General features: G+C 57.9%; 40 protein-coding genes (1 of these 40 only partly in view). 19 read left to right on the top strand and 21 right to left on the bottom strand.

The window, feature by feature from the left end:
* The first annotated feature begins 154 nt into the window (after nucleotides 1–154).
* A complete protein-coding gene (locus H7850_RS14360) occupies nucleotides 155–1,120 on the top strand; it encodes an integron integrase (protein ID WP_227370275.1) in 966 nt (321 codons plus the stop codon).
* 164 nt (nucleotides 1,121–1,284) lie between these two features.
* Here the strand turns inward: H7850_RS14360 and H7850_RS14355 are convergent, their stop codons facing one another.
* The 5 genes from H7850_RS14355 to H7850_RS14335 form a co-directional block, all read right to left on the bottom strand.
* Nucleotides 1,285–2,283: a cyclodeaminase gene (locus H7850_RS14355; RefSeq protein WP_227370274.1), complete on the bottom strand. Its 999-nt coding sequence runs from the start codon at nucleotides 2,281–2,283 to the stop codon at nucleotides 1,285–1,287.
* 43 nt (nucleotides 2,284–2,326) lie between these two features.
* The gene (nhaD, locus tag H7850_RS14350; RefSeq protein ID WP_227370273.1) at nucleotides 2,327–3,799 is read right to left on the bottom strand and encodes a sodium:proton antiporter NhaD; all 1,473 of its coding nucleotides are present in this window, start codon (nucleotides 3,797–3,799) and stop codon (nucleotides 2,327–2,329) included.
* A gap of 172 nt (nucleotides 3,800–3,971) precedes the next feature.
* On the bottom strand, nucleotides 3,972–4,976 hold the full coding sequence (gene eutB, locus H7850_RS14345; RefSeq protein WP_227370272.1) for a hydroxyectoine utilization dehydratase EutB: 1,005 nt from the start codon (nucleotides 4,974–4,976) through the stop codon (nucleotides 3,972–3,974).
* A gap of 151 nt (nucleotides 4,977–5,127) precedes the next feature.
* Complete coding sequence (locus tag H7850_RS14340) at nucleotides 5,128–6,531, bottom strand: aspartate aminotransferase family protein (protein WP_227370271.1); 1,404 nt, start codon at nucleotides 6,529–6,531, stop codon at nucleotides 5,128–5,130.
* A gap of 176 nt (nucleotides 6,532–6,707) precedes the next feature.
* A complete protein-coding gene (locus H7850_RS14335; protein WP_227370270.1) occupies nucleotides 6,708–8,177 on the bottom strand; it encodes an NAD-dependent succinate-semialdehyde dehydrogenase in 1,470 nt (489 codons plus the stop codon).
* Between the two features lie 222 nt (nucleotides 8,178–8,399).
* On the opposite strand from H7850_RS14335, the gene H7850_RS14330 reads away from it, so the two are divergent.
* Together H7850_RS14330 and H7850_RS14325 are read left to right on the top strand one after the other, a co-directional pair.
* A complete protein-coding gene (locus H7850_RS14330; protein ID WP_227370269.1) occupies nucleotides 8,400–9,353 on the top strand; it encodes a DnaJ C-terminal domain-containing protein in 954 nt (317 codons plus the stop codon).
* Nucleotides 9,354–9,355: 2 nt separating this feature from the next.
* Entirely contained in the window at nucleotides 9,356–9,670 is a 315-nt protein-coding gene (locus tag H7850_RS14325) for a chaperone modulator CbpM (RefSeq protein ID WP_227370268.1), read from the top strand.
* 77 nt (nucleotides 9,671–9,747) lie between these two features.
* On the opposite strand, the gene H7850_RS14320 is transcribed toward H7850_RS14325, so the two are convergent.
* The 3 genes from H7850_RS14320 to doeA are packed head-to-tail and all read right to left on the bottom strand — an operon-like array spanning nucleotide 9,748 to nucleotide 12,465.
* A complete protein-coding gene (locus H7850_RS14320) occupies nucleotides 9,748–10,218 on the bottom strand; it encodes an Lrp/AsnC family transcriptional regulator (protein ID WP_227370267.1) in 471 nt (156 codons plus the stop codon).
* Between the two features lie 3 nt (nucleotides 10,219–10,221).
* A complete protein-coding gene (doeB, locus tag H7850_RS14315; RefSeq protein ID WP_227370266.1) occupies nucleotides 10,222–11,235 on the bottom strand; it encodes a N(2)-acetyl-L-2,4-diaminobutanoate deacetylase DoeB in 1,014 nt (337 codons plus the stop codon).
* Between the two features lie 30 nt (nucleotides 11,236–11,265).
* Nucleotides 11,266–12,465 carry an ectoine hydrolase DoeA gene (doeA, locus tag H7850_RS14310; protein WP_227370265.1) on the bottom strand — a complete coding sequence of 400 codons (1,200 nt, stop codon included), beginning with the start codon at nucleotides 12,463–12,465 and terminating at the stop codon, nucleotides 11,266–11,268.
* Nucleotides 12,466–13,024: 559 nt separating this feature from the next.
* Between doeA and H7850_RS14305 the strand changes: the two genes are divergently transcribed.
* Both H7850_RS14305 and yejK read left to right on the top strand, forming a co-directional pair.
* The gene (locus H7850_RS14305) at nucleotides 13,025–13,954 is read left to right on the top strand and encodes a 2-hydroxyacid dehydrogenase (protein ID WP_227370264.1); all 930 of its coding nucleotides are present in this window, start codon (nucleotides 13,025–13,027) and stop codon (nucleotides 13,952–13,954) included.
* A 23-nt stretch (nucleotides 13,955–13,977) separates the two neighbouring features.
* Nucleotides 13,978–14,982, top strand: coding sequence for a nucleoid-associated protein YejK (gene yejK / locus H7850_RS14300; protein WP_227370263.1), 1,005 nt, complete (start codon nucleotides 13,978–13,980; stop codon nucleotides 14,980–14,982).
* 16 nt (nucleotides 14,983–14,998) lie between these two features.
* On the opposite strand, the gene H7850_RS14295 is transcribed toward yejK, so the two are convergent.
* A complete protein-coding gene (locus tag H7850_RS14295) occupies nucleotides 14,999–15,763 on the bottom strand; it encodes an NAD(P)H-dependent oxidoreductase (RefSeq protein ID WP_227370262.1) in 765 nt (254 codons plus the stop codon).
* Between the two features lie 94 nt (nucleotides 15,764–15,857).
* Here H7850_RS14295 and H7850_RS14290 point away from each other — a divergent pair, with 94 nt between their 5' ends.
* From H7850_RS14290 to H7850_RS14280, 3 genes are all read left to right on the top strand, one after another.
* Nucleotides 15,858–16,742, top strand: a complete 885-nt coding sequence (locus H7850_RS14290; RefSeq protein ID WP_227370261.1) for a LysR family transcriptional regulator — start codon at nucleotides 15,858–15,860, stop codon at nucleotides 16,740–16,742.
* Between the two features lie 102 nt (nucleotides 16,743–16,844).
* Nucleotides 16,845–17,432, top strand: a complete 588-nt coding sequence (locus tag H7850_RS14285; RefSeq protein ID WP_227370260.1) for a hypothetical protein — start codon at nucleotides 16,845–16,847, stop codon at nucleotides 17,430–17,432.
* Nucleotides 17,433–18,074, top strand: coding sequence for an RES family NAD+ phosphorylase (locus tag H7850_RS14280; RefSeq protein ID WP_227370259.1), 642 nt, complete (start codon nucleotides 17,433–17,435; stop codon nucleotides 18,072–18,074).
* A 2-nt stretch (nucleotides 18,075–18,076) separates the two neighbouring features.
* On the opposite strand, the gene H7850_RS14275 is transcribed toward H7850_RS14280, so the two are convergent.
* Complete coding sequence (locus tag H7850_RS14275) at nucleotides 18,077–18,409, bottom strand: cupin domain-containing protein (RefSeq protein WP_227370258.1); 333 nt, start codon at nucleotides 18,407–18,409, stop codon at nucleotides 18,077–18,079.
* Nucleotides 18,410–18,508: 99 nt separating this feature from the next.
* On the opposite strand from H7850_RS14275, the gene H7850_RS14270 reads away from it, so the two are divergent.
* From H7850_RS14270 to H7850_RS14250, 5 genes are all read left to right on the top strand, one after another.
* On the top strand, nucleotides 18,509–19,147 hold the full coding sequence (locus H7850_RS14270) for a LysE family translocator (protein ID WP_227370257.1): 639 nt from the start codon (nucleotides 18,509–18,511) through the stop codon (nucleotides 19,145–19,147).
* Between the two features lie 76 nt (nucleotides 19,148–19,223).
* Nucleotides 19,224–19,430, top strand: a complete 207-nt coding sequence (locus tag H7850_RS14265) for a DUF6494 family protein (RefSeq protein WP_227370256.1) — start codon at nucleotides 19,224–19,226, stop codon at nucleotides 19,428–19,430.
* 69 nt (nucleotides 19,431–19,499) lie between these two features.
* Nucleotides 19,500–21,446 carry an ABC transporter ATP-binding protein gene (locus H7850_RS14260; protein ID WP_319799287.1) on the top strand — a complete coding sequence of 649 codons (1,947 nt, stop codon included), beginning with the start codon at nucleotides 19,500–19,502 and terminating at the stop codon, nucleotides 21,444–21,446.
* A 53-nt stretch (nucleotides 21,447–21,499) separates the two neighbouring features.
* Complete coding sequence (locus H7850_RS14255; RefSeq protein WP_227370255.1) at nucleotides 21,500–22,426, top strand: ABC transporter ATP-binding protein; 927 nt, start codon at nucleotides 21,500–21,502, stop codon at nucleotides 22,424–22,426.
* The gene (locus H7850_RS14250; RefSeq protein ID WP_227370254.1) at nucleotides 22,423–23,184 is read left to right on the top strand and encodes an ABC transporter permease; all 762 of its coding nucleotides are present in this window, start codon (nucleotides 22,423–22,425) and stop codon (nucleotides 23,182–23,184) included. The genes H7850_RS14255 and H7850_RS14250 overlap by 4 nt, the downstream gene beginning before the upstream one ends.
* Here the strand turns inward: H7850_RS14250 and H7850_RS14245 are convergent.
* Nucleotides 23,174–24,502: a sensor histidine kinase gene (locus tag H7850_RS14245; RefSeq protein WP_227370253.1), complete on the bottom strand. Its 1,329-nt coding sequence runs from the start codon at nucleotides 24,500–24,502 to the stop codon at nucleotides 23,174–23,176. The genes H7850_RS14250 and H7850_RS14245 overlap by 11 nt on opposite strands.
* Nucleotides 24,499–25,200 (bottom strand): response regulator transcription factor, encoded by a 702-nt coding sequence (locus H7850_RS14240; protein ID WP_227370252.1) that lies wholly within the window; start codon nucleotides 25,198–25,200, stop codon nucleotides 24,499–24,501. Before H7850_RS14240 ends, H7850_RS14245 begins: the two co-directional genes overlap by 4 nt.
* 216 nt (nucleotides 25,201–25,416) lie before the next feature.
* Here H7850_RS14240 and H7850_RS14235 point away from each other — a divergent pair, with 216 nt between their 5' ends.
* The gene (locus H7850_RS14235; protein ID WP_227370251.1) at nucleotides 25,417–25,965 is read left to right on the top strand and encodes a Spy/CpxP family protein refolding chaperone; all 549 of its coding nucleotides are present in this window, start codon (nucleotides 25,417–25,419) and stop codon (nucleotides 25,963–25,965) included.
* A gap of 241 nt (nucleotides 25,966–26,206) precedes the next feature.
* Here the strand turns inward: H7850_RS14235 and H7850_RS14230 are convergent, their stop codons facing one another.
* The 3 genes from H7850_RS14230 to H7850_RS14220 all read right to left on the bottom strand — a co-directional run bounded on the left by H7850_RS14230 (nucleotide 26,207) and on the right by H7850_RS14220 (nucleotide 29,180).
* Nucleotides 26,207–27,520 (bottom strand): NTP/NDP exchange transporter, encoded by a 1,314-nt coding sequence (locus tag H7850_RS14230; protein ID WP_227370250.1) that lies wholly within the window; start codon nucleotides 27,518–27,520, stop codon nucleotides 26,207–26,209.
* Between the two features lie 4 nt (nucleotides 27,521–27,524).
* The gene (locus tag H7850_RS14225; RefSeq protein WP_227370249.1) at nucleotides 27,525–28,472 is read right to left on the bottom strand and encodes an aldo/keto reductase; all 948 of its coding nucleotides are present in this window, start codon (nucleotides 28,470–28,472) and stop codon (nucleotides 27,525–27,527) included.
* 147 nt (nucleotides 28,473–28,619) lie between these two features.
* Nucleotides 28,620–29,180: a DJ-1/PfpI family protein gene (locus tag H7850_RS14220; RefSeq protein ID WP_227370248.1), complete on the bottom strand. Its 561-nt coding sequence runs from the start codon at nucleotides 29,178–29,180 to the stop codon at nucleotides 28,620–28,622.
* A gap of 151 nt (nucleotides 29,181–29,331) precedes the next feature.
* Between H7850_RS14220 and H7850_RS14215 the strand changes: the two genes are divergently transcribed.
* Nucleotides 29,332–30,021: a hypothetical protein gene (locus H7850_RS14215; RefSeq protein WP_227370247.1), complete on the top strand. Its 690-nt coding sequence runs from the start codon at nucleotides 29,332–29,334 to the stop codon at nucleotides 30,019–30,021.
* A 101-nt stretch (nucleotides 30,022–30,122) separates the two neighbouring features.
* Complete coding sequence (locus H7850_RS14210; RefSeq protein WP_227370246.1) at nucleotides 30,123–31,049, top strand: lysine exporter LysO family protein; 927 nt, start codon at nucleotides 30,123–30,125, stop codon at nucleotides 31,047–31,049.
* Nucleotides 31,050–31,056: 7 nt separating this feature from the next.
* Here H7850_RS14210 and H7850_RS14205 read toward each other — a convergent pair whose 3' ends face one another.
* Nucleotides 31,057–33,018, bottom strand: a complete 1,962-nt coding sequence (locus H7850_RS14205) for a methyl-accepting chemotaxis protein (RefSeq protein WP_227370245.1) — start codon at nucleotides 33,016–33,018, stop codon at nucleotides 31,057–31,059.
* Between the two features lie 313 nt (nucleotides 33,019–33,331).
* Here H7850_RS14205 and H7850_RS14200 point away from each other — a divergent pair, with 313 nt between their 5' ends.
* On the top strand, nucleotides 33,332–34,813 hold the full coding sequence (locus H7850_RS14200) for an ATP-binding protein (RefSeq protein ID WP_227370244.1): 1,482 nt from the start codon (nucleotides 33,332–33,334) through the stop codon (nucleotides 34,811–34,813).
* Nucleotides 34,810–35,508, top strand: a complete 699-nt coding sequence (locus tag H7850_RS14195; protein WP_227370243.1) for a response regulator — start codon at nucleotides 34,810–34,812, stop codon at nucleotides 35,506–35,508. Before H7850_RS14200 ends, H7850_RS14195 begins: the two co-directional genes overlap by 4 nt.
* Before the next feature lie 25 nt (nucleotides 35,509–35,533).
* Here H7850_RS14195 and H7850_RS14190 read toward each other — a convergent pair whose 3' ends face one another.
* Both H7850_RS14190 and H7850_RS14185 read right to left on the bottom strand, forming a co-directional pair.
* Entirely contained in the window at nucleotides 35,534–36,289 is a 756-nt protein-coding gene (locus tag H7850_RS14190; protein ID WP_227370242.1) for a phosphatase PAP2 family protein, read from the bottom strand.
* A 281-nt stretch (nucleotides 36,290–36,570) separates the two neighbouring features.
* On the bottom strand, nucleotides 36,571–37,893 hold the full coding sequence (locus H7850_RS14185; RefSeq protein WP_227370241.1) for a D-alanyl-D-alanine carboxypeptidase: 1,323 nt from the start codon (nucleotides 37,891–37,893) through the stop codon (nucleotides 36,571–36,573).
* 638 nt (nucleotides 37,894–38,531) lie between these two features.
* On the opposite strand from H7850_RS14185, the gene H7850_RS14180 reads away from it, so the two are divergent.
* Nucleotides 38,532–40,217, top strand: coding sequence for a methyl-accepting chemotaxis protein (locus tag H7850_RS14180; RefSeq protein ID WP_264477409.1), 1,686 nt, complete (start codon nucleotides 38,532–38,534; stop codon nucleotides 40,215–40,217).
* Between the two features lie 83 nt (nucleotides 40,218–40,300).
* Here H7850_RS14180 and H7850_RS14175 read toward each other — a convergent pair whose 3' ends face one another.
* The 3 genes from H7850_RS14175 to H7850_RS14165 all read right to left on the bottom strand — a co-directional run.
* On the bottom strand, nucleotides 40,301–41,821 hold the full coding sequence (locus H7850_RS14175; RefSeq protein WP_227370239.1) for an aldehyde dehydrogenase family protein: 1,521 nt from the start codon (nucleotides 41,819–41,821) through the stop codon (nucleotides 40,301–40,303).
* 167 nt (nucleotides 41,822–41,988) lie between these two features.
* A complete protein-coding gene (locus H7850_RS14170) occupies nucleotides 41,989–42,606 on the bottom strand; it encodes a TPM domain-containing protein (protein ID WP_227370238.1) in 618 nt (205 codons plus the stop codon).
* An 87-nt stretch (nucleotides 42,607–42,693) separates the two neighbouring features.
* On the bottom strand, nucleotides 42,694–42,761 hold the end of the coding sequence (locus H7850_RS14165; RefSeq protein ID WP_227370237.1) for a TPM domain-containing protein. The gene runs 709 nt beyond the window's last position; 68 of the gene's 777 nt are visible here — the last part of the coding sequence; its start codon lies beyond the right edge, outside the window; it ends in the stop codon at nucleotides 42,694–42,696.

The raw sequence follows: 42,761 nt of genomic DNA, 5'->3' as shown, positions 1-42,761 counted from the left end.
CAGGCCAGTGTCTGCTCAAGATCTTTAAGATCTGCATGCTTCATGGCGGACTCCAGAGAAAACTGGATATACAGTAGTTTATACAGTATTTTTATAGGACGCCAACAGCAGATGCCAACATAGCCATGTATATACATTAGTCATGGGGCACCATATGGATACGCACAGCAGACCGCCGAAGCTGATGGAGCGGGTAAAGGCCACCATGGGAGTTAAGCGCTACAGCCCGAGAACCGAGAAAACCTACTGTTACTGGATACGCTTCTTCATCCGATTCCACGGCATGCGGCATCCCGCCACCATGGGAGCTCCCGAGGTAAAGGCTTTCTTGGAACATCTTGCAGTGGAGCGCCGTGTGGCGGCGGCCACACAAAATCAGGCCCTGAACGCCCTCGTTTTCCTCTACCGCCAAATTCTCGAACAGCCCTTGGGAGATATCGGTGAGTTTTCGCGCGCCAAACGCCCACGCCGGCTACCGGTGGTGCTTTCCCACGAGGAAGTGACGCGCGTACTATGCCATCTATCAGGCCCCATGTATTTGATGAGTGCGCTAATGTACGGCTCGGGGTTGCGACTCCTTGAAACGTGTCGTCTGCGAGTCCGAGATATCGACTTCGAACTCCAGGTTATTACGGTGAGAGCGGGCAAAGGCGATAAGGACCGCACTACCTTGCTCCCGGCCAGCTGTATCTCATTTTTGCAGCGGCAGATTTCTTCTGTCCAGCACCAACTTGACTACCGGCTCGCTCATGGCCGTGTGCCGGTGACGCTTCCTCACGCGCTGGATCGCAAGTATCCTAATGCGGGAACCTCTCTGGCCTGGCAGTGGCTCTTCTCTGCCTCGCGCCCGTGCTGCGACATGGATGGCAAGGTGGTACTTCACCATATCCACCCATCGGCGGTACAAAAGGCCGTCAAACACGCTATGCGAGCTGCTTCGCTGCTACGCCCCGGCTCCTGCCACACCCTGCGACACAGCTTCGCCACCCAGCTGCTGAGCCAGGGCACGGATATCCGCACGGTTCAGGAGTTACTTGGACACAAGAGCGTAGAAACCACCCAGATCTATACGCATGTGCTGGGCAAGGGTTTTGCCGGCGTGCGCAGTCCCCTCGGGTAACGAATATCCGGGCGTCGATGCCGGGCACGCTACCGCCCCCCATCTGCCTGTGCATGATAGTGATCCCCACCGCGTCAGAGTCCAAGCTGCTCTATTGCATGAGGTGCGCTTGCCGCGCAATGCAGCAAGCCGCTATTTTCCACTTTTATGAATTTGCACCCTGTTTACTCCATCAAACGCGCCAGCGCGAAGTTGGCAATCGCCGTATCCTGTACACCGGTCCCGGTCAGGTCGCACACCGTGATGCTGGCATCCGAGAGGCGCAGGCGCTGGCCTTCAGCGATGATCCTTCCCAACTCGTAGACCTTGAACGGCGGCTTTCCATCAGCGCCGAAGCTGTTCGATCCGCTTGAATCGTCCGAACCTTGGCGAGCAGGCCGGGAAAACGCCTTGAGTTCGCCATTTGCTTCACTTTGAGCGCGGGTATCGCAGACGAAGGCATCGGCGCGGGTCATCAGCGATTCATCCAGTTCGCGCTTCTCGGGGCTATCTGAGCCCATGGCGGTGACGTGGGCGCCTTCCGGTACATCCTGGGCGGTGAGAATGGGAGTTCGTGCGGGGGTTGTGGTCACGATGATATCCGCATGGGCGCAGGCGGCCTTGGCGGTGTCGTGCACGTTGACCGTGAGGCCTAGAGTACGCATACGTTCGACGTAGGCTTCGGCGGAGTCGCGTTTGCGCGCCCAGACGTCGAGGCTGTCGATATCGCGCACCAATTGCAGCGCTTTCACCTGCAGCTCGGCCTGTTCGCCGGCGCCAAGAACCGCTACTCGGCGGCTGTTCTCCCGCGACAGATGCTTGGCCGCAATCGCCCCGGCCAGTGCGGTACGAATGGCGGTGAGATAGCCTTCGTCGAAGAGCACCGCATCGACCAGCCCGGTCTTGGCGGAGAACACCATCATCAGGCCATTCAAACTTGGCAAGCCGAGCTTGGGATTGTCGAAGAAACCGGGGCTGACCTTGATGGCGAAGCGCTCGAAACCGCGAATATGTGCGGTCTTCACATCCACCTCGCCATTGGATTCTTCGATGTTCATCGAGAGGATGGGCGGCTGGATCACCTCGCCTCGGCCCAGCGCCCGAAAGCCGTTTTCTATCGCTTCGAGCGCTGAATGGTCGAGTTGAACCGCCTGACTGATAACGTCGCGATTGAAAAGCTGCACAAGGAAGACTCCTGATCATGTCGTGTCTGCCCATTGTGACCAATCAACCGCTGATCGCAAAACTCCCCGCATTCAGCCATAGATGTACCAGGATGCTGGCAACATAGCCCAGGAAAATGGCCGGCGCCCACTTCAAGTGCCCCATGAAGGTATAGGAGCCCCGGGCGTGGCCCATCAATGCCACGCCTGCGGCGGAACCAATGGAAAGCAGGCTGCCACCGACACCGGCAGTCAAGGTAATGAGCAACCAATGACCATGAGACATATCCGGCTGCATGGTAAGTACCGCGAACATCACCGGGATGTTATCGACCACCGCCGAGACCACGCCGAGGATGATATTGGCCCAGGTAGCGTCCCATTGAACGTAGAGCAGCTCCGAGAGCATCGACAGATAGCCGAGAAACCCCAGCCCACCCACACACATGACCACGCCATAGAAAAACAGCAGCGTATCCCACTCCGCGTGGGCGACTCGATTGAATACATCGAAAGGCACGACGCTACCCAAGCGCGCTAACTTGCGTTGATCGCCCCGCCGCGAATAACGCTCCCGCTTGCGTTCCAGGGAACGCGGCAGGCTCTGGCGCAGGTAGTAGCCGAAGAACTGCAGATAGCCGAGCCCGGTCATCATGCCCAGTACCGGCGGCAGCCCCAGAAGCGTATGACAGGCCACTGCGGAGGCGATGGTCAGCAGAAACAGGGCGATGATGCGCTTCCAGCCACGCTTGAGGTCGACATCGTCATCCTGCGCTTGTGGCCGACGCTTCTTCACGAAGAAACTCATGATCACTGCCGGCACCAGGAAGTTGACCAGCGAGGGCAGCAGCAGCTCGAAAAATTCGTAGAACTCGATCAGGCCGGCTTGCCACACCATCAGGGTAGTGATGTCGCCAAAGGGACTGAAGGCACCGCCGGCGTTGGCAGCGACCACAATATTGACACAGCACAGGTTGATGAAGGCCCGATCGCCTTCGGCGACCTTGATCACGACGGTGCACATCAAAAGCGCCGTGGTCAGGTTGTCCGCTATCGGAGAAATGACGAAGGCTAGAACGCCGGTCAACCAGAACAGGCTGCGATAGCTGAACCCCCGGTCCACCATCCAGGCGCGCAAGGCATCGAATGTGCGCCGCTCGTCCATGGCGTTGATGTAGGTCATCGCCACCAGCAAAAACAACATCAGCTCGGCGAATTCCAGAAAGGTCTCGCCGAACGCCTCTTCCGCGGCATGGGGCATGCCCGCCTGCACGTATACCCAACCGATCAGCGCCCAAATGATCCCTGCCGCCACCAGCACCGGTTTGGACTTGCGCATATGAAGCTTTTCTTCAAGCATCACCAGGGCGTAAGCCAAGACGAAAACCACCAGGGCGATCATGCCCACCGTCGAACTGGTCATATCCAGCTCACCGCTGACTGCCAGCGCAGCGGGAGAAACGAGCCACAGGGTGAGTAACGACAACAACCAAGGAAGAGAACGAAAGCGGGGAGGCACAAGCAAACGACGAATCATGGGTACATTCTTCTTACGCAAGGAGGAAGGGAGACGCTATCTTGCCCAAGATACTAACAATCTGAAATGCTATGAAAGTTGATGATGATCACTCTTTTTCTACATTTGTTTATTTTCGTTCAAAAAAATTGACATGCCCCGACGGAATCCGCCTCCGCCGAGGGCATGCAAATCAAGCAGTTCCGGCCAAAGTACGCGCGCGATCGAAGGTTTCCAGGGATACACCGTTACCCGATACGATCAATGCTACCTTCTGCCCCTGTACATTCATGCCATGCTCCTCGATGGCGGCCAGGCCGATGGCGGCAGCGCCTTCCACCAGCATTTTTTCATGCTCCAGCATGTCGATCATGGCCCGGGCGATGGCCGGCTCGGATACCTGATAATGATTGTCCATCACCTCGGATACCAGATCGAAGGTATAGCGGTTGTTCAGGCCAATACCGCCGTTGAGTGAATCCGCCAGGCTGACGCTCTCCTCAACCTCGACCGGGCGCCCCGCCTCCAGGCTTTCCCACATCGCGGCCCCCTGGGATAAGCTCACACCGGTCACCCAGGTATCGGGACGGATCGCCTTGAGCGCTGCCCCGATGCCACCCAGCAGGCCGCCTCCCGAAAGCCCGACGATCACCCGGTCGAGATGGGGCTGATCTTCCAACAGTTCCAGGCCGATGGTGCCCTGCCCGCTGGCAATCAAGGGATTATCGAAGGGTGGTATCAGCGTCATGCCCTGCTCTTCGACCAGACGCGCGACTTCCTCGAAGGCGTCATCCTGACTTTGACCAATACGCCTCACCTCGGCCCCCAGTGCTTCGATGGCACGCACCTTGTTGTCCGGCACCCGCTCCGAGAGGCAGATCACCGCCGGTACGCCGAGGCGAGCCGCGGCGAATGCCACCGCACGGCCGTGGTTGCCGGTAGAGGCCGTGACAACCCCGCGGGCAAGTGAATCTCTGCCATTCTTTTCAATCAAGGCAGCGATCATGTTGGTCGCCCCGCGCAGCTTGAAAGCCCCGGTCGGCTGGTTGTTTTCCAGCTTGAGGAATATCTCGGCATCGAACCGACGGGACAGCTCCGCGGAGCGAAGCAATGGCGTGCGTACTACCTGCCCGGCAATTCGGGCACGGGCCTGGTAGATCGACTCCAAGGTGACGGAATGATGTCCGGGATCAGGCACGGGGTGCTCCTTATCTATTTTATGTTTCTGGCATAGTAGCGCCGCAAATGAATTGTGTCTTTCCCTTGGATTCTCCCAATGAAAAAAAGCCAGACCCTTTCGAGGGTCTGGCTTTCGAGAGCCTGGCGTTTGAGTGCTGAAAAAGCGTCGCTTATTTCAGGTCACCGGAACGGGTCAGCTCATCGGTGACCTTGTCCACTGCGCGCTTGGCACGAGCGACGATCTCATCCACCTCGCCACGGGTGACCACCAACGGCGGGGCGAAACCGAGGATGTCGCCATGGGGCATGGCTCGCGCGATCAGGTTTTCATCCATGGCCGCAGCACTGACGCGCGGGCCGACCTTGAGCGCCGGCGCAAAATGCTCGCGGGCGGCCTTGTTGGGCGAGAACTCCAGCGCCGCGAGCAGCCCAACGCCGCGCACGTTGCCCACCAGCGGATGCTCGGCGAAGGTTTTCTGCAACTGCTGCTGCAGATAAGCGCCAGTCTCGGCGGCATTCTGAGTCAAGCCTTCACGCTCGATGATGGCAAGGTTTTCAAGCCCCGCGGCGACACCCAGCGGATGCCCCGAGTATGTCCAGCCATGACCGATGGGACCGTATTCTCCGGTACCCTGCTCGAGCACCTGCCACACCTTGTCGCCGACGATCACGCCGGACAGCGGCTGATAGGCACTGGTCAGGCCCTTGGCCACGGTGATCAGGTCAGGCTTCATGCCGTAGAAATGCGAACCGAAGCCGGTGCCGATGCGTCCGAAGCCGGTGACCACTTCATCGGCGATCAGCAGCACGTCATATTTATCGAGAACCTGTTGAATTTCGTTCCAGTAGCCTTCCGGCGGCGGCACAATGCCACCTGTACCCAGCACCGGCTCGCCGATGAAGGCGGCAACGGTATCCGGGCCTTCGGCAAGGATCATCTCCTCAAGCTTGGCGGCACAATCCTTGGCGAACTCGCGCTCGCTCATATTCGCCTGAGCATCGCTGCGCCGGTAATAGTACGGCGCCTCGGTATGACGAATGGTCTCGATGGGCAGATCGAAATGATTGTGGAAGGTCGGCAGGCCCGTCAGTGAACCGGAGGCGATCCCGGAACCGTGATAACCCCGGCTACGTGAGATGACCTTCTTCTTCTGCGGACGACCCAGCACGTTGTTGTAGTAGCGCACGATCTTGAGCTGGGTCTCGTTGGCATCACTGCCGGACATGCCGTAGTAGACCTTGGACATGCCCATTCCAGCGAGCTTGATGATCTTCTCGGAGAGCTCGATCAGCGGTTCGCTCGAATGGCCGACGTAGGTGTGATAATAGGACAGTTCAAGCGCTTGCTTGTAGATCGCCTCGGCCACTTCGGTGCGGCCGTAGCCGATATTCACGCAATAAAGCCCGGCGAAGCCGTCGATCATCTCGCGGCCGTCCTTGTCCACAATGTTGATGCCCTTTCCGCCGGTAATCACCCGACCCGGCGCATCGCCATGGGCATAGTCACGCAGATGAGTGGAGGCGTGGAACGTCACCTTGCGGTCGCGGTCGATCAGCTCCTGATGGGTACTCATTAAATTCTCCTGACTATTTTTACTTAATTAGTTATGTTTAAAACGATATCCGTTGACGTAGAGAGCACTGCGAGCGACGGTCAGACAAGGCAAAAATCGGCGAAAAAGCGGAGTTTACTGTTGTAAATGAGCATTTAAAGCCGATTTTTAACGCCGTATGACCAAGCGCAGCATGCTTAACTCCCAGACACAGAGCCGAGACCGCCAAGACAATAATATTTCGTGTCGAGATACTCCTCGATGCCTGCCGTGCCCCCCTCGCGCCCCAGTCCGGACTGCTTCACCCCACCAAAGGGAATCGGCGGACCGGTCATCTTGACGCTATTGACCGAGACCATGCCGTTTTGCAGGGCACGCAGCATCTTCCAGATGCGACGAATATCATGGGTATATATATAAGCCGACAACCCATATTCCGTGTCATTTGCCATCTCGATGGCTTCATCGTCGCTAGTGAACTTGGTGATACCGGCTACCGGCGCAAAGTTCTCCTCCCGCCAGACTTGCATGTCGGCGGTCACGTTGGTCAGTAGCGTCGGCATGAAGAAGTTCTCCCCCGGCGCCATGGACTGGTCGCCGTGAATCAGGGTCGCGCCCTTGGAGATCGCATCGTCGACGATACTGGCGGCTTTCTCGACGGCGCGCTGATGAATCAACGGGCCAAGATCGATTTCACTGACCAGGCCATTGCCGACCTTGAGCGCCTTCATGCGCTCGGCGAAGTATTCGACGAACTCATCGTGGACGTCTTCGTGGACCAGGATGCGATTGGCTGCAAGACAGTCTTGCCCTGCGGTCTGGAACTTGGCCGCCACGGCGGCAAGCGCGGCCTCCTTGGGATCGACGTCCGGCCCGACGATGAACGGCGCATTGCCACCCAACTCCAGCGACACCCGCTTGACGGTGCTGGCACACTGCTCCAGCAGCAACCGTCCTACCGGCGTCGAACCGGTGAAGGACAACGCCTTGACCCGCGGCTCCTTGCACAGTACCTCGGAAACTTCCGCCGCCTCACCAAGTACGACGTTGAACACCCCGGCGGGAATGCCGGCGCGTTCGGCCAGTTCCGCCAATGCCAGAGCACTGAACGGCGTCTCGCCTGCAGGTTTGACGATCACCGGGCAGCCCGCCGCCATGGCAGCAGCGGCCTTGCGGGTGATCATCGCCAGCGGGAAGTTCCAGGGTGTGATCAACGCCGCGACGCCCACTGGCTCCTTGAGGGTGCCCAATGCGGCGTTGGGGATATGGCTGGGAATAGTCTGCCCGAAGGTACGTTTACCTTCTTCAGCGAACCAGCGCACAAAGCTGGCACCGTATTCGACCTCGCCCCGGGCATCCGGCAACGGCTTGCCCTGCTCGTGGGTCATGATGATGGCCAGATCCTCGCGATTGGCCTGCAACAGGTCATACCAGGCAAGCAACCGCTCGCAACGCTCATCTACCCGCAATGCCCGCCACTGCACAAAAGCAGCGTCGGCGGCTTCCACCGCACCATGAATCTGTTCCGGCTCGAGCAGGGGAATATGCCCCAGGGTCTCGCCGGTCGCCGGATCGATCACTGCCATCTCACGGCCGCCATCGCCATGAGTCCATTTGCCATCGATATAAGCATACTGGCGCAGCAGGCGCGGATCATTAAGGTTCATGGGTGCCTCCTTGAAACGAAAAGCAGGCAGCGGTCTGCCTGAACACGACCTCATACTAATACTTATCCCGAATGGATAATTTTTGTCCCGGAGGGTACGGGCACGAAGTTCTTTTGCAGTTGCTTGCAAGAGTTACAGAATTTTCTGTGGCTATTGGCACTGGACAGTTCTGACAAAACACGCTTGGATGCCTTAAGGGCAGCACGAAAGGATCGAGTGGAGATGGAGTTCAAGGATTACTACCAGCTCATGGGCGTCGACCGGGATGCGACCCAGGACGAGATCAAGCGCGCCTATCGCAAGCTGGCGCGCAAGTATCATCCGGACATCAACAAGGAGCCGGACGCCGAGGCAAAGTTCAAGGAAATGGGTGAGGCCTACGAGGTCCTCAAGGACCCGGAGAAACGCGCCGCCTATGATCAGCTCGGGGCGGACTGGCAAGGCGGTCAGGATTTCCAGCCACCACCGGACTGGAACGAGGATTTTGCTTTTCATGGCGGTGGGTTCACCGATACGAACACGGATCAATTCAGCGACTTTTTCGAGAGTTTGTTCGGGCGGGGCAATGTCGGGGGTGGCTATCGGCCTCACTCACAACGTGAGTTTCATATGCGCGGTCAGGATAGCCATGCCAGAGTGCTCATCGATCTACAGGACGCTTATCAGGGCGCCACTCGTACACTCACGCTGACCCAATCGCAGCCGGATAGCGATGGCCGGTTGCATTCACGGGAGCGCACCCTCAACGTCAAGATCCCTAAGGGCGTGCGCCCCGGCCAGCATATTCGTCTTGCCGGCCAAGGCCAGGCGGGGCTGGGTCAGGGCGAGTCCGGCGATCTGTATCTCGAGGTCGAATTTCTCCCCCATCCTTACTACCAGGTGGAAGGCAGGGATGTATTTCTGGATCTGCCTATAGCGCCCTGGGAGGCAGCACTGGGTGCAACGGTCAAGGCGCCCCTGCCTGATGGGTCCGTGGATCTAAAAATCCCTGCGGGTTCTGCAACAGGACGCAAGCTGCGCCTGAAAGGACGCGGCTTGCCTAGCAAGACACCGGGAGATCTTTACGTACTATTGAAGATCGTCTTGCCGCCTGCAGAAGATGACGCTGCCCGACAAGCCTACCGTGAATTCGAGAAGTCCTTCACGTTCAACCCGCGTGCCAACCTGGGGGTATGATCATGACTAAACAGAATCTACCTGCGTTGTCCTCAGAGGTGCTGGAAGAGGACATCGAATTGACCCTTGCCCAACTGTGCCGCACCTGTCAGCTGCCCGCGGACCAGATCGTCGATCTGGTCGATGAAGGCGTCATCGAACCGATGGGGCGTGACCCGTCCGGCTGGCGCTTTTATGGCATCAGCGTGCGTCGAATTCGCTGTGTACAGCGGCTCAGGCAGGATCTGGGAGTCAATATGGCGGGCGCGGCGCTGGCGCTGGATCTGCTCGAGGAGCTGGAGCAGCTGCGGGCCCGACTGCAGCGACTGGAACGCTAGGCTTCGCCCGAAAGTTACACGTGCCAGCTGACTTTCCAGACAAAACCCAAGCCTTGCGCCTGGTGAAAAAGGCGTACTTATCCCTGTTCGATCCGGATTGGCGGCATCGACGCCTTGACCGTCTTGGTGACGATATAAGTAAAGTAGCGCTCGATGCCAAGATCGGACGTCAACCAGTCATCGATCAAACGTTGATAGGCGTCGATGGAGGACGCCTCGACCTTGACCAGATAATCGACGCCGCCTCCGACCGCTACGCATTCGGTGACTTCCGGTGTTGCATGGATAGCATTCTCGAAGCGCAGAAAGCTTTCGGCATTGTGCTGTTTGAGCTCGATCTGCATCCATACCGGGGCGCGCTTGAGTAGCACCCGAGCGTTGATGCGCGCGCTGTAGCCTTCAATAATACCCGCTTTCTCCAACCGCTTGACCCGCTCCCAACAAGGGCTGACCGAGAGATTGATCGCCTCGGCCAGGCGCGACTTGGTAATCCGGCCGTCCTTGGCCAGAATCTCGAGAATCTTGATGTCGTAACGGTCGAGTTTCATCAATCAATCCAGGGAGTCGACTACAACACCAATCACCGCGATGGTATCCCCCATGTTGACCTGAGACGGGAAGCGGCGTGCGATCAACACGCCATCCCGTGCGGCACGATACTCCACCGGCTCGGCGCCGGTGCGGGTCATGTCATAAACTCGGGCGATTACCTCACCTTTTTGTACCGCATCGCCAATGGCCAGGGTCAATTCCAGCAGACCAGTGTGCTCACTCTGCACGTAGCAGGCGGCATCCGGCATATCCAGGTAGGCCTGGGGCTTTTCCGGTAGCGCAAGCTCGCCCTCGATCAAACCGTAATGAATCAGAGAATTGCGCACGCCGCGCTCGGTGATCGCCAGACTTTCCGGCGTAGTGGTACCGCCGCCGCCAAGCTCCGTGGCGATGAAGATCTTGCCTTGGCTTTCCACCGCCGTGTCGAATAGCTTGGCCGCATCGAGTTCGAACATCAGCATCGCAGTAGGCGCACCGAAGGCCTTGGCACCTTCCATGGCACGGCGTTGCTGTTCCTTATCATCAAGCCGATGAGCGGCAGCAAAGGGCACGATATCCAGGGTACGACCGCCGGAGTGCAAATCCAGCACTACATCCACCATTGGCACCAGGGTGCGAGTAAAATAATCGGCAATCTTCTCGGTGACACTGCCATCCGGATTCCCGGGAAAGCTGCGATTGAGGTTGCCACCGTCCATCGGCGAGGTGCGTCGCCCTGCCTGGGCTGCCGGCATGTTCATCATCGGCACAATGATCACCCGCCCCCGCACGTCCTCAGCCTTCAGGGTGTTGGCCAGTTTCATCAGCGCGGTAATGCCCTCGTACTCATCGCCATGATTGCCACCGGTGAGCAAGGCGCTGGGCCCTTCACCATTCTTGACCACGGTGACGGGGATCATCACCGCCCCCCAGGCGGACTCATCGTTGGAGATCGGCAACTTGAGAAAGCCGTGCTGCACACCATCGGCTTCGAAATCGACGGTGGCGGAAATCGGGCTGGGCCGCTTGCTCATGACATCTCCTTGTTATTTGACGAACAGGTGTTACTTGACGAACAGCTGGCGCGGAAAATTCGCCAATGGCTCCGCGCCGCGTTCGGTGATCAGAATGCTCTCGGTAATTTCGAGCCCCCAATCGTCCATCCACATGCCGGGCATAAAATGAAAGGTCATGCCGGGCTCGAGTATCGTTTCGTCTGAAGGACGCAGGCTCATGGTGCGCTCGCCCCAGTCCGGCGGGTAGCTGATGCCGATGGGATAGCCGCACCGTGCCCCACCCCGGTCGAAGCCGTACTTGTCCATGGCCATGCCCAGCGCCATGGCAATATCCGCACAGCGATTACCCGGCTTGGCCACTGCCAGGCCGTTCTCGATACCCTCGAGCAGCGCAGATTCACCACGCACGAACTCTTGCGGGGGCTTGCCGAGGAAGACGGTCCGCGACAGGGGCGCATGGTAACGCTTGAAGCAGCCAGCAATCTCGAAAAAGGTGCCCTCACCTTCGCGGAACGGCGTGTCGTCCCAGGTCAAGTGCGGTGCGGCGGCATCGGCGCCGGTGGGTAAAAGCGGCACGATGGCCGGGTAGTCACCACCGTGTACCTTGCCATCCGGTGCCGTCCAACCTTCAATACCTACCCGATAGATCTCCGATACCAGCTTGCTCTTGGCAAGCCCGGGCTCGATCATTTCCAAAATACGCGAATGCATGCACTCCACGATTCTGGCCGCCACCCGCATGTACTCGATTTCCTGGGGGGACTTGATGGCGCGGCACCAGTTGACCAGGGCATTGGCGTCCTGAAAACGGGCGTGGGGCAGTTCGCTGATCAGACTCTGATACGCCTTGGCGGAAAAGTAGTAATTATCCATTTCCATACCGATTACCCCGAGATGCCAGCCGCGATCCGGCATGATCGACTGGGCCAGGTAATCCATGGGATGCATGTCCGGATTCTGCACATAGTAATCCGGATAATAGGTAATGTTCTCGGGATCAATCCAGCAAGTACGCAGGGCACCGTTGCTGTCCTGACGGCGACCGTACCAGACCGGTTCTCCTTCCAGGCCTAGTAATACACACTGGTGCACATAGAACGACCAGCCATCATAGCCGGTCAGCCATGCCATATTGGAAGGATCGCTGACGATCAGCACATCGATGCCACGAGTGGCCATCGCTGTACGCACCTTCAGCAGACGCTGAGCATACTCTTCACGCGTGAATGGCAGGTCAACCTGACTCATCGGCCTCGTTCCACCAGGAAATTGCAAAACCGGCCATCCACTTACTCATGGAAAACCGCCCCTTTGTCGTAAAGCATTCTTGCCTTGGCCAACGTGAACTCACTAACGTCAGTTACTTGAACCCGCCCCACTATGTATCAATGTTTCCAAGCTGATACTAGGGTCTGTTGACATTTCGTTCACGGCCGCGCTGGCGCCAGTTTTTATTCGGGGCAAGACAGGAGGAGAGAAATTTGGTTATTCCAAATGAACGACGACTAACGCCGCAGCGGATAAAAACTGACCCAGCCCTTCGGGTTGCGCATCAAAAAGCGCCATCCTGCGTTGCGAAACTTGAAAAGGGAATAACCCTTCCCTGCGTTCCGCGCCTTGACTGGCACTTTTTGATGCAGCAACGCGGTTCGTGATGAAACGTCAACAGACCCTAGGCTCCGACTGAAAAATACTTACGTTTTTCCGGCGTCATTCAATTGATCGCATTTACTATTGATCGCTTGCAAGATGCTCGGCTTCGAGCCTAGCGTATCCTTTAATGCAAGAGCACAAATAAGGAAATAGAATGCGAGTATTGGTTCATATCAATGACGCTAACATCTGGCGCACGGCACTCACCAAACGCCTGCCAAACGCCGAAATCGTCACCAGCGAAGGCGACAGCGATACGCCAGCGGACTATCTGGCTGCCTGGAAGCCCCCCTCCACACTGCTCGAAAAACAGACGCAGTTGAAGGGCATCATCAATCTTGGTGCCGGCGTCGATGCCCTGCTGAGCAACCCCGCCCTGCCGAAGAATGTGCCCATCGTCAAACTCCGCGATGCGGGCATGGGGCCGCTGATAGCGGATTACGTGCGTTTCGGGGTGCTCTATTTTCAGCGGGATTTCGATCGCTATTTCGCCCAGCAGACCAACGCCCGCTGGCATGAATTCCCTTTGATCGATAAGGCGGACTGGCCTGTGGGCGTACTAGGGCTTGGCGCGATCGGCGCTCATGTGGCCCAGGCCCTGGCCGCGGATGGCTTCCCGGTCCACGGCTGGAGTCGCTCGCCCAAATCACTTGAAGGCGTGAGCTGTCATCATGGGGATGACGGACTTTCACAGCTGCTGGGCAAGGTACAAACCCTGGTCACCCTGCTCCCGAATACACCCAGCACCCGTGGCATCATCAATGCCGAGACGCTGTCACAACTGCCTGAAGGTGCCAGCCTGATCAACCCCGGTCGCGGTGCACTGATCGACGAGCAGGCGCTGCTCGATGCGCTGGGGCAGGACCGATCCTCAGGGCGATTGCGTGGTGCTTTGCTCGATGCCTTCGATGAGGAACCGCTGCCTGCCTCAAACCCGCTCTGGTCGCATCCACGGGTTCGTATCACGCCGCACATGGCCGGGCCAACACCGGTGCGAGATGCCGCCGATCAGGTAGCCGAATTGATCAAAGCCATGGAAAATGGCGACTCTCTGGAAACCGTCGATCCTCACGCCGGTTACTGATTCATTATTCCTGGCGACTATTTATGCCCATACAGCGCAGCATCGTTCATCTCATCGATAAACAGCCCGACGGCCAACCCGCGACCCTGCACGCCAGGGACAGCGCCCTGGCCAACTCGTCGGCCATGGAAACGCTGCTGGACGAGCTGAACGACAGCTACAACGCCAAACAAAAGGCTTGGGGCTTTTTCAACGCGGATCGCCTCACCTACCCGTTCAGCAATTGGCTGGGCCAGTACCTGGAAGGCGAGGAGGATTTTGTCGCCTTCACCCGTCAGGCCGCGGAGCACTTGAAGACGCTGATGGAAGGCAACAACCTTTCCGTGGGCGGTCATGTGCTGTTCGCCCACTATACCCACGCCGAAAGCGATTATCTCGCCATCGCCCTACTGCATCATAGCGAGGGCGTGGGCGTCACCGACGCGCTGGAACTGACCCCGGCCCGCCAGCTGGATCTCGGCCAGTTGCACTTGGCCGCGCGCATCGACCTGACCGACTGGCGTGGTGCCGAACCGTCGAGGCAATACATCTCCTTCATCAAGGGCAAGGGTGGCAAGCGCATCGCCGACTACTTTCGCGACTTCATCGGCTGCGAGGAAGGCGTCGATGCGCCCGGCGAAACCCGTACCCTGCTCAAGGCGTTCAGCGACTATGTCGAAAGCGAAGACTTCGCTGAGGAACAGGCCCGAGAAAAGACCGACACCCTGATCGACTACGCCAACAACCAGGCACGCACGGGTCAGCCGATCACCCTGGACGAGCTTTCCGAGCTGGTCGACGACCAGAAGCCCAAGGCCTTCTACGACTATATTCGCAACCAGGATTATGGCCTCGCCGCCGAGATTCCCCCGGACAAACGCACCTTGCATCAGTTCCGCCGCCTGACCGGCCGCGCCAACGGCCTCTCGGTCAGCTTCGAGAGCCATCTCCTCGGTTCTCAGGTCGAGTACGACGAGTCCCAGGATCAACTCATCATTCATCAGATCCCAACCTCACTGCGGGATCAGATCAAGCGGCGTCGGGAGTGATCAGCAATTGACGGTTTCAAGGATGGGCGCGAATGAAATAATCATAGCCCTCCATCCCTGGCTTGAGGACGCCGCGTTCATCCCAGTCGTTCCAGCCGGTGAATGGGATCGGGGTGCTCTCTTCGAGCGTTTCCAATCGCCGAGCCCAACCCGCCTTGTAGGTCTCGAGCTGCGCCTTGAAGCTGTCCTGAGCCTGGTAGACCGGGCCGCCGCCCTGGATGCCATGAGCCAGGAACGGCGGCAGCACGTCATAGCCCATATAATAGAGGGAATAATGCATAGGCCATAGGAGCAGGTCGATATCGCCACCGCGCCCATTGTGAGCAAACGTGGCCTCGGGCCCACCGGTGGTCACGCAACAGATGGCACGCTTGCCACGAAAATGTCCGCGATCATAGCGGTACGTTCCGGTATATAGCCCACCATAAACGAATACGCGATCCATCCACCCCTTGAGCATGGCCGGTTGGGCATGCCACCACAGGGGAAACTGGAACACCACCAGATCCGCCCGCGCCAGCCGTTCGATTTCGCGGCACACATCGGCAGGCAAGCTCCCAAGCTCGCTGGCATGGCGTTGCTCGGTCAGGGCCGTAAAAACCTCCGTGTTCGTGCGTTCCATATAATGCGTCGGGCCTTCCGCGGGGTCGAAGCCCTCGGCATAAAGGTCGGATACCTCCACCTTATAGCCGAGCCGTTGCAAGATTTCTCTCGCCACCTCCTTGAGCGCAGCGTTAAAGGAGCGGGGTTCGGGATGACAGTGAACAATTAGTGCATGCATGGCCGGTTTCTCTTGTGAGTTCGATGCAGAGTAACGACACTATGACCTTTGCAAAAAAGAACGAAAATTCCCTATTCATGAAAACCGACTTTGCATGAATGAAAAGAACCTTCAATGGGACGATCTAAGAATCGTCCTGGCAGTCGCCCAGGAAGGCACTCTCTCAGGCGCAGCACGCCGACTGGTCGTCAGTCATGCTACGGTCTTTCGCCGCCTTGCGGATATCGAACGCCGAATGGGTACTCAGCTATTCGAACGGGCGCGCAGCGGATATATCCCGACACCTGCGGGTGACGACATAGCGGCGGCGGCCCAACGCGTCGAGGCCGAAGTACTGGCTGTCGAGCGTCGTGTTGCAGGCCAGGACCTGCGCCCGTCGGGCACGGTGCGCATCACGACAACGGACACACTTCTGCTAGGGCTGCTATCACCGATATTCGCAGAGTTTCGACGGTCTTATCCCGAGATAGAGTTGGAAGTCGCGGTTTCCAATCAGCTCTTCAGCTTGACCAAGCGTGAGGCAGATATCGCCATTCGCCCCTCGCTTGCTCCCCCTGAGAGCCTAGTTGGACGTAGAGTCGGGACCATTGCCCAAGCGGTTTATACGACTAATATTCAAGACTCCAATGCCGAGGATTGGGTGGGCCCGGATGAGCGCATGGCGTATCGGGCACTGGAATCCTGGATGGTCGAGCAGGGGCACGATGAGCATTGCCACTATCGGGTCGATACGCTACTGGGGATGCTGGCAGCCGTTCGCGACGGCATCGGTCGCGCGGTGTTGCCCTGCTATCTCTGTGATGACGATAAGCGATTGACCCGAGTCGGCGAACCGATTCCCGTTTTGGCCACCGACCTATGGTTGCTGACTCACCCGGACCTGCGCCGAGTCGCTCGGATTCGCGCACTGATGGAGTTCGTGACGCAATCAGTCAGCGCCAGGAGCACGCGACTCTTGGGAAATAATTCTTCACCATAGCGACTCAAAAAACTGAATGGTGAAATGCCACAAACAGAGTTACAATGACATTACTAACGGTTTCTATTTTTTTAAGATAAAGCAAGTTGCAAGGTAAATACCATGATCTCCCGTGACGATATGCACGTGCTGGAAAAGGCAGGCATTCCCGATATCGAGAGCCTGGCGGCGAGTGCGGTCGAGTTTCTTCGTGAACACCCGGTATATGAGCAGGCCAGCCCGGCCAATGCCTTGTCAGTAAATGAGGAACGCCTTCTCATGGCAGGAGGCGCCGAGGGAGTTGGTGAGTCGAATCGCATGGCATCGCAGTACAATCTGCGCTCAGCAGTCACGCAATATGCCCAACTGGTCAAGCGTGCTTATCGCCAAAGCGAGGTCGCTACATTGCTGGGGGTCACGACCAGCCGCGTTCGACAACGCACCGACGAAGGCTCGCTCTATGCGCTGACCTCCGCCAATCGGCGTGTTTATCCTCGCTGGCAGTTCGGCGAATCGGCCACCCTGCCCAATCTTGAGCCGGTATTGAGCGCCCTCAGTGTCAGCGCTCATCCTCTCGCCGTGGAGCGCTTCTTTCTCACACCACACGCGGATCTCGAATCGAACCTGCTGGGCGCCATACTCAGCCCCCGCGATTGGTTGCTAGCCGGGCATCCTGCCGACCCGGTGATACGGATGGCCCGAGAGCTGTAAATGGCAAAGACTGACGAGCCGTTATCGCTAGAGGAATTGCGCGCCCTTCCCCCGGTGATACTCACCCTGGAAAAGGGCGAGCAAGTGTATCGACTCTTCTTCGCCGGGGGCGAGTATCCCACCAACTGGGACAGCTTTCGCTATTTTGGTCCTACCGCCTCGCGCTTCGATCACCACTTACCCGATGGCGACGGTGAGCCCTATGAGCAGTCACGGGGCATTATGTACCTGGCGACCGGTGCAGAGGCCATTCCCACCTGTCTCGCGGAAGTCTTTCAGACAGCGCGAGTCATCGATACCCGATCCCGAGCACCGGTGCTGTGCTGCTTCGCCCTGGAAGCCGACGTGACCCTTCTGGACCTGAGCGGCGCTTTCGCGACCAAGCTCCACGCCTCTACCATCGGAGGTTGCGATCGGGCCTTGGCTCGACGCTGGGCACAACGGCTCTACGACGCCTACCCTGACACGAACGGCATTCTCTACACGTCCTCGATGCACCCCGGTCGACCCGCCATCGCCCTGTTCGAACGGGGAACATCAGCCATTGCGTCGCGCCCTCTCTTTCACCGTCAACTGCAGGACGTGGCACTCACCAGCGTCATCGAGCGAACCGCACAGAAGATCGGTTATCTGGTGGTGTAAAATTAGTCTCGCTGGGGCCCAAAGAAGACCACCCAGGTTCTGAAATCGTCGGAAAACTCGGTGAAGCGGTGCTCGGCCCCGGCGGGTACGAAAAAGAAATCGCCCTGCTCGAAATCGAAGAACTTATCTTCAAGGCAGAACGTACCGTGGCCCGAGGAAATGATATAGAGCTCGTCCTGAGCATGAGGTGTTTGCGTATCGACACCTCGTGGAGAAAACAACTCGACGGACACATCACCGCGCTCGAATAGAACCGCAAAGGGCTCGGGCAAATCAGGGAGCAATTCCGCCGCTTCGCTTTCGTCGATAAAGTTGACGCTCTTTGTCTGTGCCATCGTCTGCACGCCTCGTTATTGTCGCCGATCAAGAGTAGTGTTCTTTGTTGGACTTTATTCGTCATTGCGCGAAAAACGAAGACACTGAGAAGGTATTCCATGATCGATTTGACCTACTGGTCTTTATTTCTCGGCGCGGCGGTCGTACTCAATATCTCGCCGGGGCCGGATCTGATCTACATTCTGTCGCGCACCATTGCCAACGGTCGCCGGATCGGCATTGCCTCGTCATTAGGTGTGTGTTCGGGAGCCTTCGTGCATGTGGTGGCCGCCGCCGCAGGCATCTCGGCAATCCTGATGACCTCTGCCGTGGCCTTCACGATCGTGAAATATATCGGTGCCGCCTATTTGCTCTATCTTGGCGTTCAAGCACTGCGTTCCAGCGGGACCAGCTTCGATGCCGCAGGGGCGGACAAAAAGCAGGTCAGCGCCTGGAGTGCCTATAAGCAAGGCGTCATGATCGATGTACTGAACCCCAAGGTCGCGATCTTCTTCATGGCCTTTCTGCCGCAATTCGTTCGCGCCGACTCGGGGCCGGTAGCATTGCAGCTCATTCTGCTGGGGCTTGCGGTCAATATCGTTGCCGTGATCATCGAGTGTTCGATCGTATTGCTGGCAGCGCGCACTACCAGCTTCTTTCGCAATAGTCCGAGACTGGGCAAGTGGCTCGATCGGGTACTGGGCTCCGTGCTGGTGGCACTGGGCCTGCGGCTGGCGTTTTCAGAACGTGCATCTTGAGGGTTTGCGAGACAAGTGCTGCGTCCAGGGTTAGGCTATAACGGTCACCTAAGCCAGTATCGTCAAGGATGTCGTCATGAACGAAGAAACCTTCAACATAAGCATTCGCAAGTTCCTGAAGAAAGTTGGTGTCGGCTCCCAGCGGGAGATCGAGCAGGCGGTGGGCAAGGCCATCGAGGAAGGACGCTTGAAAGGCGACGAGACCCTGCCTGCTCGCATGACCCTTGAGATCGGCGATCTTAATCTCAAGATCGATTTCGATGGCAACGTCGAACTCGAGTAGCCCAATCACGGTCAGTCATTGAGTCGCGCACAAAACCATTCAGCGCTTACGTAGTATCATCCCCACGCCATGGCAGCTTCGCCATGGCGCTCTTTTCGTTTCATCACGCCGCTACAGGTTGCCATGTTTCGTTTCTTCGAAAAGCTGGTAGATCCCTATCCCCAGTCACAGCCCGAGACACCGCCCAAGGGGTTACTGGCATTTCTTTATCACTACTCCCGGCCGGTACTGCCGCTCTTGATCCTGATGTCGTTGCTGACGGCGGCGGTTTCGAGCGTGGAAGTGATGTTCTTTGCCTACATGGGCGATCTGGTGGATTGGTTGAGCAACGCCTCCCGAGAAAATTTCTATGCGGACTACGGCTGGCAGCTCGCCGGCATGGCAGCGCTGATTCTGGTGGTCTTTCCACTGCTGGTACTGGCCAGTTCCCTGATAACCCATCAGGGGATCTTCGGCAACTATCCCATGCTGGTGCGCTGGTTGGCCCATCGCTACGTGCTGGATCAAAGCCTGCCCTTCTTCCAGGATGAATTCGCCGGCCGGGTTTCCCAGAAGATCATGCAGACTGCCCTGGCAGTGCGTGAGACGGTGATGAAGCTGATGGATGTATTCGTCTACATCATCGTCTATTTTCTCGGCGCGCTGTGGCTGATGGGCAGCAGCGTTCTTTGGCTGACCCTGCCATTGATTCTCTGGCTGGCGGGCTATATCGCCATCATGGCCTATTTCGTACCCCGCCTACGCAAGGTGTCCATGGCGCAGGCGGATGCCCGGGCGGAGATGACGGGTCGCGTCGTGGACAGCTACACCAATATTCAGACCATCAAGCTGTTCGCCCATACCCGCCGGGAGCAGGTCTACGCTCAAGGCGCCATGCAAGGATTCATGGGCACGGTTCATCGCCAGATGCGCCTGGTGACCCAGCTTACCGTGGTATTGCAGACGCTCAACTCGTTGCTGCTGGTCGCCGTCGGCGCGATTGCTATCGTCACTTGGCACCAGGAGCTGATCTCTCTGGGTGCAATTGCTCTGGCCATCGGACTCGTGATGCGTCTGCGCGGGATGTCGGACTGGATACTATGGGAAATTGCCAACCTGTTCGAAAACATCGGCACCGTGCAGGACGGTATCAACACCCTCTCACAGCCCGTCGCCATTGCAGATGTTCCGGGGGCCGCACCGCTTACCACGACTCACAGCGAAATACGCTTTGAGCAGGTTGATTTTCATTATGGCGAGACGCTGAGGGATCGACAGTCCCAGCGGGTCATCGAGAATCTGTCGCTGACCATCAAGCCCGGGGAAAAGATTGGACTCATCGGCCATTCCGGCGCGGGCAAATCGACGCTGGTCAATCTACTGCTGCGTTTTTACGAACTCGAGAGTGGGCGTATCCTGATCGATGATCAGGACATCAGCCAGGTAACCCAGGAATCGCTGCGTCGACATATCGGCATGGTGACCCAGGATACCTCGTTGCTGCACCGCTCGGTGCGGGACAACATCAGCTACGGCCGCCCGGATGCGACGGAGGCGGACATCATCAATGCGGCTCGTCGCGCTCATGCCCATGAGTTCATCGGTTCGCTTTCCGATCCTCAAGGGCGTACCGGTTATGATGCACATGTTGGTGAGCGCGGTGTGAAGCTCTCCGGCGGCCAGCGCCAGCGCATCGCCATTGCCCGCACACTGCTCAAGGATGCACCCATCCTGATTCTCGATGAGGCCACTTCGGCACTGGATTCGGAAGTCGAGGCCGCGATCCAGGAACAACTCTATACCCTGATGCAAGGCAAGACCGTCATCGCCATCGCTCATCGGCTTTCCACCATTGCCATGCTCGATCGTCTGGTGGTGATGGAACACGGCCGAGTCGTCGAAGCTGGCGCTCATGACGAGCTGCTGCGCGAAAATGGTCTTTATGCACGGCTGTGGCGCCGCCAATCCGGTGGTTTTCTGAACGACGCGCCGGAGCCGACGGCAACGAAAGAAGCATCGCTTCGTTCCTCCAGTTGAACCTGTGCGATCATGCCTTGGGCGTTCCTATCTCTTTTCGACAAGGACACTGCATGTCATCGGTCATTTCCGTCTCGCATCTTTCCAAGACTTACGCCTCGGGCTTCAAGGCACTCAAGCAGATCGATCTCGAGATTCATCGGGGCGAGATATTCGCCCTGCTCGGCCCCAACGGCGCCGGCAAGACGACCCTGATCAGCATCATCTGCGGGCTGGTCAACCCGAGCGAAGGCACGGTGCTGGCCAACGGCTTCGATATCGTCAAGGAGTATCGCAAGGCGCGCTCCCAAATCGGTCTTGTACCCCAGGAGCTGACCACGGATGCATTTGAAACCGTATGGAACACGGTGAGTTTCAGCCGCGGCCTGTTCGGCAAGGCGGCAAGCCCTGAACATATCGAAAAGGTACTCAAGGATCTGGCCCTGTGGGATAAGCGCAACAACAAGCTAATCACCCTGTCCGGCGGCATGAAGCGCCGGGTATTGATCGCCAAGGCGCTGTCCCATGAGCCACAAATCCTGTTTCTCGATGAACCCACCGCCGGCGTGGACGTGGAGCTGCGCCGGGATATGTGGGAGGTGGTGCGCAAGCTGCGTGAAAGCGGCGTGACCATCATCCTGACCACCCACTACATCGAGGAAGCCGAGGAAATGGCGGATCGCATTGGCGTGATCAGCAATGGCGAAATCATCCTGGTCGAAGAGAAAGCAGCCCTTATGCAGCAGCTGGGGCGCAAGCAGCTGACGCTGCAATTACAGGAACCCCTGGAGACCATTCCAGGCAATCTAAACGGCCACGACCTGGAACTTGCCTCAGACGGTCATGAGCTGATCTATACCTACGATTCCCAAGAGGATCGTACCGGCATTCCGGGCTTGCTCGGCGAACTCAACGCAGCGGGTATCAACTTCAAGGATCTACGTACCCATCAAAGCACCCTGGAAGAAATCTTCGTCAGCCTGGTAAGGGAGCGCCCATGAACCTTCAAGCCGTTGCCGCCATCTATCGTTTCGAAATGGCCCGAGCCAAGCGTACCCTGCTGCAGAGCGTGGTATCGCCGGTCATTTCGACCTCGCTCTACTTCGTGGTGTTCGGCGCCGCCATCGGTTCGCGTATTACCGAGGTGGAAGGCGTCAGCTACGGCGCCTTCATCGTGCCCGGGCTGATCATGCTGATGCTGCTGACCCAGAGTGTGTCCAACGCATCATTCTCGATCTTTTTCCCCAAGTTCTCCGGCACGATCTACGAGCTGCTATCCGCCCCGATCTCCTACTTCGAAATCGTGCTCGGCTATGTGGGCGCGGCGGCCACCAAGACCATTATCCTGGGGTTGATCATCCTGGCCACGGCGAGCCTGTTCGTGCCACTGCGCATCGAGCACCCCTTCTGGATGCTGCTGTTTCTGGTGCTGACCGCGCTGACCTTCAGCCTGCTCGGCTTCATCATCGGTATCTGGGCGGATACCTTCGAGAAGCTGCAACTCGTGCCGCTATTGATCATCACACCCTTGACCTTCCTCGGTGGTAGCTTCTACTCGGTCAACATGCTGCCGCCAATCTGGCAGACCATCACCCTCTTTAATCCGGTAGTCTATCTGGTCAGCGGCTTTCGCTGGAGCTTCTACGGCATCAGCGACGTCAGCCTGGGCGCGAGCCTGGCCATGATCCTTCTATTCCTAGGGCTATGCCTTGGCGTGGTGGCCTGGATATTCAAGACCGGTTACCGGATCAAGCCTTAGCGTTTCTAGAAGATGACGGCCAAACGAGCCTGACCATCAGCCCGCCGGACGCGCTGTTCTCGGCCTCGACGCTGCCGCCATGGGCATGCAGTATGTCTCGAGTGATGGCGAGCCCCAGCCCCCAACCTTTACCACCTCGGGCCTGATCCGAACGGAAGAAGGGTTCGAACAGTTTGGCCAGGTCTTCTGGCGGCACCCCGGGCCCTTCATCCCGAATTTTACAAACAAGCCGCTGCTCTTCCAAGGCCACCAGGATATGGATCTGGCCCCCTGGTGGCGTATGATCCAACGCATTCTGCAGCACGTTATCCAGGGCTCGATGAATCAAGTCGTCGTTGCCGAGAATCACCGCCTCGCTTGCACTCTCCTTTACGCTCAACTGGCAATCTATGCCCCGTTGCGTGGCGTAACCCGCCACGCCCTGCAACACCTCGCCCAACACGTCGACAAAACGCAGGGGTCGTCGGTCGATTCCCTCCCCTTTTTCGCTTACGCGGTACAGCGTGAGAATCTGCGCGGTCATTGCCTCCAGCCGTTCATTCTGGCGCAGGATCGTCGCCATCAAGTCCTTGTCCTGCCCCATATCCGCGGCCAGTTCGATCGCCACGCGCTGCCGCATCAACGGAGTACGCAGATCATGGGATATGTCACGCAAGAGCTGTTGCTGGCGTTCCAGCAATGTACACAGACGATCCGTCATGGCGTTGAAGGCTCGCGCCAGCGCACCGATCTCGTCGCGCCGATCGGCGACGGATTCGATCACGCGCAGCGACGTATTACCTTGGGCAATGGCCCGAGCGGTGACCTCCACCTGACGTAAGGGACGGGTGATACGACGCGCAATCCACCAGCAGGCGAGCGTGATCACAAGAAAAGTGGTGCCCAGCTCGAACGAGCGAAACATTCGCGGGTCAAGCCACCCAGCACCGCCCGAGCGCGGCCAGGCCAACAGGCGATAACCTTGCGGCGTTTCGATCACCGCCGGGCGTTGCGGGTTTCGCTCATGGCGCATGCGCATGCGCCCTTCCACCGGGCCGTCGCCATACGCATTTTCACCCTCATCGAGAATGAGAAAAAGCTGCCATCTCTCCCCCGCCTGCCGCAAGAGTCGCCTGGCCGCGCGGTGTCCACGCGCCGCCTCAAGTTCCGCTGCCTGCCGAGCGAGACGGGCTAAATCTTCGCGTTGTTCGAGCTGAACCCGCTCCCGCCGAGCCAGTTCGCGTATCGCCATGTTGCTGGCAAGAACGGCAACCGCCATGGCGATCCAGATCAGAAGAAAGATGCGCCAGAACAAGGGCCAAGTCAGCCTGTGCTTCACACTGGACTCCGGTAGCTGTAACCCAAGCCACGGACCGTTTCGATGCGCGACGTCTCTTCACCATTGAGCTTGCCGCTATCAAGCTTGCGCCGAAGGTTACTGACGTGCATGTCCAGCGTCCGGTCGTGAGGGGCCAGCCGTCGTCCCAATGCCCATTGCATCAGGTCGGTCTTGCGCACGACGGAACCGATCTTACTGAGCAGTACCTGCAGGATTTCATATTCAGTGGCGGTCAGGTCGACCGGCTGTTCGTTCTGAAAGACCCGGCGTTGATCCGGCTCGATACGCAGATCGCCAATGGTACGGGAACTGGTGGTGTCGGCCCCTCGATCCCAGGCGACACGGCGCAAGGTGGCGTGAATGCGAGCAACCAGTTCCCGCGGATTGCAGGGCTTGGGAATATAGTCGTCGGCGCCGACCTCGAAACCGACGATACGATCGGTTTCCTCACCACGCGCCGTCAGCAGGATCACTGGCAGGCGCGTCTTGCCGCGCAAGCGGCGCAGAACCTCCAGTCCGTTGATATCCGGCAGCATGATGTCCAGCACCACCAGATCGACGAAATCGTCCTGGGCAAGAGACAGTCCATCGCTGCCATTGGCCGCTTCCCGTACGTCAAGCCCCTGGCTGACGAGATAACGTGCCAACAGGCTGCGCAATTCGTCATCGTCTTCGACCAGTAGAACCCGATTCTGCATTCACAAACCTCGCAATCGCTGGGTATCAGTTAACGACACGCCATGAACGAAAGTGATTGTATCGCGCCTCTCCTGCGCTGTTTTCAGCCTTTACCCGATCTTTACATGACTCTGACATCATCTGACACCCCAGCCGGTAATCTGCATTCGTCCCAAGGCGATCAACATGATGAGCGCCCTACTTGAAAGCCACTATAGAAACCCAGGAGTAAAACCATGAAAAACATGAGCCGAAGCAAACTTGTCCTGCCCCTGGCGATTGCCGCCTCCCTGAGCATGAGCACGCTGGCACTAGCCGGACCCGGTGATGATGGCAGTCAAGGCAAGCGCTTCCATAAGGGCGAGCATCACGGCATGCAGCACGCTCCTCACGGCAAGGAGCGTCAGCACCGCTTCGAGCATATGGCCGAGCGTTTGAATCTGAGCGAGGATCAGCGCGATTCCCTGCGTGATATTTTCGCCAAGCAACGCGAGGATCGCCACGAACAACGCCAGCAGATGAAAGATCGGGACCGCACGCAACTGTTCAGCGGCGACCCATCCAGCAGTGACTACAAGGCCAAGGTCGAAAACGCCGCTAGTCAGGCCGCCGACTCCGCGCGCCAGCGTGTCCAGGCCCGCGCCGATCACTATGCCGCCATCTATGAAGTGCTCGATGACGAGCAGCGTGACATCTGGGCCAAGATGCAGGCTGAGCGCGTCGAAAGGAACGCCGAGCATCAAAAGCGCATGGAGCAGCGTGAGGATGGAGATCGCCGTCACTAATACTTGATCGAATTGGCTTCGGGCTGGCTCATGCTGGCCCGGGCCAACTTCTCGGTTCATCGTAATAAGGCAAATAGTCGTGAAATATTCGAGAAAAGCTTTTGGCTTTTTGCAATGACCTTCAGCGGGGCCCTGACCATGCTGGCAGCGCGCCCCAAATGGATGGAGCGGCCACTGAGCGGCACCGACAAGATGTACTATCTGCACAAATGGCTGCGCAGCCATTGTCGGTGACAAACAACTACGTCAGTGCGCCCTTCTCTGCCTTCGCCTCCGCCATGACGTTCTCCGCTTCCCGTCGCTGCTGGGCGCGCCCCAGCGCAAAGCCGGTACCGGCCCAGGTCAGGGCAATGCCGGCGCCGATGAACATGGCAAGCCCCGGCAATTCGGCAAGCAGATCCAGAGCGCGCTTGAGCCAACCGCTGATGGCGTCGCCGCCACGATAGACGACGGTATCGATAAAGTTCTTGGCTTTGAATTTCTGTTGCGGCGACACCACCGTGTAGAGCATTTCCCGACCCGGACGCACCAGGGCGTACTCGCCGAACCGGCGTGCCACCATGATCACCACGAATATCGCGAAGGTAGGCGCCAGGGCCAACCAAACGAAACCGACAGCAATTACCAGCGGCACCGCCACCAACAGCACGCCGATGCCCAGACGCTGGGCGATACGACCGGTAAGAAAGACTTGTGTGAAAATCGCCAGGGCCTGTACCACCATATCGATCAGACCGAATACCTGAGTCTGCTGGACGGGGTCCGGGAAGCGCTCCGCCACCAGCTCGGCCTGCTCGAAATAGAGAAAGGTGCTGACGCTCGCCAACAGGACCACGAACAGGGCAATACCCATCAAGAAAGGGGTGCGCGCCACTTCCACGGCACCATCGAAGGGGTTGCCCCCCAAGCTGACATGGCGCTCTTCCTCCGCGGGCCGTTCGTGCTGGGCCAGCGGGTTTCTGTCACGCCAGCGGTAGAGCCATATAGCGGCACCGATACTGCCCGCCAGCAACAGCGCAGCCAATGCCAGCAGACCGCTATGCTGGAGGGGCGCAACCAGCAAGATTCCCGCGCTGGGCCCCACTAGACCACCCAGGCTTGCGCCCCCGGCCATCATGCCAAACAGGCGCTTGGCCTGGGCCGTGGAAAAGACATCCGCGAGTACGCTCCAGGCCAGGGAAATCGCCACCAGATTGAACACGGATAGCCAGATATAGAAGGTGCGCGCCAGCCAGGGATTCTCCGGCTGACCCAAGAACAACGCTGCGAACAGCAGCAGGTTGGCGATGAAGAAACCGTAGGCGTAAGGCAGAATGCGTCGCCGGGCCACCCGAGATGCCAGCCAGCCAAAAAGTGGCAGTACCAATAACGTGGACACGAAGGTGCCGGTGAACAACCATTGCAGGTTGTCCACGCCCCCCGCCACGCCCATGGTTTCGCGTACCGGCCGGAGCATGAAATAGCCGGTGAACAATAGAAAGAACAGCGCCAGACCGGCCAACACCGGCGGAGCTTCTCGCGGACGCAAATTGAGCAGGCGAGTGAGGAAACTCATGCACTCAGAGTTCCAGGGCGATCAATTCGCGTTGCTGCTCCTCATTCAACAGGGGGCCATAACCGGCCCGGAGATTGTCCCGCTGGTGGGTGGGCTTGCTGGTAGCCGGAATCACCGTGGTTGTCGCCGGATGGCTGATGGCAAATTTGAGAAACAGCTGCGCCCAGCTCTCAGCGCCGACTTCCCCGGCCCAGCCGGGTAGGGGCTTGTCCTCTACTTTGGAAAAGAGATCGCCGTCATCGAAAGCGCGGTTGATCAAGACTGCCACTCCCTTATCCTGAGCCAAGGGAAGCACTTCCCGTGCCGCCTGGGGTGAACTGATGGAATAGTTGATCTGAATGAAATCCAGCGGTTCCTGGCGCAGGATGTGCGCCATTTCATCCAGGCCATACGGCGTGTAATGCGTTATGCCCACATAGCGCGTTTTACCCTCCTCCTTGAGCTCATGGGCATAGGCAAGCTGCGTTTGCCAATCCCGTAGATTATGGACTTGCAACAGTTCAACGTGATCGGTGCGCAGGGCTTCCAAAGAGCCTACCCATTGTCGCTGCGCCGCCTCGCGGCTGTTTGCGGCGATCTTGGTCGCCAGGAAACATTGATCGCGCCAACCACCCTCCTCCAGCAAGGCGCCAAGTATCCGATCCGCGCCACCGTAGTTCGGTGATGTATCGAACACCTTGGCGCCACTCGCGAAGAAGATCGTCATGGCTTCTTTAAGACGCAGGTACTTGTCCGAGCCGATGTTTGCCACGAAACTGCCGGAAGTGCCGGCGCCGATAACCGGAAGCTGTTCGTCGGTACCCGGAATCGCGCGGGTACGTAACGCTTCCGGAGGTGGCAACGCATCAGCATCGCTTTGGCCATTGGAAGCGAGCGTCGAAAAAGAAGTGCCGAGTGCCAGACCGGCGCCCATCCAGAGAGAGGTAGTGAGAAAATCGCGACGTGACCGCATGACGTTCTATTCTCCTGCTGCCGACGAAAAGATACTACTAGCCCTAGCCCATATACTTTGTTGCTTCCCCCATTACCTCGAGTTCGCATCGACCACGAAGTAGACAATAGTTTTGTTTTTGCTGCCTTTTCTCTACTCTTCGTCTTCCTAGCTTAGCAGCTCATTGAACTGCCTGAGCCATTCAGGGTGCGCCGGCCAAGCCGGTGCACTGACCAGCTTGCCGCAGGTAATGGCCTGATCTACCTCGATATCCGCAAAGTCGCCGCCGGCCAAGGTGACCTCCGGCGCACAGGCGGGATAGGCGGACACCCGCAAGCCTTCAAGTGACACCGCCGCAGCCAACAACTGGGCACCATGACAGATTACCGCCACCGGCTTGTCGCATTCCATGAAGTGACGCACCAGCTCTAGCACCCGTTCGTTCAGCCGCAGATATTCCGGGGCCCGACCGCCCGGCACAACCAAGGCGTCATAGTCGGCAGGGTCCGCTTCACTGAAGGTCGCGTTGAGGGTGAAGTGATGGCCGGGCTTCTCGGTATAGGTCTGATCGCCCTCGAAGTCGTGAATGGCGGTCTTGATGCTGTCGCCCTCACGCTTCTCGGGACAAACGGCATGCACCTCATGCCCCATGGCTAGCAGGGCCTGAAACGGCACCATGATCTCGTAATCTTCGACGAAGTCACCAGCGATCAGTAGTATCTTGGACATGAGCAATCTCCTGCTTCCGTGACGACAGACAATTAGTGGTGGTTTGTCAATCTAGCGTAGTGGGCCGAAGCTCCTTGTGCACAGGGAACGTTTGTCAGTTCCTGCACGTCCTAGCGTGATGGCAATGCATACTGAAGCCGAGGAGAAAATGTTGAAATTGACCACGCATAAAGCACGCGCACTCCTCATCCTGCTGACAGCGATTATTCAGACAGGGCTGGTTCAGACGGCGCAGGCCCATGTGGTGCTCTCGCCTTTCGAGGCCACCTATTCGCTTGTCATCAAGGGATGGCCCGATACGCGCATTCATCATCGCTTATCGGATCAAGGAGTCTCATGGCAGAGCGAGATGAGCGCTTCCATTGCCACGGCCAGAGGGGATGAGCACAGCCGCTTTCGCCTTGAAGGAGATACTGTCGATGCCCAATCCTATTCCAGCGGCTACCGCTTTCTAGGCTTCGGTGACCGCTATGAGCTTGATGCCAGCGAATTGAGCGATCTACCGGACCGACAGACGGCGCTGTTCATCCTTTCTCGTGACGCCACGACTGCGCGCTGCACCCACAATCAGGTCGCTCCCTGCAGCCTTCGCTTTTTGAACCATAAGGGCGAAGAGACGATGCTGAAATACCGTGTTGCCGGGAGCGATCAGGTAACCGTGCCTGCGGGAACTTTTCCTCGTATTACCGTCGATGCCTGGGATCCTGACAAGCCTGATCGCCATCTGATCTTTGGTTTTCATACCGGAGTTCCGGGACTCATGTTGAGCTTCGAATATCAGAGCGAAGGCGAACGCAAGAGCCATCTCACCCTGAGCCGTCTAACGCTTGGAAATTCCTAGGCTGTAATCAGCATTCCTGATGGGATATCAGCGAAACTCACTTACGCCTCGCTACACTAACCGCTACAGTAGGTCGCCCTGTTCGCCGTTGGAAAATTTCGATGCTGGCTGGTCTGTTGCTGATTCTACTGCCCCTGATTCTGGGTTACCTGGTACCAGTGAATGATGAGCGCGTTCTTGCACTCATCAATCGCGGAGTCAACCTTTCCGTTTATGTCATTCTAGGGCTAATGGGCATCAGCCTGACCGGGCTCGAGAATCTAGGTGAACAGCTGACCCGGATGGGTGGCCAGGCACTTCTACTGTTTGCCATCATCACGCCTATCAATCTAGCGGCTTTAGGGTGGCTATCTCGGCGTAGCCGCCTGCGTGCAGGCACGTCCCCGGTGGTCAAGGATGCCCCGACCAGCAAGTTGGCCGCCATGGCGGGCTCGCTTGCATTAGCTGGAGTGGTGGCGTTAGGGGTTGTGGCGGGGATTGTACTCGGCAGCCTGGGCTGGACGTCCGTGGCCGCGTTGTCGGAACAGCTGGCGGAATGGGTACTTTATGGTTTGCTGGCACTGATTGGCTGTCAGCTACGCAATTCCGGCATGAGCCTGAGGCAGATCCTGCTCAATCGTCATGGCCTGGCAATCGCTGTCACGGTGGCGGGGAGCTCCCTTGTAGCCGGATTGCTGGCCGCACCGCTTCTTGATTTGCGTTGGAATGAAGGTTTGGCGATGGCCGCCGGGTTTGGCTGGTATTCCTTGTCTGGCATTCTGATCGGCGATCAGCTGGGGCCGGTTCTGGGAGGTGCGGCATTCTTCAACGATCTGGCCCGGGAGCTGCTGGCCTTCCTGTTGATACCGCTGGTCATTCATCGTGCCGCGCCGCTGGCGATCGGCTATGGCGGCGCCACCTCCATGGATTTCACCCTGCCGGTCATCCAGCAGCATGGCGGTATTGCCTGTGTGCCCATCGCAGTGGTCAGCGGCTTCATCTTGTCGTTGTTGTCGCCGCCGCTGATCCTGTTTCTTCTTTCGTTATAAGGGTGTGTCAGTAAGCTTCGCTGGTTTCTCGACCCGCCGGTGCGGGCAACTTTCGGGCGTGCTGCGCCACTGCCTGGGCCGCATCGGTACTGACCTTGAACTGATCGATGACACCGGCCATTTCCTCGGACTGTTCGTCCAGCGACTTGCTCGCCGCCGCCATCTCTTCCACTAGGGCGGCGTTCTGCTGAGTGACTTCCTCGAGCTGCGACATGGCCTGGTTGATCTGCTCGATACCGGAAGATTGCTCGGTACTCGCGGAAGTGATGTCACTGACAAGATCGGCCATCTTCTTCATCTGCCCAGCGATGGTTTCCAGGATATTACTGCTATTGGTGACCAGCGCCTCGCCTTCGTTAATGTTGTTGACGTTGTTCTCGATCAGTTGACGAATCTGGTTGGCTTCTTCCGCACTACGGCTGGCCAGGTTACGCACCTCGGAGGCGACTACCGCGAAGCCGCGTCCATGTTCCCCTGCGCGTGCCGCTTCCACGGAAGCATTCAATGCCAGCAAGTTGGTCTGGAACGCGATAGCGTCGATCGCCTTGATGATAGACGTGACTTGCTTATTCGATTCATGAATCTGCGTCATCGCCTGACGCGCCTGACCGGCGACGTTGCTGGCCTCATTGGCTTGCCCGGTCACTTCATGAGACATGGCTTGCGCCTGGCGCGCATTGTCCGCGGTCTGATGCACCGTGGCGGTAATCTGTTCCATGCTGGCGGCTGTTTCTACCAGGGAGGCGGATTGCTCCTCGGTGCGCTGGGCCAGATCCTGATTCCCCATGGCGATTTCGCCACTGGCAACCTTGACGGACATCGCACCCTGCTTGACGTTGGCCACCAATTGTTCGGTCGTAGCGGTGGATTCGTTAAAGGCCCGGTAGAGCTGCGACAGTTCATCGCTACCCGGCACATTGAGGCGCTGGGTCAGGTCACCACCACGACTGAGAATATCCTGCAAGGCGCGCTTGAGAGGTGCGACGATGCTGCGCACGATGGCAAATGCCAGGAAAATCGCCAACCCTGTGGCCAGCGCTGCGACCAGAACGTATTGCACTAGTGCATTACGCGCCTGCTGATACAGGGTGGCAGTGGCGGTCAGTATCTCCTCGCCCATCACATCTTCGACATCCTTGAGAAGTTCGATCTTGTCCGTCTGCCACTCAAACCACTGCTGCGGATCGACGCCAAAACCACCCTGTAGGCCACGCTCAATTGCCAGCTTTCGTAAATTGGAAACCCGCTCGACCACGGGGCCCGAAAGCAGTTCATCGTAACGCGCTTGGACATCGTCGCCGGCCAGAGCATGAAAGCTTTTCAGGAAGGCACCTTCTTCTCCTAGGACAGTGAGGAGTTGTTGATAAAGAACAGGGCTAAACACATCTTTACTAAACGCATTGGCTAGCAAGGCGCGCTCGATCCCGGCCCGCTCCTTGACTTCCAGAAAGCTGTTGTAGGCAACGAGGCGTCGCGCGACGCTGGCTTGACGGGTTGCATGACTCAAGCCACTCACGAGGCCAATCAGCTCGTTATTGATCGTGGTGTAATGGCCGATCGCTTTAGCAGTAGGAATCGATAGGGAGTCGACCTGTTGACGTATCGTTGCCGTATTCTTCAATAGCGTTTGTATTTTATCGATTCTGGCATTCAGCGCATCATCAAGCACACTCTCCTCCAGACTCAGCAGATAGTTACGAAAGGCTTGTTCCTGAGCGTTAGCGTCCTGGCGCTTGGGGCCCAGTTCCTTGCGAAATTCTTGCCCATCACTACCTAAAAAGCCTGCGGTCATACCCCGCTCTTGCTGTAATTCATGCACCAGATTACTGGCTTTCTGAGCCAGAGCCGTCAGTGACTGCAACTGACTCATGGTGCTGGTCGTCTGCTGGCGCTCGACGATACCGGTAATAGCGAAATACGCCATGGCCAGCAACGGCAACGCCAGTACGAGCAGGAACTTCCTGCTCATGGGTATTCGGTGCAGCAATTGGTTCATTAGTAGCCTCAGGGTCGGGAAGGGTCATTGAGAAAGGTAAATTTTGTTGCGTCGTACACACAATTCACATGATCTATTCTCTATATCGACGCATTGACCACGCTCTTGAGCGTGCTATCAGGTTATTTTGATCAAGATCAACTTGTGATCCATTGACCGCTATCCTGCATCTCACTTTCGATATTTCGTCTGGACAGGAGCTGCTTGCGTCTTGCTTGCACAATTGGCCACCCTGCCCAATGACTGGCAGTGATACGCTTAGCCATTCTATTTTGGAGGTAACCTGATGGGGTCTCATCGCCCAGTCATTACTCGTTTGGGCGTCAAGCTGTTTGCCATCATTCTGATCGTCAATGTGGCGATTTCAGGATTCGCATTCCTGGGTGTTTCCCGAAGCCTAGACAAGGGCTTTATCGACTATCTGGAAAATACCCAGATCAACCGGGCCAAGATACTGGCCAACACCCTCGGTGAGCAGTGGTTCCGGCACGGAAGCTGGCAGTGGCTGCGAGATGATGCCCAGGCCTGGGAAGACCTGGTGCAGCAATTGCTTTGGCCCGGTCATAGCGAGCCCCCTCAGAGCGTGGAGGGTGCCTTGGGCGATGCCCGGGATTTTGTCTTGCATGATGCAGGCAATCTACCCGTGATCGGCCTGTCGCCCCGAGGCGACAAGGACGACCCGGTGGTGCTCAACTGGTTGCATATCACCTATGAAGGGAAGCACGTGGGCACTCTAGGCTATCGCGCGCCCTATCAGATGATGGCGGATATGGATCGCTTGTTCCTGTCTCGCCAGCAGCGCAATCTGGCCGCCATCATCGCCTCTCTCGTGCTAGCGTCGTTGTTGTTGGCAGGCGGTCTTGGCTGGTGGCTGGGGCGACGCATGCGCGGCATGACCCTGGCTACCAGGCGCCTTCGCGGAGGCGATTACAGCATGCGCTTGAGCGAGCGTGGCCATGACGAACTCTCACGTCTGGCCCGGGATTTCAACGGCCTGGCAGTGACACTGGAAGCCAATCGTGCCGCTCGGCAACGCTGGGTGGCGGATATCGCGCATGAATTGCGCACCCCCCTGGCGGTACTTAGAGGCGAAATCGAAGCCTTGCAGGATGGCATTCGTCCCTTGAATGAAGACAGCCTGCACTCGCTGTCTCAGGAGGTGAATCAGCTCGAGTGGTTGATTCGCGATCTTCGGCTGCTGGCACAAAGCGATGCCGGTGCGCTTGACGTGCAGCTGGTCATCATCGATCTTGCCAGCGCTCTCAGGGAACGACTGGAAGAAGCGCGAGGCTGGCTCAAGAGTGCCGGAATCGCTCTGGAAATCGACATAGCCGGCCCAGCCTTCGTATCCGGCGACCCCCAGCGTCTGCGTCAGCTATGGAACAATTTGTTGACTAACACCCGCGCCTATACCGACGCACCGGGACGCTTGAAGGTTAGTCTTTCATTGGTGGACAATCAGGCTCGGGTGATCTGGGAGGATAGCGCCCCGGGCGTCGATCCAGCGGAGTTACCGCGTTTGACCGAACGTCTTTACCGCGTGGATGGGTCACGTAGCAGGCAACGGGGTGGAACTGGATTAGGCCTTTCCATCGCTGCAGCCTTGGTGAAGGCTCATAATGGCCACTGGGAGGCAGCACATTCACCCTTGGGCGGGGTGCGCTGGACGCTATCGCTACCCTTGGCCGAGCGCGCGATAGTCGGCCCCATGCCGATCAAACCAGAGCCGATGGCACTGTCGTCGACTAAATACGGGAAAAAAATATGAACGAATCCATTCTGATCATCGAGGATGAGATCAAGATTGCCCAATTGATCGCCGATTATCTGACCGCCAGTGGTTATACCACCCATCGGCTCGAGAATGGCGACGATGTCATTCCTTGGCTTCAGGATCGTCCCGCCAGCGCTCTACCCTCCCTGATACTTCTCGACCTCATGTTGCCGGGCACGGATGGGTTGACTTTATGTCATCACATTCATGATCAATGGCCCCAGTTGCCGATCATAATGCTTACTGCCCGGGTGGAAGAGGTCGATCGTCTGCTAGGCCTGGAGCTGGGAGCCGACGACTATATCTGCAAGCCCTTCAGCCCTCGAGAAGTGGTTGCTCGAGTCAAGGCGGTGCTACGACGGGCTCATAGCCGGGATTCAGTTGGGGACGATGCCCTCAATCAGCTGGTACTGGATGAAGAGGGCTGGCGCGCTCTGGCGGATGGGAAGGACATCGAACTGACCGCCGTCGAATTTCAGCTACTCAAGGTGATGATGAGTGCCCCGGGGCGCATCTTCTCCCGGGAACAGCTGATGGATCATATGTATCGCGATCATCGCATCGTCTCCGAGCGCACCGTCGACAGTCACATCAAGAAATTGCGCCGCAAGATTGCCGACGCCTGGCCGGAGCGCGAGATCATTCGCTCGGTCTATGGCGTCGGCTACAAGTATCAGCCCGAAGAATGACCCCGATCCTGCAGGCACCCCGGGGTCACTCCTCGTCACCCTGAACGCTCGTTTCGACAGCGCCACGCTGCTGCAGCCAGCGTGCAACCAGCCAACACAATGACGCCCACACCGCCCCGGCAGTCCAGCCCGCCAGCACATCCGTCGGCCAGTGCACGCCCATGTAAACGCGACTGATGCCTACCAGTACGGTCACCAGCAAAGCCGCCAGCAGTAAATAGGCCTTTAGACGCCACCGGGGTTGGATGCGGATGAGCAAGGCAGCCAACGTCAGGTAGGTTACCGCGGCCATCATCGAGTGCCCGCTGGGAAAGCTGGCCGTATAGACGATGGAACCGTGAGATACCAGATCCGGTCGCGGCCGATCGAAGAGCAGCTTGAGCAGTGTGCTCGCCAATAGCCCCCCGCCAACGGATGCCAGCAGAAACATCGACGCCCGATAGTAGCGGGATAGAAGCAGATAGCCGAAGGTGATCAAGGTGATGAAGACCAGCACCCCGACACCACCAAGGGCTGTGAAGTCACGCCCAAGTTCCTCTATCCAGCCCGGCCCGAGTGGATCGGTAAGATCGCCTGGGGTGCGAAAGGCCAGCAGGATTCGCTCGTCGAGAGAACGCGTCTCGCCTTCCATGACCGTGTCCGCGAGTTCGATGAACCCCCATATACCCGCGAACAGTACCACGGCGCTAAGAAGGATCGAGAACTCGTAACGCCCCAGCCAGGTAAGAAAGGTAAAGGGGTGGTGGCTCGATTGGCGGCTTTTTTCCAGCAGGCGGTACATGAGGCTTCTCTCCTTGTGGCATGCACGAGACACGTCCTTGCCGTTACCGACAAGGACGTGGATTGACTATGCTTCACGAATTGGCGTACTTCATGACGAGCCCGGCGCGAGTGTTTACTTAGGGAAGCGCTGAGCAAATCGGCGAGCAGTATCAAGAACAAGGCGCCCGGAGCACAGGAACCGCAGCATATGGGTATATGTGAGGATTCCGACCGGGCTGGCGCACCAGCACCGCGTAACGCAGTGCTTGAAGCGCGCAGCCATTTATTCAGTGTTTCCCCTTAGCCGTCCACATCAGCCCGTACTACCATGCACTCCATCCCCTGTTGAATGAGTTGCGCGCAGGAGCGCCGAGCCTGGCCTTCTTCCATGTCGACAAGCTGAGCACGAAATACACCCTGCTCTTGAGCGGATGGCGTTACCGCAACTCGAGAGTTGTTCAAGGAGGCATCGAGCTGGCTAACGGCCTTGTTCGCCAACGTCTTGGCGCCGTTCGGGTCGCGAAATGCACCAACCTGTACCGCCCAGGCATCCATCGGGCGTAGAGAGTTGCCATCGGCCTTGGCGATCATACGCTGAATGGGATCGTCCACGGCTTGTTTTTCGGTCTCGGTGCCTGCGCCGTTGGCGACAGACGTCCTAGCAGGCGCATTGACAGTGTTCGCCACCGCCAGCTTTCTCGCAGTACTTGTACGGGTCTCAGGCCGTGTTATCGCATTGGCGCTGTCGAACACATCGGCGCTGGCGATCCAATCATGACGGTTCAATAGACCGGCGCGCACGAAACCGCGATCGAGCAGATCCGCCGTATGAATGTCGCGTGACTTGGCAGTAAAACCGCCCATGACCACCGTAAGGATGCGCCGCTCATCGCGTACCGCCGACGTGGCGACGTTGAATCCGGAGGCGCGAATGTAGCCTGTCTTCAATCCATCCGCCCCTGCGTAGCTGTCCAACAGATTGTTGTGCCCGGTATGAGTCTTGCCGTTGTAGACAAAACGGGTCTGGGAGAAGTAGTCATAATACTGCGGAAAATCCTGCATCAGGCTCAAGGAGAGCTTGGCCATATCCTTTGCCGTGGTGACCTGCAGATCGTCCGGCAAGCCCGAAGCATTACGAAAGATAGTTCCGGTCATGCCCAGCGCATGCGCCTTGTCGGTCATCTGTCCGGCAAAGGCGCGCTCACTGCCTGCCAGCCCCTCCGCAACCACCACGGCCACATCGTTGGCAGAACGCACGACCAGTGCAGGAATTATTTCCTTGATACTGATCTTGTCACCGGGACGCACCCATAGCTTGGAAGGCGGCTGTGCCGCAGCATGAGAAGAGACCATGAAGGTATCGTCCAGCGTCAAGGTGTTGTCTTCTATCGCTTCGAACAGGAGATAAAGCGTCATCATCTTGGTAAGAGAAGCGGGATAGCGTGGCGCATCCGCGTTGGAGGCGGACAGCACTTCGCCACTTTCCACATCCAGAACGATGGAGGCGTAACGCGGGTTGGCCGCCTCGGCCTGTGATGGCATGAGAAGCGTCGTGCTGAAAACCGCGAAAGCGATGACGGTGCCGAGACCGCGCGAGAGGACGGAAAAGGAGATGAATGCCATGAATTTTCCCTTGCGCTTTTTATGTTGGTGGTGAGTACTGCCGCTGCGGCATCATTTCGTTCTGTCGAATTGTAACAATTTGGTTACATAAAAACATTAATGTAATCGGAGTGTCAATATCTGGTTCAAAAACGCTTCGAATGCGGCTCGTGCAGTGCATTGTCCCGATATGCGGTTCACTGCTCAAGCGTTCTTGACCAATTTCTGCCACTAACGTATGGGATTTCTCAGTTTTTACGTGGAGACACCACTGATCCCACCGAGATGACCACCCTAATTCTTGCCGACGTCTTTATGTATTTAGCTTTTTCATTTCAGCACATCAGGGCTCGATCGTATCTTGCAAACAGCACTCCTTAGTGGCGTCTATTCATGTGTTGAATGCCCTGTTACTTGAAACCTAAAAATATTAGCAAATAATCATTCAACAAGTTCGTGAGCCCAATCTAGGCACTTAGAATATCCCCCATAGCGCACACCTATTGCGTGCATACTCAAACACAATAAAAAAACGTTACACCTCTTGTGCCATACGCCGATAAGAGTAACCGCGAATGCCTGCCGCTGCTTGCAGACATTACTTACTCAGCGAATGCGGAGACACGATGGTGAACGGAATTTCCTCGGCTTTAAAAGACATGAAACTCAAGACTCGCTTGATGACGGGCTTTTCCACCGTTCTCATCCTCATGATCGTACTGACCGGCATCGGAATCTTTCAGGTCAGGGCCATCGATCAAGGACTGACGACCATCAACGACGTAAACAGCGTAAAGCAGCGGCACGCCATCGATTTTCGCGGCAGCGTGCATGACCGCGCCATCGCCCTGCGTGATATCACCCTGGTAGAGGATCGCGCCTCTCTCGATGCCTTGCTGACACTGATCGCCAAACTCGAGGCTGACTATCAGGCAGCAGCGACGAGCATGCAGAGGATGTTCAACGAGCGCAGCGATATCAGCGCCAAGGATCGCAGTGCGCTAGCGGCTATTCAAGAGGTCGAGAACCGTGCCACACCCTTGGTGCAAACCCTCATCCAGCAACGCATGGCGGGAGATATCCAAGGGGCGCAGACGCTTCTTCTAAGCGAGGTCGGCCCCCTTTTCGCCCACTGGTTGAATGTCATTAACGTGTTCATCGACCTTCAGGAAGCAATGAACCAGGTCGAAACGGCGGCGGCTCGCGACATGGCAAGCGGCTTCCAGACGTTGATGTTGGTGCTGTGCGGCGCAGCGGTTGCCATCGGCCTGGTGGTGGCCTTCATGTTGACGGGCTGGCTGCTGCGCACCCTCGGCGCCGAGCCTCGGCAGGTCAAGGGCTTTGCGGAGGCCATCGGTCGTGGCGAGCTGGCGGCAAAAGCTCGACTGCGCCAGGGTGACCGGCACAGCATCATGGCAAGCCTCGTGATGATGGCAAAGCAGCTACAGTCCACCGTCTCGAATGTGCGCGATTCGGCGCAGTCGGTAGCAGCCAGCAGCGAGCAGATCGCCAAGAGCAATAACGAACTGGCTTCACGTACCGAACAGCAGGCCGGCTCACTAGCGGAGACAGCGTCTTCCATGGAGCAGCTCGGCAGCACCGTACATCAAAATGCCGACAACGCTCGTCAGGCCAGCGAACAGGCTAATAATGCCTCTCAGGTCGCCGTGCGCGGGGGTGAAGTCGTGGGTCAGGTCGTCGACACCATGAACGATCTCAACGAGCGCTCAAAAGAGATCGTCGACATCATCGGCATGATCGATTCGATCGCCTTCCAGACCAATATCCTGGCGCTCAACGCCTCGGTAGAAGCCGCCCGCGCCGGCGAGCATGGCAGGGGCTTTGCCGTGGTGGCAAGTGAAGTACGCCTGCTTGCCCAGCGTAGCGCGGATGCCTCCAAGCAGATCAATACCCTGATCACCGGCAATCTCAAACGCGTCGAGGAAGGTTCTAAGCTGGTCGCTGAAGCCGGTCGTACCACCGATGAGATCGTGGCATCGATCAAGCGAGTTACCCAGATCATGGGCGAAATCAGCAGCGCCAGCGCCGAACAGAGCGACGGCGTGCAACAGGTCAGCGAAGCGGTCACGCAGATGGATCAAACCACCCAGCAAACCGCCTCCTTGGTAGCAGACAGCGCCAGCGCCGCCAACCACTTGAGCAGCCGTGCTCAGCAACTCATCCATGCAATGGCGATCTTCAAGCTAGAGGAAAGCGTCTCATCCAAGCCGAACCCGCGTGCGTTCTCGGGGACTGATGCCAGGCCGATCAACCCCAAGCCGATTGCCAAGACTACTCCTCGCACCAGGCCCGTTACCCAGGAAGACGACTGGCAAAGCTTCTAAGGATTTCACGTCAGCCAACGAACAAGGGCGCGACAATGTCGCGCCCTTGTTCGTTGATTAGCCCAAAACAAATTACACGCTTATCAGAAGAAGCCCATCGGGTTGATATCGTAGCTGACCAGCAGATTCTTGGTCTGCTGATAGTGCTCGAGGGCCATCTTGTGGGTCTCGCGGCCGATGCCGGATTTCTTGTAGCCACCAAACGCCGCATGGGCCGGATACTGGTGATAGCAGTTGGTCCACACACGCCCGGCCTGGATGCCGCGCCCCATGCGGAAGGCAACGTTCATGTCCCGGGTCCAGACGCCGGCGCCGAGACCGAACTCGGTATCGTTGGCGATCGCCAGGGCCTCCGCCTCGTCCTTGAAGGTGGTCACGGAAACCACCGGGCCGAAGATCTCCTCTTGGAAGACGCGCATCTTGTTGTTGCCCTTGATCAGGGTCGGCTGAATGTAATAGCCCCGGGAGAGTTCCGAATCGAGGCGCTCCTTGTCACCGCCGGTCAGTATCTCGGCCCCCTCTTCCCGGGCCACATCCATGTAGCCCATGATCTTGTCGAACTGCTCCTCGGAGACCTGAGCGCCCACCTGAACATCAGTATCCAGCGGATTGCCGCGCTTGATGGCTTGGGTGCGCTCCATGACCTTGGCCATGAAGGCGTCGTACATGCCCTCTTGCACAAGCGCCCGGGACGGGCAGGTACAGACCTCGCCCTGATTCAAAAACGCCAACACCAGCCCCTCCACCGCCTTGTCAATGAACTCCGGCTCGGCGTTCATGATGTCGGCGAAGTAGACGTTGGGCGACTTGCCGCCCAGTTCCACGGTAGAGGGAATGATATTTTCCGCGGCGCACTTCAAGATATGCGAACCCACCGGGGTGGAGCCGGTGAAGGCGATCTTGGCGATGCCCTTGTGGGTGGCCAACGCCTGTCCGGCCTCCTCGCCGTAGCCATTGACGACGTTGAGCACGCCCGCTGGTAGCAGGTCGCCGATCAACTCCACCACCTTGAGAATTGACACCGGCGTCTGTTCTGCGGGTTTGAGTACCACGCAGTTGCCTGCCGCCAAGGCCGGCGCGAGCTTCCAGGTCGCCATCAGGATGGGGAAATTCCAAGGGATGATCTGCCCCACCACGCCCAGCGGCTCGTGGAAGTGATAGGCCACAGTGTTTTCATCGATGTCCGCCGCGGTACCTTCCTGGGCACGGATACAGCCGGCAAAGTAGCGAAAGTGATCCACCGCCAAGGGCAGATCCGCGTTCAGCGCCTCGCGCACCGCCTTGCCGTTGTCCCAGGTCTCGGCAACGGCCAGCATCTCCAGGTTCTGTTCGATGCGATCGGCTATCTTGAGCAGAATGTTGCTGCGTTCGGCGGCGGAGGTCTTGCCCCAGGCTGGTGCGGCCTTGTGCGCGGCTTGCACGGCCTTGTCGATATCTTCGGCAGTGGAGCGCGCCACCTCACAGAACACCTCGCCGGTGACCGGCGTGACGTTATCGAAATACTGACCCTTGACGGGATCGACGAACGCGCCGCCAATGTAGTTGCCGTAGCGCTTGTCGAAACTCACCAGTGAATCGCTGGTGCCGGGATTGGAATAGATCATGGCTAGACTCCTGTCGTTGGAATTGTAAGAGCTCAGCAACGATGATGGCGCTTGATCAAGGTCGCTTTGTCCATGCGTCATGCCGAGCATGTTCTAAAGCGTAGCGGAATTTCCTTTTTTCCACTTTACAATCCAGAAGCGAAAAACGGCGTTCTTTGGTCGTGCATTTATTCCAGAATCACCAGACGGTTGGGCAGTTCATTGCGCTCATGGGTCGCCGGCACCTCGCGCTTGAGATGCTCGCCACAGGACTCGATGCAGGTCAGGAAGCCTTGCAGCGTCTGCCCCTCTTTCACCTGTTGGGTGAACGTGGCCACTATGGATTGCCAGGTTTCGTCCTTCAGACGATTCGAGATGCCCCGATCCACCAGGATTTCCACGTAGCGCTCAGCTTCCGAGACGAAGATGAGCATCCCCGTTTCGCCGCTGGTGTGATGCAGGTTCTGTTCCAGGAACTGGCGCCGAGCCAGATTGGATGCCCGCCAGTGGCGTACCGAACGCGGAATGAGCCGAGTGGTAATCTTGGGCATCCTGAACAGCAGCCCCAGCAGGATGAACGTGCCCCACTGAACCAGCAGCAATTCCGCTGCGCTCAGCCAGCCGGGGAAATAGTTGATGGCGCCGGGTACTACCAGCGCCAGAATCCCCGCCCACAATAGAGGGATATAGGCGTAGTCGTCCGCCTGGGGGGCAAGCACGGTGACCAGCTCGGCATCGGTCTCACGCTCGATGCGGTTGATCGCGTCTGCCACCTGGCGCTGTTCGTCTTCACTCAATAAAGCCATGACGTCGTGTTCTCTCGAATTCAGGGAGTTGCTAAATAAATTGCCGAACGGTGTAAAGCACAAGGCGCCGGGAGCACAGGCGTCCGGTTACCAGCCACCGGAGGCACCACCGCCCCCAAAACCACCACCTCCGCCGCCGAAGCCGCCCCCCCCGA

The sequence above is a fragment of the Halomonas sp. M20 genome (assembly GCF_020622265.1).
Classification (GTDB): domain Bacteria; phylum Pseudomonadota; class Gammaproteobacteria; order Pseudomonadales; family Halomonadaceae; genus Modicisalibacter.
The sequence above is the reverse complement of the archived record's forward strand: the minus strand, read 5'-3'. Positions and strand labels throughout refer to the sequence as shown.

Excerpts from the sequence above, each read along its gene's own strand:
- H7850_RS14360 (WP_227370275.1), top strand. The coding sequence starts at position 155 with ATGGATACGCACAGCAGACCGCCGAAGCTGATGGAGCGGGTAAAGGCC.
- nhaD (WP_227370273.1), bottom strand. The coding sequence starts at position 3,799 with ATGATTCGTCGTTTGCTTGTGCCTCCCCGCTTTCGTTCTCTTCCTTGG.
- H7850_RS14340 (WP_227370271.1), bottom strand. The coding sequence starts at position 6,531 with ATGAGTACCCATCAGGAGCTGATCGACCGCGACCGCAAGGTGACGTTC.
- H7850_RS14335 (WP_227370270.1), bottom strand. The coding sequence starts at position 8,177 with ATGAACCTTAATGATCCGCGCCTGCTGCGCCAGTATGCTTATATCGAT.
- H7850_RS14330 (WP_227370269.1), top strand. The coding sequence starts at position 8,400 with ATGGAGTTCAAGGATTACTACCAGCTCATGGGCGTCGACCGGGATGCG.
- H7850_RS14325 (WP_227370268.1), top strand. The coding sequence starts at position 9,356 with ATGACTAAACAGAATCTACCTGCGTTGTCCTCAGAGGTGCTGGAAGAG.
- H7850_RS14320 (WP_227370267.1), bottom strand. The coding sequence starts at position 10,218 with ATGAAACTCGACCGTTACGACATCAAGATTCTCGAGATTCTGGCCAAG.
- doeB (WP_227370266.1), bottom strand. The coding sequence starts at position 11,235 with ATGAGCAAGCGGCCCAGCCCGATTTCCGCCACCGTCGATTTCGAAGCC.
- doeA (WP_227370265.1), bottom strand. The coding sequence starts at position 12,465 with ATGAGTCAGGTTGACCTGCCATTCACGCGTGAAGAGTATGCTCAGCGT.
- H7850_RS14305 (WP_227370264.1), top strand. The coding sequence starts at position 13,025 with ATGCGAGTATTGGTTCATATCAATGACGCTAACATCTGGCGCACGGCA.
- yejK (WP_227370263.1), top strand. The coding sequence starts at position 13,978 with ATGCCCATACAGCGCAGCATCGTTCATCTCATCGATAAACAGCCCGAC.
- H7850_RS14295 (WP_227370262.1), bottom strand. The coding sequence starts at position 15,763 with ATGCATGCACTAATTGTTCACTGTCATCCCGAACCCCGCTCCTTTAAC.
- H7850_RS14290 (WP_227370261.1), top strand. The coding sequence starts at position 15,858 with ATGAATGAAAAGAACCTTCAATGGGACGATCTAAGAATCGTCCTGGCA.
- H7850_RS14285 (WP_227370260.1), top strand. The coding sequence starts at position 16,845 with ATGATCTCCCGTGACGATATGCACGTGCTGGAAAAGGCAGGCATTCCC.
- H7850_RS14280 (WP_227370259.1), top strand. The coding sequence starts at position 17,433 with ATGGCAAAGACTGACGAGCCGTTATCGCTAGAGGAATTGCGCGCCCTT.
- H7850_RS14275 (WP_227370258.1), bottom strand. The coding sequence starts at position 18,409 with ATGGCACAGACAAAGAGCGTCAACTTTATCGACGAAAGCGAAGCGGCG.
- H7850_RS14270 (WP_227370257.1), top strand. The coding sequence starts at position 18,509 with ATGATCGATTTGACCTACTGGTCTTTATTTCTCGGCGCGGCGGTCGTA.
- H7850_RS14265 (WP_227370256.1), top strand. The coding sequence starts at position 19,224 with ATGAACGAAGAAACCTTCAACATAAGCATTCGCAAGTTCCTGAAGAAA.
- H7850_RS14260 (WP_319799287.1), top strand. The coding sequence starts at position 19,500 with ATGGCAGCTTCGCCATGGCGCTCTTTTCGTTTCATCACGCCGCTACAG.
- H7850_RS14255 (WP_227370255.1), top strand. The coding sequence starts at position 21,500 with ATGTCATCGGTCATTTCCGTCTCGCATCTTTCCAAGACTTACGCCTCG.
- H7850_RS14250 (WP_227370254.1), top strand. The coding sequence starts at position 22,423 with ATGAACCTTCAAGCCGTTGCCGCCATCTATCGTTTCGAAATGGCCCGA.
- H7850_RS14240 (WP_227370252.1), bottom strand. The coding sequence starts at position 25,200 with ATGCAGAATCGGGTTCTACTGGTCGAAGACGATGACGAATTGCGCAGC.
- H7850_RS14235 (WP_227370251.1), top strand. The coding sequence starts at position 25,417 with ATGAAAAACATGAGCCGAAGCAAACTTGTCCTGCCCCTGGCGATTGCC.
- H7850_RS14230 (WP_227370250.1), bottom strand. The coding sequence starts at position 27,520 with ATGAGTTTCCTCACTCGCCTGCTCAATTTGCGTCCGCGAGAAGCTCCG.
- H7850_RS14225 (WP_227370249.1), bottom strand. The coding sequence starts at position 28,472 with ATGCGGTCACGTCGCGATTTTCTCACTACCTCTCTCTGGATGGGCGCC.
- H7850_RS14220 (WP_227370248.1), bottom strand. The coding sequence starts at position 29,180 with ATGTCCAAGATACTACTGATCGCTGGTGACTTCGTCGAAGATTACGAG.
- H7850_RS14210 (WP_227370246.1), top strand. The coding sequence starts at position 30,123 with ATGCTGGCTGGTCTGTTGCTGATTCTACTGCCCCTGATTCTGGGTTAC.
- H7850_RS14205 (WP_227370245.1), bottom strand. The coding sequence starts at position 33,018 with ATGAGCAGGAAGTTCCTGCTCGTACTGGCGTTGCCGTTGCTGGCCATG.
- H7850_RS14200 (WP_227370244.1), top strand. The coding sequence starts at position 33,332 with ATGGGGTCTCATCGCCCAGTCATTACTCGTTTGGGCGTCAAGCTGTTT.
- H7850_RS14195 (WP_227370243.1), top strand. The coding sequence starts at position 34,810 with ATGAACGAATCCATTCTGATCATCGAGGATGAGATCAAGATTGCCCAA.
- H7850_RS14190 (WP_227370242.1), bottom strand. The coding sequence starts at position 36,289 with ATGTACCGCCTGCTGGAAAAAAGCCGCCAATCGAGCCACCACCCCTTT.
- H7850_RS14185 (WP_227370241.1), bottom strand. The coding sequence starts at position 37,893 with ATGGCATTCATCTCCTTTTCCGTCCTCTCGCGCGGTCTCGGCACCGTC.
- H7850_RS14180 (WP_264477409.1), top strand. The coding sequence starts at position 38,532 with ATGAAACTCAAGACTCGCTTGATGACGGGCTTTTCCACCGTTCTCATC.
- H7850_RS14175 (WP_227370239.1), bottom strand. The coding sequence starts at position 41,821 with ATGATCTATTCCAATCCCGGCACCAGCGATTCACTGGTGAGTTTCGAC.
- H7850_RS14170 (WP_227370238.1), bottom strand. The coding sequence starts at position 42,606 with ATGGCTTTATTGAGTGAAGACGAACAGCGCCAGGTGGCAGACGCGATC.